Raw genomic sequence first — 57,671 nt, 5'->3', positions numbered from 1 at the left:
TATGGTCTGGTTCGACACGTCCTTCGGAATATCGATCAGTACCGGTCCCTTCCTCCCGGTATTTGCGATATGAAAGGCTTCCCGAACGATCCGCGGCAGGTCGTTCGCGTCCAGAACGAGGTAATTATGCTTCGTGATCGGCATCGTCATGCTGAATATGTCCGCCTCCTGGAAGGCATCCGTGCCCATCACGGCCGTCGGGACGTTGCCGGTAATGATAACGAGCGGCACCGAGTCCATATAAGCCGTCGCAATGCCCGTGATGAGGTTGGTCGCTCCCGGGCCGGATGTGGCGATGCATACGCCTACCTTGCCGGTAGACCGGGCGTACCCATCCGCCGCATGGATTGCTCCCTGCTCATGCCGCGTCAATACGTGCTTGAACTCCGGATTGCCGGCCATCGCGTCATAGATATACAGCACGCTTCCTCCCGGGTACCCGAATACGCATTCCACGCCCTCTTGCAGCAAACTGCGCAGGAGCGCCTCCGATCCGGTTATGGTCGCCTCTGCTTGAGAGGCCGGTTCACTGTGCGCTGCCGTCGATTTTTTCATAACATGTTCCTCCTTATTTATCACTAAAAAACCCCTCTCATCCGCAGGCTGGCAGCATACAGCTGCCGGGCCTAGGGACGAAAGGGGTATGCTTTCGTGGTACCACCCTGATTCGCTGCCATCTTGCGATCGCAGCCTCATGAGGTAAGGTCGCCCTTACCTGCAGCACGATAACGGGTGCCATTCCGTTTGGATCTACTCGCGGATATGGTCATGCCGCGACGGCTCGCCGCTTCTCCGGCGTCCATCGACTGCTCCGCTTTCAAGCAAAAGCTCCGAGACGACTTCGCGCAACACTTACGGCAAAGGTCTCAGCTTTCCCTCTGCTCTCTGAACGTAAGGCCCGTTTGCGCTTTACTCTCTTCCACGCTTCTTCGTATTCAAAACAATAAACCCCTCTCATCCGCAGGCGGGCAGCATATAGCTGCCGGGCCTAGGGACGAAAGGGGTATGCTCTCGTGGTACCACCCTGGTTCGCTGCCATCTTGCGATCGCAGCCTCAAGAGGTAAGATTTCCTTACCTGCAGCACGATAACGGGTGCCATTCCGTTTGGATCTACTCGCGGATATGGTCATGCCGCGACGGCTCGCCGCTTCTCCGGCGTCCATCGACTGCTCCGCTTTCAAGCAAAAGCTCCGAGATGACTTCGTACAACGTTTATGGCGAAGGTTCCAGCTTTCCCTTTGCTCTCTGGACATAAGCATCGTTGCACTTTATTCTCTTCTACGCTTTTTTCACTTACTACACTTTTTATATAGGCAACATCATAGCACAATGCCCGCGAAGTTTCAAAGGGGTTCCGCCCGAATGAATCGGAACGCCGCGCCGCATTCTTCGGGATCAGCCGTGACGCCATCCCTTATTCCGGGTACACGTTAATTTTCCGCACCGCGCTGCTCTTGCTGTCGTACATGACAAGATTGCCGCTCGCGTCCGCGGACAAGATCGACTCCGGGGTCCATTCGATCACGCCCGGAACGGATAGGCGGGTGCGGCTGAACGAGTCCGGCGCGTCCATCGTGTCGTACCTCTTGGTGACCGGATTGAATACGCCTCGTTTGTATACCACTTTCTGAAGATCGACGTATTCCGTCAGCTTCCCTTCCGTGTTCAATTCGTAGATGTAACGGTCGTTCGCCACATAAAACAAGCCGTTGCGGGAAGCGGCGGAGCGAATGCGGTCCACGTTCAGCCGGACAACGTCCTCCAGCCCGTTCGGCGTCACTTTGCTTAAACGCTGCTGCGCCGGGTCGAAGACAAACGCCTCATCGCCGCGCACCGCCGCCGTCAGCTTGTTGTTGCCCCGTTCCGACGAGAAGCTCGAGAACGGCTCGCATCGCTCCCCGGCCTTCGCCCTGCACAGCTTACCCGTTGAAAGATCGCCGTAATAAAACGCGTTATCCCCTGCCGCTGCAAAAAAGTTATGGCTCTCGTCATTCGTATTTTTACTGACGAAATAAGTAACCATTTTTACATTGGGCGATATTTCATAGATTACGGTGCTAAGATCGCTTTCGAAACCAGCTTTGGTTGGAGCGGCCTGCAAATACAGCTTCCGGCTCGCATCGTCATAATACAGCTTTTGCGGGACGATATAGCGGTAATCCATGCTGCTTTTCAAGTTATACCGGTCCAAATAATCGAAGCTGAGCTTCTCGTCGAAATCGAATGCAGCTTCCGGCGCAATCGTACCGTCCTTCCCGTTCCATTTTAACAATTGATACGCATTCGACCCGGAAACGATCTTCTTCAGTATATACACCTGATTCGCATCGGCCGCGGCGATGCTCAATATTTCGCTTTGCGCGGTAACCTCATAGGTAAGGCGGTTGTTTATCAGATGGGTGCCGCCTTTGTACTGGACGAGCTGCTGCGTCAGATTCTCCACCGTCGGCTGTCCCAGCTTTTTGCGGGGGCTCGGGCCGGAACCTGTTCCTTGGCCGGTCAAGGTGATGCTCTGCCTGTCCGCATCGAAAGCGACGTCGAGCTTAATCGCTTCCGCGATAAAGCGAAGCGGCACCATTGTCGTATCTCCCATTAATACAGCCGGCTGCTCCAGAAGCACCCGCTTCCCGTTGATCGTTGCATATGTTTGATCGAGCTTCAGCGCGATCCGGTCTGTTCCGTTTGTCAGCGTGATGTTCTTCGTTGCCGCGTCCCACGCGATCTTCGCCCCCAGCGATTCCCCGATGAAGCGAAGCGGTACCATCGTCGTGTCCCGAACAAGCACTGGAGGAGCATCCAGCGTGACCTCGGCATTTCGGACCACGGCCACTCGTTCATTCAGCGTAAGCACGATGGCTTCGGCTGCTTGTCCGGCTGCACCTTGCTGCGAATCGGCAGCATAGGCTGCCGGGAGCCAGACGCACGCCATGGCGCACATCAGTAACATGTTTAACAGCTGCATTCCCTTACTCAAACCTTTGTCCACCACCAAACCTTATGATATAGAAACTAAGAAAATTCACGTATGCGGCCGATTGCGATGGTTTCGATTCTTATTGATATACATGTTCCGATTGGGTAATGCGAACATAGATGACATCCATGAAATTTAAGCCAAAAAGGGGCGAAGGGCCGAAACCTGGTCGTAACTTTCGACCGTGACCATTGATGCGCTTCCACCCCTAGGCTTTACCTGGAATTGGACACCGGTCCTCATTCCGATACGATGAATTCCGTTTCCGCAAAAGGCGCTGGATTCCGGCATACGTTCAGCTGTTTACCGCTCGTTGAAACGACATTGCGGCAGATGATTTTTTTTGCGGATACATAGGGGTACGGCTTGATGTCCTGCTCCTCCCGGTCGTCGCACGGATTGGAAAATAAATAAAGAGCTTCATCGTTCGCCGGAACGTTGGAATCGTCTATATGCAGGTTGGTGATCTCCACCTTCCGGGGCATGTAGCACGTATATCCGAAATCATGCATGCCGTTGTTTCTAATAGCAAAAAGCTCGGGCGTACGACCATGGCCGTTTGATGGAATCCAATTGGAATCCCGAATGATGACCTCGCCCTCCCATGTGCTGCCGTAGTCACTCCTGAATTCCACTAACGCATTCCCGTGAGCGACTACATGATCCAGCATTAATACCCCTCTGCCAATGGCTTTGACGCCCTGCCATCCGATATGGCTATCTTTTATGGTATACGTCCCGGATACGCCCATATGTGCGTCCAGCCTCGAAATGACGCAGTTTTCCACATGAATATTTTTGCAAAAATTCGATGCGACAACGCCCCATCGCGTCCGGTCTGTAATGTTGTTCATCCGGCAGTTGAGCAGCCTAAACTCAATGACGCTGTTCGCATGAAGATCATAAGATCCCATCGATACCGGCTTCCCCGCAGAGCCAATCGTTGTGTATATTTTGTGTCCGCTTACAAAGCAGTTCTGGATCGTCACATAAGCGCAGCGCACGGCATTCAAAAATCCCCGGTATGGAGAACCGTGACCGACTTCGCCTGCTATATAATGAACCGCCCCGTCAATCACAGTATTGGATCGGGTAATATCGATCCCGCGGCCATAATAATCGTATTTGGACTCTCCACGGTTCGCGATTGTTGTAAAAATACCGCCGCTGAGGGTCAGTACATTGTTTTCGATTGGCCATGCTTCCGCCTTGGTAATCTCCTCATAATCCCAATCAATAGGCGAAACAATGGAGCCTTCTTTATTCAATATAAAGCAGTCGGTTTGACTCGACCCGTTGTTCTGATTTAATCCAAATCGGATAAATCTCTTCTTGTTGTCATTAGTAACAATAACATAGCAATCCGACTCCAGCGCGATATCCAATTGTCGCTGATCCCGGGTCAAAGCCGGGATCTTCAGCTCTATAGGCGTATGTACGGACTTTACATGAAAACAAGCCAATTTATGATTCTCAACAACCGTATCGTCGATGGTAAATCGTGTCGTGCTCCAATCCACATCCGTTTCAATGACGGCCGTCAAAGCTTTGGGGCCAATATAATACGTTGCATCGGACCTGGTCTTCACCGGCAAGCCGTGCGCATTGGCATAAGCATGTGCGGCACAGATCGCCTCCATATCGTCTGTCTCTCCATCGCCCTTCGCGCCAAAATCTTCATAATTGACATATGGCTTGATATTCCCCATCGATACTTCCCTCCTACCGTAGGTTGAGAGTTTCCTGAAGCCTGCTCCGCGCTAGTTGCCGGTGGTCCTTGGTGAGGCGGAGGCGAATCGTTTGGTATATAGCTGCTCCATGTCGTTTAAGGACTTGCTTTCGGTCGATCTGCAGGAGCGACGAACGGCGTTATTTGCACGTTGTCTTCCCCTCCGTTCACCTTGAAGAAATACACAATATCATCTGTCATGAGTTTGTTTTTGTAGCTATGCCCTAGCTTCGGATACGTTACGAATTGAGCGGTCGAGCCGAGTTTAGCTAGCACGGTCTGTGTCTTGTTCCACCGCTCGGGCATCATCCTTCTGCCGAACAAACGGTTAACAAGATCGGTCGGATCATTGGATTGAAAATAATCGTTATCATCGAGCTCTCCCATGTATATATACCGGGATACTTTATTGTATGCCACCAAATCGAACGGATGGCCGGTAAACGACTGCTGGTCTGCCGTACCGATCGGATATGGGAGCTTGGTCCCCTCCCATTCTGCGGCAGGTATCATCGAAAATCCGCTAACGCCTCCTATCGTGAGTGCTCTCACCTCCTCAGGGTGAAGAACCGAGAACCGTTCAACGAATTTGGCGGATGCAGAGAAGCCGTTCATGAATACTTTCTGTTCTACTTTCAGGCCACGCTCCGTGATCCGCTGCTGGGCGTCGCGAATCATAGCGAGCAGTTGCAGATCTAGCCGCTGCAGGTTGCCTGACGTAATTTGCATCGTGTTCCGGTCTAACGAATGCGTATACACACCTTGATACCTTGGAAAAACCGGGATCAGATAAGGAACATTCAACTGCCTGGCAATCGCATGCCCCGTCGAAGACTCTATTTCATTTTTCACGAGCAGATCGTACGCTTCTATGCTATCCAGTACGCCGTTGTTGTTCGGCTCGACAAGCAAGTAGAGCGGACCGGGCCGCGTTGGCGAAATAACCGGTATCTTCATGTAATAATCCCAGTAAAATCCTTTGGATGGATCGGCCTTCACTTTTAACACCACGGACTCCGGATTTCCCTTGGAGGTCGATGGCTTCGTGGTTTCAGCGGGCTGGCCTAAGCTGGCGGCTGTAGGGGAAACCTGACTCGTCTCGTGAAGTTGACGGTTCAGTCCTTTATCCGCCATTTTCTGCAAAAACTGTACAGCCTCCGCACGCGTTAACGAATCGGCTGCAGCAAATCCAGCGATCGTCCGTTCCGTCTTACCGTCGGATAAACCTTGCACGTACAAGTAACGGATCGCATCGTCCTCGGGGGCGTTATTCCCGGCCGTTCCCGCGATCATCCGTGCCACCATACCGCGGGTGATCGGCTTATTTCGAGCCGACGTATCGGTCAGTCCCATCGTCGGAAGGCCATATTCCGCATCGGAGCTGAGTTTATAGTAAGGATCGGACCATTCGCTCGCTTCCCCGGTAGCAGACAGTTCAGCAGCACGGCTGCGACCATCCGGGAACAGACGGATAAGCATGCTTAAAAATTCCGCCTCGGAGACGATCCGATCCGGCTGAAATGAACCGTCCTCATAGCCTCGGACGATACTTTGTTTAAGCGCCCAGTAAATCGAATTTTCGGCCCAGTGGCCGCTATAATCCGTTTTAAACACTGGTTCAATCGCTGCAGATGGCTCACCGGCATCCACAGCTTCTGCCTTGGACAAGCTAGGTACAAGAGCCGATACTGCGAGTGTGAAGGCAAGGGAGAATTTGATGACGTGGGTTCTAATGACGGACGACCTCCAGATAAGTGCGGACTAATCTCATATACAAGTTCAAATACGGATGCCGACTTGATTCATATGATAAAAAACCGTATTGCCTTCAAGCAAAGCTTTACAAAGCTGTATCAGACTTGGTATATGTTCACGGATCCACATATGCTTTTCGGTTCTGCTGACGAGAAATGCGTAGTAGTCGCTTATATTCAGAAACATCAAGTCCTCTAATTGCGCGATGTCAATTATTCCGGAACCCATGGAAACGTAGCCGGACAGAAGCTCATCCCGCAGTTCACTTGCCGTAAACAGGGCGCCCAGCGCGACATCCATAGCGTAATATCCAAACCCCGATAATCCGAAGTCAATGAATGAGATTCCCCTTGATGTGCGGATTAAGTTGCTATAGTGAATGTCGGCATGAATGAATCCCCGTGTCTCGAAACCGGTGCTCCACCCTTTCATCCGATCGATTACGAGCAAAACTGCATGTTCGAGGAGGTGAAATTCCTCAGTGGTGATCACGCCCATTGTTTCACCTGACCGCAATTTGGTCAACATCGTATTTACCCACGCGATCCCGTATTCGGGCCTTATCCAACTTGAATCGTTTTCGAAGCTCTGCGAAAACTGATGTAATGAGGCCAGACGTTTCCCCAAGGCACTCACCGTTTCCCGATTTGCAAAATCGCTCTTGGACATCGTATCCCCGTAAATCCATTTTAAGACGGAACAATGCACTTCCTCGCCTTCAATAACAATACGTGAGACGAGTTCACCGTTTCGATTCGGCACAGGGATTTGAACAGGCATTTCGGAATGGGAAGACCAAGCTAACAAGTATTGAAGCTCCGATCGAATCGCCTCACGCGTGGTTTGGACACCTTGCATGTTCTTGGTTATTGGTTTATGTATTCGCAATAAGTAAGCATCTTCAGATCCGTTATCTATGACCTTGTAAGTCATATTTTCATTGTGACGAATGAATTCCACGGTAGGGTCGTCAAAAGAATAGTTCAGTAAAACTTCCTTGACACGCTTCGTATCATCCATGGAAAGTCACCCCTTAAATTAGTAAACGATCCTCCCGGTTATAACTTATGGCAGCTCCATATTACATGTAGACCTAAAGGATACGAGCCCGCTTCCCACCATTGCTCCAGGTGAGGCGGTTTGATCGATGTCGCCGTTACTCGACAGAGTAAAGGGGCGGCTGCTTTTCTTTTAATTTAAGATAGAAATGGCACAAGCTGGTCTCTACATACGGAATAAGCCATAACATGCCGATTCCGAGCGTAACGATCGACAAGAGAAACCAACCGATAAACGAAAGATATAGGCAAAATAGCTCCCACTTGTGCCCGTCCATCATTTCCCGGCTCCTCGTGATCGCTTCATTCACCGTCAGCTGCGGATCCTCAATCAAGATAAAGGGAGTCATCGCATAGGAAAAACCTTTGATGATGCCTGGAATAATGAGCAGCAGCGTCCAAAGAACCAAGTATATTCCCATCAACAAGTACATAATAATCGCCTTCGCATAGCGACCGTTCGTGAAATATTCTAAGATCATGCCAAGAGAAACCTCTTGCCCCTGAGCCGCCCTCAAAAATAAGGCATTGACTCCGAGCGAAACCGCATTGACTACCAGCAGGCTGTACAGAAGCGAAAGAACTGTACCAAGACCCGCGGAATCCTTAGGATCGATACGCTCAAGCGCATTTGTAATCACGGTCGTAACGAGCAGGATGACAATGGTGTATCCTACAAAGTTCAACCAGCGGCCTTGCAAGCTTTGGCGTGCCTTCTCGCGTAATGTAGATAATATCAAAAAAACACCAACTTTCCTTTTTTGGAAACTCCGTAAACTGTTGAAGCATACGTGTCAATCAATGATTATATCACATAAAAATCACTTTTCGAGGAAAATAACGGCATAAAATGTAAATGTTCAACCATACTACATATGAATAATCTCAACATGCGGAGGACTGGATGAACTCAACGACGCAAACGATTCTACTTCAGGATATATCGAATCTGAGATCGAAGGAAGCGCAGTGGAATCCGTATCCTTGGTACAAAGAAATGCGGGAACAGTATCCCGTCTACTACGATGCCGAGCAGGATGTCTGGAATGTGTTTTTGTACGAGCATGCCAAGCGCGTGCTGTTCGACCACCAATTATTTTCCAATAAAAAAGAACGCAGCTTTATTCCGATTCCCAAGCTGATGGACAATCGAAGCAACGTCAACTTCTGCGATCCGCCGCAGCATCGAAACCGCCGCGCCTTGCTGGCTAAAGCGTTCACGCCCCGGTCGCTTGAAGAATGGGAGCCGCGCATTCAGTCCATCGTAGACGAACTGCTGACGGAGATCGAAGGGCAATCGACCGTCGATATTGTAGACAAGCTGGCGGTCCCGCTTCCGGTGACCGTGATCGCGGAGCTGCTTGGCGTCCCTGCCAAGGATCGGGCGCAAATTAAAGCTTGGTCGGACGTCATCTTCCTCCCCTATGCGAAAGAAACTTTCGGGGACACGGAAGCCCGAAAATTGCAAACGATGAAGGAATTTCACAATTATTTGTATCCGATCGTAGTCGACAAACGGAAGCATCCGTCCGATGACATCATCTCCGACCTGACGCAGGCCGAACTCGAAGGCGAACGATTGACGGACGAAGAAGTGGTCGGCTCCGCCATGGGGCTGCTCGGCGCGGGAAACGAAACCACCACAACGCTGATCTCCAATATGTTTTATTCCATGCTGTTCGACAAGCCGGGCGTGTACCGGGAACTGCGGGCCGACCTATCGCTCGTGCCCAAGCTGATTGAGGAGGTGCTGCGTTACCGTTTCCCGTCGACGAACGACCGGAAGATTGTGCAGGACACCTCCGTATTCGGCCCCGATATGAAGCAAGGACAGATGATCATGGTGTGGACGGGCGCGGCCAACCGGGACGAATCGCAATTCCCCCACGCGGAGCAGTTCGATATTCATCGCGCGGAGAACCAGCAGCATCTCGCATTCGGGTCCGGTCCGCATTTCTGTTTGGGCGCCCCGCTCGCCCGCATGGAGGCGCGCATCGCCTTGGCTTCGTTTGTAAAGCGGTTTGCCGATATCGGCCAAACGGAGAAATTTGACGTGCTGGCGCATTTGACCGATTCGCCGATGGGCCAAACCTTAAAGAGTCTCCCGATTCGAATCGTATGATCGGGAAAAGAACCGTTCAGGCGGTTATTATAAAACAGTACGCTTGTACATCATTTATGGTAAAATATGAATCAAATTGAGGCTGCCGCATAGAAGAATACGGCGGCCTCATTATTTGAGTCAGGCGAAAGGTCATACAACGATAGGTCAGATTTTCCAAGCTCCGCCTGCCCCAAGTAAACCGCTGAGGGAATTGATGTATTATAACGATGGTACGATCAAAGCTTTGCTTGAGAATACGAACCAAGGAGGGAATTCAACGCTTCATCCCGTCGGAAAAGTACCGTTAGGCACTCCATTCTCGTATACGCTTTCATATACCGGCAACACCATTACGATCACGATCGACGGGAAGTCAAGTTCATTAACGGTTCCCCCAAGTTTCGAAGGCGAGCATTTCTATATTTAAAGCAGGCAGCTACGATCAGTCCGCCAAATCAGGTACACCCGGAACGACAGCCAGCAGTTCGGTGAAGTTTTATTCATTGGGAATAACGCATAAATAACGAAATGATGAATGGAGGAGCCATGCCATGCGAGAGCCGCTCTTCTTCGTCATAGTTGGAAGCGGGAGGACAAACCATGAGAATCGCGATGGAGGAAATAAGTCTGCTCTGGCCTAGTGCGGACGAACGGAATGCTTACGGGGATGAGGTGCGGATCGCGGAACGGTCTGCGGCGGATTTGGGTCTGGAGGCCGTGGTGCGGGCGCTTTGCATCGAATTGCGGTACGCTCCGCAGACGACGAAGCTGCTTCTCAACCTTTGCGACAATGCCGAGGTGCTGCGTTTTCGACTGGATGTGATGGAAGACTTTGTGGATCATCCCGGCTTAAGCGATGATCTCCACACGCTTCTGCCCATGATCAGAAAGCTCGACAGCTTCAAAGATCGACGAGCCTTGGCGGCGGAGACAAAATCGCCGTGGCCGAAGCTCCGCAACATCGCGTGGCAGCTGGAAATATTGGAATTGTATCTCCAATGCGTCAACACCATGAAGTCGGCACTGAGCCGTCATGTTCCCGGTTTGAAATCGGAGGGGTTGCTGCGTCTGCACCGGTTTTTGACGGAGCTGACGGGGCAGGAGGCGTACCGTTCCCTGGAGCGCGAGCTGCCGGAATTTCGGGAGAAAATCAACGGCATGTCGAGCGTAACGATCGGCATTAATCTTGATCCTGAGCTGAACGCCCAAGAAGCCGTATTTTTGACGGTGGAGCCGAAGCCGTTTAAGGACAAGAAACGTTCCATCGTCTCGAGCTTGCTTGGCTTGAAGTCGGTGGCGGAGGATTTCGAAGGTGTACCCCTCTTTCAAAATATAATGGGGGTGGACACCTCTCCGCTGACGTCTGCGCTGTTCAAATGTCTCGACGAGGTGCTAAGAGCGACGATCGAACCGATCGGCAAAGCACTGCAGCGGTATATCCATCTGTATACGGATTTTGTGACGGAGCTGGAGTTCGATATCGCCTTTTATGCCGGCGCGGAGCGGCTGCTGCGCTTGCTGACGGCAGCCGGCCTGCCTGTGTGCAAGCCGGCTATTGCGCCCAGGGAAGAACGCCGGTACGAGGTCAAGCATTTATACGATGTGATCTTGTCACACGGTTATGTACGTAAGCTGCCGGATGCCGATCTGAGCAGAGCGATCATAGGGAACGACGTCGATTTCGGTACGGGAGGCAAGCTGTTTATTTTGACCGGACCGAACCAGGGCGGCAAAACGACCTACACGCGCGCCATCGGCCTGGCCCAGCTGTTGTGTCAGGCGGGCATATTCGTGCCCGGCACTTCGGCGGTCATCAGTCCGGTGGAATGGATCTTCACTCATTTCAGCGAGGAAGAGAAGCCGAACATCAACAACGGCCGGCTGGCGGATGAGTCTCAGAAGCTGTCGGAAATCTTCACGAAAGGGACTTCCTGCAGTCTGCTGCTATTGAACGAATCGCTGTCGAGCACGAGCCCGCGGGACAGCTATCTGTTGGCCCGGGATCTTGTGAAAGGTATGAAGCTGATCGGCTGCCGATCCGTATTTGCGACGCACATTCTCGAGCTGGCGAAGGAGGTTGACCAGATCAACCGGGAGCTGCCGGGTGAAGGTGAGCTGATCAGCATGGTGGCGGGCGTGGAGCAGAGCGGGGACGAGAGGGAGAAGGACAGCCTTGCGAAGTCCAAGCGAACGTATAAGGTCCACCCGGCCCCTCCTTGCGACATGAGCTTTGCCCATGATATCGCGCGGGAGCATGGGCTCCTGTTCGATCAGATCGTCGCCAGGTTAAAGGAGCGCAAACATCCGTAGTCATATTATCTAAGACAAAAAGGGCCGTCCCCATATGGGGACGGCCTCTAAATGACTTCCTTGTAAGTTAGGTGAGCCAGACGAATCTCACCCAAGCCCAGGTTTACTTCTTGTTATAGCGGTCGTAGGCAGCCTGATATGTCTTCATGTAATCGGCCAGTCCCATCTTGTTCACTGTGCTAACGTATTTGTCCCAATCGCCGAAGGACGCGGTGCCGTTAATAAACTTCGCTTCCATCTCGGAAATGTACGTCGAAATGTCGGTGCCGATCGACGACATGACTTCCGTCTCGGCGTCGGTGAAGTTGAAGTTGTTCCAAATTTCTTTCACGACATATGGTTCCGCCTTCTTGCCCGCGGCGATCGCTTCCGGCAGCGCCTCGGAGCCGTTGAAATATTTTTGCTGCACGAAGCCAGGGTAGCCTCCGCCGAGCCAGGTGAAGTTTTTCGCCAGCGCCTGATCCTGGGTCAAGCCCTGCGGGTTCTTCGTAATGTCGCTTACGTATTCAAGCGAGCCGTCCGGCTTTTCCTTGTACGTTACGTCCTTCTGGCCCATGAAGTAAAACTTCGCGCCTTCGTCGCTGTAGAAGTAATCCATCCAGCGGACGGCCGCTTCCGGATTTTTATTTTTGTTCGTGATTGCAAATGCGCCGACATGAACCATAGGCACCTTCACGTTGGAATACAGCTGATCGCCGTGCGGCCCTTTCAAGGCGCCGAGCCCGATGAAGTTTTTCTGGTTCATGAGTGTCGCCGGGTTCGGGATGATCGTCGAGCCAAGCGTGCCCTGCTGCCCTTTCGCGTACAGAGCCGTATTCTTGATCGTGAAGATGTCTTTGTCGATCAGCCCTTCGCTGTACAGCTTGTTCATATATTGCAGCAGTTCCTTGTATTTCGGATCGGTCTTAATGAAACGCAGCTTGTTCGTCGTCGGATCGATATCGACCATCTTATGGCCGAGCCCTCTCGTGCCGAGTCCCCACGCGCCCTTCAGCTGATCGAGCATCGCATCCACGCCGATGCCGCCGTACGGAATTTCATCCGGCTTGCCGTTGCCGTTCAGATCGGTAGCTTTGACGGCTTTCAAATAAGCGTAGAACTCGTCGGTCGTCTTCGGCTCCGGCATGTTCAGCTTCGTCAGCCAGTCCTGATTGATCCAGAGCGGCGTACCGATGAGCAGCGACAGGAAGTTCGGATCGTAGAACGACGGCATGGAGTAAATGTTGCCGTCCGGCATCGTCAGCCCTTTTTTCAAATCCGGGTACTTGTCCATCAGCTTCTTGAAATTCGGCGCATACTTGTCGATCAGGTCGTTCAGCCTGATAAACACGCCCTGGCTGCCGTACCGGGTCAAATCGGCCGGCGTCAGCTTCGCGGTGTAGAATACGTCCGGATAATCGCCGCCGGCCAGCACCAGATTGCGCTTCTCCGTCAGCGTATCGAACGGAATGAGATCGAATTTGACGTTGACGTTCGTCATCTTGGCATACTCTTTCCATACGAGCGTTTCCTCGAAATTGCTGCCGTTGGTCGCCGACTTGCCCGTGAAGAACGTCATGTTGATCGGCTGGCTCGCGATCGGCATGCCGGTCTTGTTCAGATTGGACGGCTCCGCCCCGTTTGCGCCTTCTGCGCCTTTTTTATCCGGGCTGCCGCAAGCGGTCAGCGCTCCTGCAGCCAATACGACGGACATGGCCGCCGGTATCCAGGTTGTACGTTTCATCGATTCATTCCCCCATGAATAGTGTTCGTTCGAATCGTTTATCCCTTGACGGCGCCGATCATGACGCCTTTGACGAAATATTTTTGCAGGAAAGGATACAGCATCAGCACGGGCAGGTTGGCCACGATGACGGCCGCGTATTTGATCGCTTCCGCATCCATCATGCTGCGGGCGAGCGAATCGTCGCTGACGTCGACCATCTCCTGCATTTGCCCCTGCACGAGAATTTCTCTTAAGATCAGCTGGAGCGGGTACATCCCGCGATCATTCAAGTATAGCAGAGCGTTAAAGTATGCGTTCCAGTGGCCGACGCTGTAAAACAGCACCATCACCGCGATCACCGGCATCGAGAGCGGAAGCACGATCCGCATCAGCAGCTGCATGTTGGTGCAGCCGTCCATCGCCGCCGCCTCCTGCATTTCCACAGGAATGCCCGTTGTGAAAAAAGTGCGCATAATAATGACGTTCCATACCGACACGGCGGACGGAATGATCATGACCCAGAACGAGCCCAGCAGGCCCAGCTTCTTAATGATCAAATACGTCGGAATCATGCCGCCGCTGAAAAACATCGTAAACACGATGAGGGCGGTAAACAAACCTCGGCCGGCAAAATCTTTCCGCGACAGTGGATACGCCGCCGCAATCGTCATCACCAGATTGACCGCCGTCCCGACGATCGTGTAAGCGATCGTGTTGCCGTAGCTGCGCATAATCTCCGGGTTGCCCAGAATGCGCTCGTATCCGACGAAGGTGATGTCCTTCGGCCACAGCCACACTTCGCCGCGCAGCACGCTTTCGGGATTGCTGATGGACGCGACCAGCACGAACAGCAGCGGGTAAAGGACGATGAGGGATATCAGCGTCAGCAGCGCGTAGTTGACCGCTTCCGTTATTTTGTCTGATCTTGTTTCAAGCATACGTGTTCGCCTCCTCCTTTTACCATAAGCTCGTTTCGCTCAGCTTGCGGGCGATCCGGTTGACGGTGATCAGCATGATGAAGTTGACGACGGAATTGAACAATCCGACCGCTGCCGAGAAGCTGTACTGGGCTCCCAGAATACCGCTGCGGTACACGTTGGTCGAAATGACGTCGGATGCTTCCATGTTGAGATTGTTCTGCATCAAGAACACCTTCTCGAAGCCCACGCCCAGAATCGAGCCGACATTCAGGATCAGCAGCACGACGATCGTCGGCATCAGATGCGGCAAGTTAATATGCCAGATCCGCTTCAGCCGTCCAGCTCCGTCCACGCGGGCCGCTTCATGCAGCTGCGGGTCGACCCCCGCCAGCGCAGCCAAGTAGATGATCGAGCTCCAGCCCATCTGCTGCCATACGCCCGACAGGACGAACACGCTCTTGAACCAGCCGGGTTCGGTCATGAACGAGATCGGCTGGCCGCCGAACGCTTGGATGAGCAGGTTGATCATACCGCCCTGCGGCGACAGAAACATCATGATCATCCCGACCACGACGACGGTGGACAAAAAGTGCGGCGCATACGTAATCGTCTGGATGAAGCGCCGGAACTTGGACGATCGTACCTCGTTTATCATCAGCGCCAGCAGAATCGGCACCGGAAATCCGACGACGAGCTGGTACAAGCCGATGCCGAGCGTGTTGCGGATAAGCCGCCAAAAGTAGAAGCTGTCAAAGAACCGCTGGAAATGTTTGAGACCGACCCACGGACTTCCCCAAATGCCTTTGGTTGCAATAAAATCTTTGAATGCGATCTGCACGCCGTACATCGGCGCATATTCGAAGACGATAAAATACGCGAGCACCGGCGTGAACAGCGCATACAGCTCCCAGTTCTTACGGATGCTTTTCAGCAGCCTGTGCCAGCCGCTCTTGCGCGAGGATGCGGCCTGCGGACGGGTGGTTTGCAAGGATGCTTGTTCCAACGGATGATTCACCTTCCCCCTGTATAAATGATCTTTGTGGTTTGAACGATTTTGATCATAACGCAGGGGATGGGCGGTGCGCCATGAACCATATTTTCGATATGCGGCGATTTTTTCATTTTGTTCGAAACAGAGGCTGAAACCGGCGCGGCAAGCGGCAAATCTAAAAAAGCGTTCAGGATCGAAAATACATTTCATTTGCGCTGAGGGCTTGTTCGTGTAGTATATATAAGAGTTATTATTGCATGTCCGGCAGCGTTAAGCGTCTGCAGGCAGCCTATGGAAGGAGCGCGATGAGCGGTGTTCCGCGGATTGGCGATTCGCAACTCGTTGTTTTTCAGAATTTTCATCGGATACGTCGTCGTCATCCTGCTGTTCGCTGTGTTCAACATCGGGGCGTTCACATTTTTCAAATCGACGATTCAAAGCGAAATTATTCAATATAACCGGCTGATGCTGAAAAATACCGCTGAACGGTACGGCACGCATTTTACCCGGATCAAAAATCTGCTGTTCGATTATACCAGCGAAGAGGACGTCATCGGCTTCAACCGGCAGCTGCTGACAAGAGCTCCCCAGGATGTCGACTATCTTCAGGCCAAAAAAATAATCGCGAACTTGCGCCGCGACATTTATAACCCGCTGTTTTACTTGGACGATATGATCATCCATTACAAGTCCGCTTCGTTTACGGTGGGCAAGGACGGCAGCAGCGATGCGGAGGAAATTTTCTCCCGCTTGTACACGAGCGATGTGTACAACTATTCGTTCTGGAACGACCGCTTCGCGCAGCCGGCTTATTTCCAGCTGCTTCCTTCCGCGGTGTTCTATAAGGTCGCCGACCGGTCGGAACGCAAGGAACTGATTCCGTTCGCCTTCCGGCTCACGAACAGCAACTATCAGGTGATCGCCTTCATTGACGTCGCCAAGACGCAGAGCGCTTTCTTCGGTACGGACGACAAGCGGCAGTTCATGATCATGAATAAGGAAGGAACGGTCATTTACCGGTCGTCGGATCGCTTGTCCTCCGCCGCCCTGCCTGCGTTCGATGCCGATTCCAACTTTACGCTGCGGGACGGGCAATATTATTTCCGCGAAACGGATGAAGACGGTCTTGTCTACGTGACGATCGTTCCTTACGCCAGCATCGCCTCGCAGGTCGAGAAGGTGAACTTGACGCTGCTGTTCATCTTCGTGCTGACGCTCGGCATCGGTCTGGCCGCTTCGTTCTATTCGAGCAAGCGGGTGCATTCGCCGATCAAGCAGCTGATTACAGCGATTACGGACCGCGATCCGCTCCGGCAGCCGAGCCGCATCCGCGAGGTTGATTTCATCCAGAGCAAGCTGCATGACCTGATGCAGGAACGCGACGCCGTGCAGCAGCAGCTGACGCACAACAAGTCGGTGCTGACGAGCTACAGCTACATCAACAAGCTGAAAAGCATCAACAGCGATATTAGCGTATGGCAGGACTTCATCCATGCGGAGGAAAGCTTCACGATCGTACTGTACCGGCTCACGTTCCGCCGCGCGACGTTCGAGAAGCTGCAGCTCCAGGAAGACCGCGCGGCCACGTACATCCGCGAGCATATCGATCTGATGATGGAAGGCCGATTCCCGGGCTCGCATACGTTCCAGATGGAAAATAACGAAATCTTGTCCGTCATCGTCGGGAATGACGCGGCGAACGCGCTGCAGGAGCTGCTGCTTATGCTCAAGCAGCAGCTCGATCATGACAAGGAATACTGCCTCGTCTCGATTGCCGTCAGCTCGCCGTACCGCGCGTCGTCGCAATTTAACGACGCGTACCGGCAGGTGCAGGAGCTGGCGCGGCAGGCACGGCTGATCGAGGAGACGCAGCTCATTCGGCAGCCGCGGCCGCTCGCGTCCACGTTCGCCCTCAGCCCGAGCCAGGATCAGGAGCTGAACGCGTGCATCCAAGCCGCGGATGCGGCAGGCGCCCTGCAGCTCATCGAACGGACGCTGCTCGATATGCAGCAAAAAGAAGCGTCCGTCGGCCAGTTCCAATTTTTTGCGGACGCCATGTGCTCGAAGATATGGAAGTTTATAGAGATCTTCAAAATCGAACCGGAGCAGGCACAGAAGCTTCAACCGTTGGTCGAGCAGTTTAAGCAGTGCTGCACCGTTACCGAATATACGGAGCAGTTCGAGCGTCTGATGACGGAAGCCGTCTTCCTTATCCAGGATAAGAAAGAAGAAGCCGACCCGATCGTCAGCTATGTGATGGAAGTGCTTCACACGAAGTATGTGGAAGATATTTCGCTCGATTACTTGGCCGACAAGCTCAACATGTCGAATGCCTATTTGTCGGTCTATATTAAAGAAAAAACCGGCGTCAACTTCATCGATCACTTGAACGACATCCGCATCGGCAAGGCGCGCGAGCTGCTGATCGGCACCGACCTGAGCATTCAGGACATCAGCGTCCGCAGCGGCTACCGCAACATCACGTCGTTCAACCGGATGTTCAAGAAGTGGACGGGCATGACGCCGGGCGAATACCGGCGCAACCATGCGGCGGAGACGCTGTAGGTCCAGTCGGACGGCTTCGGGCCGGATGGATCGCTTCGGCAACCAGCGCGGTTTACACAGGTTCGCTCGTGTTGATAGCCGAAGCGATAGCACTCCCCTTACTTCCCCCATGCGCTAAAATCGCCGCCGCATTTGGTTTTCGTGATTTTCAGGTAGTTATGTCGTGTCACGGTCGAGCCGATCTCGGACGCGCCATTGCCGCCTACGTGGACACAGCTTTTATCGATCGGCGTTCTCCGGCCGTCCGGGCTTACGTAATAATATTGGTCGGTTACAAGTCCATACTCCATATCCGGCTTCGAGGTGTCGAACGTGCCGTCGGCCCGAATCGGGATGACGTCGTATTTCCCCTCCTTCGCAAGCCCGGGAGCGCCCGCGACGTTATAGTTCACTTGAATGCTGCCCTCGTAGCCTTCCGGAATTAAATAAATATCGTCTGTGGAAGAGGCGTCGGTTATCCCTAAATAGACGACGAGTGCCAGCACAAGGATCAATCCGCATGCTGCGGCAGCTCCCACCGTATATTTTAGACGCTTCGTCATCTTGCTGCCTCCTCTCTCCATCAGGACGAATGGCGGAATACCGGAATCGATCCCTACCTTGTATTTCGGCGTTGCGCGGCGCGGCGGTCAGTCGCACCGTTTCAAACCTCGAAGGCCGCTTACCATTGCTTTCTATTTAATAACCTGCATCCGGGTATTCTTGGGTGAGCTCCTTCAGCTCGTAATCCCACCAAGTGCGGCTGCTCCCCAAGTTCACGTTGCTGATCGTATTGTTCCTCACAACGTAGATGTTCTTATCCCGATCCACGTAAGCGTCGAGATTGTCGGCGATCAACGGCGCGCCGTCGATGATCGTTGCTTCCGTCAAATCGCCGATTTTATCGTACGTTCCGTCGCTGTGCAGCCGGAAATAACCGGTCGTCGGCGGAGTCGCGTTGTCCGGCCGGAATAGCTCGTAAGCTTGAACGATCAGCTCGTCGTCCTCGTCGTGAAGGATTCGCACGTACTGAGCGTTCAGAATTCGGTTCCAGCTGCGATGCGTACCGTCCGCGCCGATCCACAGCACCTCTCCACGCTCCGAGCCTGTTCGTGCCGATAACCGCGTGGGCGAAAGCGTCCACAGCCATGCGCCATCGTTTGTTTTTCTTAATCCCGCAACGCTTCTGCGAAAATCCGTCAATTCCTCCGCGACGCCTTGATGTACGACGACGAGCCGCCTAGACGCCGGCGTTTCCACGGGATTGCGCGGCCCGGTCGGAATATGGAAGGTGAACACCTTCGTGTCTTCACCCAGCTCCATCACGCTTTCCCCATACAGAAATGCATCCTTTGGAGTATTCTCATCCCGATCGGCCAGCCGGTTGCCGGATTCTTCTTGTTCCACCGAGATAAGCGGTTTCCCGTCGTACCACAGCTGGTGATCCCGATACTCCGTCAGCTTTGGTTTTGGCTCTTGTTGGCGCGGGGCGCTGCCCATGTCCGCTTGCCGGGAAGCCATAATTTGCTTGCTCTGTTCGGCCGTCAGCAGTTCCGGAGAGCCTTCAAGACTTTTGGAGATGCGGAACATAAGGTCCCTCACATTGTTCACATACGTATACAGATAGTCTTCATCGTCATAGATGATCCCGGACATATATCGCCGCTGACCGGTGGCGATGCTCAGTCCGTCTGCGTCATTCCAGCTCAGCTTCCAACGGAATTGATTGACCGCATAATCCCACGTTAGCGGAAAATAGGTAATGTCTTGAAACACGAGGAGCGGATACGTTTGCTCCGCGTTACTTACCGTTTCCCGGTTCACGCGGACGGGAAATTCCGCCACTTGGGCAGTATACCGATCGCTCCCGAAGGAAGCGCCTGTATCGAGCTCCGGCTTGATGGCGAGCGGCATATCGAGATTGACCTCGAGACCGCGCTCCTCGCTCCAGCTCGACCGCAGCCCCGTCGCTTGGCTGACCGACCAGGTCATCGGGATATAAGTGATGTCGTTATACGTGAGCAGCGGGTATTTCAGGTGCGCGTTGTCGAGCCGAACGCCGTCTAGCTCCACTGGAAAAGCCGGTAACGTGACCGTCACACTCCCCGAAGCGGCCTGCGCCGGTTTCCCAGAAGTAACGGCCGATAAACCGGAAGCGAGTACAACGGCAAGCAGCAGCGATTTATATTTCACGATGACTCCACTCCTTTATTGTTCAGGCGAAGCATTTCCGTTTCTCATTTCTCGATACTATTGACTGCCAAAGCCCGCAATAAGTTTCACCAGCGTATAAATTTAATCATGATCAGCTGAATTTTGAAAAATACTGCGATGAAGCATACCGCCATCCTACTTGAAATCTCGAACCCCCGCTTATATAATGAAGCGTATCCCTAACAACCCGAGGAGCGATTTGTTGATCTTAACAAAATGAATTTCATATGGCATCCGTTCAGCGCATCGCCGGAAATGGCTATGTTTATTTGCTGCTGGACGTCATAGCCGCATGATTTGTTAAGAACAACGGAGAGCTCATGAAAAGCCCGGGGTCGTTATTACTCCAGCAGCGTGATCCGTGCGATGTTCAGCACGGTTTTTTTATCCCTTCGCTGCGGAGGATGCGCCGCCCCTGCCGGTCTGGAATGAACCTTTGTTCATTCCGGGCCGTTTTTTTATTTTCACCGGTTGCAGGGATATAAGTATAAATACGAACGGAAAAGAGGATGAAAACAAATGAAGCTTGAAACCCCTCGCCTGCTATTGGTTACAATGGATCTTCCCATGATCGACGCTGCGGCCCGAAACGACAGGCAAGCATTCGAATCGCTTGGCTATACCTGCAGCGATGAATGGCCGAGCGCGGATTTTCGCGAAGCGCTGCCGTATTATCGGGAGCTGATGGTCAAGAACAACGGAACGAGAGGATTTGATTCGTGGATCGTCGTCGAAAAGAATGCAAATGAAATCGTTGGCGGCGTCGGATTCATCGGCGATCCCGACCCTGAGGGCATCATCGAAATCGGTTTTGGCATCAACGAGAGCCATAGGCGAAAAGGCTACTGCTACGAAGCCGCCAAAGCGCTGCTGGAGTGGGCCGCGAATCATGACGAGGTAAAGCGCATAACGGCCCGATGCGAGCCGGGCAATCTCAGCTCGCAAGCCGTACTGGAGAAACTTGGCTTCGCGACGCAGGAATCTGAGGATGAAGAGATGCTTCATTGGGTATATCGCGGAGAGCGCAGCGCTCAGATGAAATAGCACCGTTCCGGCTGCGATGCCGCATGAGCTCGAAAAAGACAAACATCCCGTAACACCCTAAAGGTGAAACGGGATGTTTGCCTGTTGTTTGCCTCCGGGCTACGCCGTCTCCGCTTCGTCTGCCGCGGCCGGCGGCTGCTTTATGGGCTCTATTCTCTTTCTATCGAGTCATCCGGAGGAAGGAGCATGGCGATGCTTGTCGTATCATCGCGATGAATACCATCACTGAATGCGAACCGCGGGCTTACCTTTGCTCAGCAGCATGACAATCCATAATGCGGCCGGGATGACGATTTGAAATATCGTAAATAATTTCAGGCTCACATTAAACCCAAACGAAATATGATACGTGTAATTCGGTTCGAGAAAAGAGGCTGCAAAAATGACGATGCCGACCGGCAGCACAAACCGGTTGCGAGCCTTTGCGGCCCATTGGGACAGTCCAATGACGGCGCATAAATAGAACACGATCATTTTCATAAACAGTCCGATATAGATCAGCAGCGTCACGAACACGTCCAACCGCTCAAACACGTTAGCAACCGAGATGAGCTGAACGGACTGCAAAAAAGGAAGTGCGCTGATTCCGGCCAGCGTCGGACCGAGAACGGCAATATTGAGCGCATTCATAAAAATCAAGAACAGTGCAACCGATACATATGCCCTTACGGTCGCCTTGACCGGTATGCCGTTTTCGCCGCACAAGTGCCAAAACATCAGGAAGACGATCGTTTGGCCGAACGGGAACGAGACGATATCCGGAAAAGCGGCCTTGAGCACGGGACCGGGCCCGTTCTCCATCATAGGGAGAAGCAGCCGGAAATGAACGATATCGGTAATGAACAAAAAAAGGATCAAAATTCCATAACTGATCATAAGGATCGGTAAAAGAAACTCGGAAAGGCGAAAGACAACTTCCGCGCCTTTCAAAATACCATAAGCGGCGATGAGTACGACGATCAGCATCGTTACCGCCAACGGCGTCTCCGTCAGCAGCGTTTGCGACATCAATTCCCCGAAGTCTCTCACATTGCGCATGGATTCATAGCCGAAATACAATATATATGCCGCCCCAAGGACAGACCCGAGCAGGCGGCCGAAATACGTTCTCAAGATGCCGATCAAATGACGGTCCGGTTCTTTTCGCTGGATCGCTATATATAAATAGACGAGCAGCAATCCGAAACCCGCGGCGATCAGCATGGCAAGCCATGCATCCTGCTTGGCTTTGCTTCCAAGGAAAAACAGCGGCGTACTGCCAATTTCAAAGAGCACCATCATGAAGGCGATTTGGTTATCCGAGATTCGCTCTCTTGGTTCAGTCATTCGCCCGGAGGACCTCCCATCCATCGTTCCATCCATTTGCCGATAGGCAGAAACAAAGCATTGACGGGAAAAACGATCGACAGCCTTGGCCAATCGTACAACTTCCCTAAGCTTAAATAAGCGCACCACCCCGCAATGCAGACGTACCATACGATTTCCCGCCAATGCCGCTTTCCGGCCATGGATCGGATACCCAGGTAAAGCACAACGGCATAAAACGCGATCCATAAGGCCGCTTTCGGCATCATCCTCCATCATCCTTTTTTAACGTTTTAAACGACTTGTTGCTCAAACCTACCCGGTCTATAGAGACGGTTACGCGGGGTTTCATTTCCATCTCGGGAAATACGACTTCCCAGTCGTCTTTTATTGTTTTCCATTCCTTCGGATATTTTCGATGAACGGCGTCCGCAAATCCGAATACGTCGACATTCAAACGTTTGCCTGCCTGCCATGATTTCTCCAAGATTTGCACAATTTCGTTTTGCAGCTGAAGCTCCAGCCGATCGATCGTTGCCGGTTTGGAAAGATCCAAAACGCAGTCGCTTTCCAATAAGTAACCGCCGGCTTTAATATCTACATTCATGACGAAATATCCGCGTTCCTTGACGGGGGACAGCTTTGTCGTGGAGTTTAGCAGCCGAAAAGATGAATTGTACGTTTTTCCATCCGGTGCATTGCACGAGAACGACAAGATACTGGACTTTACTTTATTCGTGATAAAGGATACGCCAAGTCCTTCCTCCTTCGTGAGCCAGCCAGCCAGCTGGTCTCCCCTCAGTACGGCGAGCTTCCCGAGTCTGAGCTTCGACGTTTGGCTCGTTTTCTTCAGCGCATCGAGCGTATCGCCCTCGGGTTCCCCGGAGATTAGGACTTCCGGAATCATGGCGCTCTTTGCATCGCTCGTCATCGCCATGGCGAGCTCGTACATCATGACGCTAGGCAGCCGGGAAGAATTGCGCGATTCATTGTTTAGGATTTCGCGAATACCTTGGCCCGGAATTTTCTCGATGCTTATTAGTTGCTCGAGGATCGCCCTTGCGCTCCCCTTCGTAATGAGCACGTTTACCGTTTCTCTGGCGTCGGGGTTGCGGAAACTAAGATCGAGAATTTGGCTAAGCCCCCGTCTCGCCACCTTTTCGCTGACGATCAGTATGTTGTTATGGGCGAAAAAAAGCCAGCGCGGACTTTCACTGGAGCTTTTACTGACGGCCTCGCGGATGGTACGCCCCCGGGTTGTAAAGACGTTGACAGGCGATTGGTTGGTTCCCCCGCTGGTTAATCCCGTGCCTGACGAGATCGAGGACGGAATAATCGCTTGGTACGATACTTCCCATTCGTCCCCTTCCAGGTCGAAGGCCGTGCCGGCGATAATCGAAATCTCGTTCAGCTCGATCCGGTTCCAGCAGCCGGACATAACGGCGCATGAAAGGAGAACTAGCACGAATATTGCCGTTTTCCTCATACGATTTCGTCACTCCTAACGCTAACAGGCTTTCTCCAATATAAACTGAACCAAATGGCGAGGGGCAGCAGTACATTGAACGCGAGTAAATACGGACTTAACGGATAAGAGGTGAAATGGGCCAAATCCGACGTCCTCGGCCATGTGTAAAGCGAACTCAACGCGGCAAGGAGGCCGAGCGCAAACAGAAAGGGCTTGCCGCTTCGTATGCGGCACGTTTGGACGAAGCAGTGAAACGTCCCGAACATGAAGATCGCCATTTTCAAGTACATCATGCAAATCCAGATCGATATGAACAAGATGTCGATCCGTTCCAGATATCGGGTGATCTGGATGAGCCCCATCAAACTAAAGGTCGGATAAGACATGTACATCACGAGCCGGGGACCGAATGCCGCGACCACGACGACCACGATAATGCAAAGCTCGGCCCCGGCGAGGGCCACTCCCCATATCCCCGCCTTGCCCGCGTCCCCCGGGCGAGCCATAAACGGCGCAAGCAGCAATAAAACGGCCACTTCCGAGAACCAGCTCGCCGGAACGATGCCTCCTTGCATAATCCGGGCTGCGGAATGATCCCAGACCGGAAGCAGGTACTGGGGGTGAATATCCTTGATCAACAGGATGACGGTGCCGACCAAGATAAATAAAGAAAGCAGCATGACGATCAGATTGACCCGAGCGATGACTTCGATCCCCATGCTTACGGCGTACATGACCACGGTTATCGTCAATAGGATAAGGATGTAGACGGGGGTTCGAGTCAGCACGTTTTCCGCCAAAAAGTTAACGAACTCGCGTATGATCACGAGAAAGGTGACAAAATAATAGTACGTGAGCAGGATTCCGATAAACGTACCGAGCTTCGCCCCTAACCGCTCCTTTAACCAATCCAGAAAAACGGTATTGCGATTTTGCCGGCATATGGCCCCGATGAGCAAGGAGAATGCGACTCCTGCGATTACAGCGACCAGAATGGAGATCCACGCATCTTGACCGGAATAATGGACGACCATGCTCGGGACCGTCAAAACAGCGGTAGGCGTAATCGTACTCATGATTAGCAAGATGCCCTGAAACCACGATATTTTTTGTTCCATGAGTGCTTCCCAGCCCCCTATGTGTCCTTTTCGTCGCGTTGCGGCCGCGATGGCGGCGAGGGTTTTTGGCGCTTCCCTTCCCTTACATGATTTGGAGAGATCAAGCGTGGTCGGGTATTCATCTTCCACCATGGAACACGTACGAAAATGTCCTTCAAATTTCCCGGAACAAGCGGCGCCACTGGCAGCAGGTATGAAATCCCGAAGGAACGCAAGCCGGACATATGAATTAGCAGCGCCATCAAACCGGACACGATGCCGAACAGCCCCAGCGTCGCCCCGAGTATCATGAGCGTGAAGCGGATCAGACGGGCCGCCGTAGCCATATTGAGCGCCGGAATGACAAAATTCGCAATCGCGGTGAACGAGACGACGATGACCATAGCCCCCGAGACCAAACCGGCCTGCACGGCGGCCTGCCCCAGAACGAGAGCGCCTACGATCGATATTGCAGGCCCGATCACTCTCGGCATTCGAACGCCGGCCTCGCGCAGCACCTCGAACGTAAGTTCCATTAGCATGGCTTCGACGAGGGCGGGAAACGGTACGCCCTCCCGTTGGGCCGCGAGACCGATGAGCAACGTAGTCGGAAGCATCTCCTGGTGAAAGGTCGTAATCGCAATGTACAGCGAAGGAAGCAGCATGGATACGACAAAGGATACGAAACGGATCAACCTTAAAAACGAGGCGATATCAAATCGTTGGTAATAATCCTCGCTCGACTGGAAAAATTTAAAGAAGGTGACGGGAGCAATCAATACAAACGGCGTTCCGTCGACCAGAATGACTACCTGCCCTTCCAAAATGCCCGCGGCCGCAGCATCCGGCCGTTCGGTGTTCATGACGGTAGGAAACGGGGTATACGCCGCATCCTGAATGAATTCTTCGATATATCCGCTCTCGAGAATGCTATCCGTATCGATCGAGTTAAGACGTTTATGAATTTCATTAACGACTTCATCGTTGGCGACGCCGTGCAAATAGATAACGGCGACATTGGTCTGGGTTTTGGTACCGATCGTCTTGCAGTCGATCCGCAGATCGGGCGATTTGATTTTGCGTCGGATCATGGCGGTATTGGTCCTGAAATTTTCGGTAAACCCTTCCTTCGGCCCGCGAATGACGGTTTGGGAGCTGGGCTCTTCGACGGCCCTCCTGTCCCCTCCCGCCGTATCCGCCGTTAAGGCGGTGACGCAGCCGTCCACCATAATGACGGTGCTCCCGTTAAATATGGCGTTCCATACATCATTCAGCGTAAGCGCTTCTCCCAGCGAACCGATTGCCAAAGCGTGATCCTTAAGAAGTCGGTAAAAGCCGGCAGCGCTGCAAGGCTCCGGACCTTCGATTTCGGCTTGTTTGTTGATTTCCGCAATCATTTGGTTGATGGATAGCGCATCGACCAGTCCGTCAATATAAATCAGGGCAAAATGCAAATCGGCCGCCTGCTTATGGACCATCGTCCGGACGATAACATCCGGGCTTGCTCCCAGCATCGAGCGAACGATGCGAAGATTGGCCTCCAAACTGGCAGTCAGCGTCCGGACTTCAAGCGTTTCGTCGCCGGCCTGCTTAGCTTCCTCGACTTTTCGGTTGAACGGAGCGCGGCGATTAAGCCACCTTCTGAATAATCCCATACGTACCCCTTGTTCGCGCAAAGACGTACTCTTACTGTTTCCAAAAAACGTTATATCATGCATCTTTTTGCAAGTACTGCGAGATAAGGAAATGCAGCGAAAGCCGTGCAACAACACTTCTTAGGGACTGACTTCAACCTTATATTGCATCATCGCCTTGCAGGTGCACTACCGATGCAAAATCAACCATTTGGAAACGACCCTCCGCATAAACCAGCTTCGTGATCGAACATTCGGGAACAAGATCGCTTTGTACCGCGACAAAATGAGGGTGCCATACTTGAAGCTGATGCTCGGGAATCATCTGTACAAGAAAATCCGTAATGATCCCGCCATGCGTCACGATCACGATGCTGCTGTCCGGGGAATGCGTCCCTGCCAACTCGACCAAGGCGGAAGCTAATCGAGAACCGGCCAGCTTCGCAGAATCGCCAACGGGCGGTCTATAGTCGGGATTACGAGTGCATCGTTCCCACATCGCGACGAACTCTTCAAACGTCTGCTTAGGCAGATCTCCCCAGTTCGCGCGCTCTCGCAGCCGATGATCCACGGAAACAGAGGTTTGCACAGTTGAAGCAATAACCTCGGCGGTTTGTTTGGCCCTGCGGAGCGGACTCGTAACGATAGCAGCAATCGGCAAGTTCGCCAATGCTCGAGCGGTCCGTTTGGCTTGTATTTTACCTTCGGGGGTTATGGGAACATCGCCGATCGCTTTCTGTTTCAGCGCATGCCTGATGAGATAGAAAGTGGTGTTCATTACATAAACCTCCTATATTATCGACCGAATAATTCAGCATCTATCTAATTAAATATATATCTAATTTAATTTTAATATGCAACCATCATTCAGGGTACAGAACGTTTGCATAATTTTCAGATGGACCCGACAGCCTTCCGCTAAACGATTGCTATATAGGAGAATGTCTAACACTACGATTTGATCCATCGGCTGTTCAAAACGCAAATAACCCGCCGGGAGCGAAAAACATTCCCGGCGAGCTGTACGTTCAGCTGCCTGCATTGAAATGCAAAATCGTTACACTGGCTTCCCGCTCCTCAACCGTTCGCTCAGCAGGGCGAGATCATGGCCTTTCAGCGCTCCTTCTATCAGCTCCGGCAGTTTATCCGGAGAGCAGCCGAAGCAGGGGATGCCGTGCTGAGCCAGACGTTTGGCTACAGCCTCGTCATACGATGGGACGCCTTGGTCGGATAAAGCGAGCAGGCAAATCGTCTTCACCCCGGCTTCGTGCATATCGATCAGCCTGCGCAGCATTTCGGTGCGGTTGCCGCCCTCGTACAGATCGGAGACGAGGAGGAACAGCGTTTTTTTCGGCTCGGTGATAAACGGTTCGCAGTACGCAATCGACTTGTTAATATCCGTCCCGCCGCCGAGCTGAATGCCGAACAGCATATCGACCGGATCATTGGCGCACTGCTCGCTCAGGTCGACGACCTCGGTGTCGAAGGCGACGACCCGGGTTTCGAGCGCAGGCATGCTGGCGAAGATCGAGCCGACGATCGAAGCATAAATGACCGATCCGGCCATCGAACCGCTCTGGTCGATATCGAGAATGACCGTCCACTCCTTGCTGCGGCGGGCACGGTCAAAAAAGTACACCTTCTCGGGAATGAGCAGCTTGCGCTCCTGATCGAAATGCCGCAGGTTTTTGCGGATCGTCGTATTCCAATCAAGCCCGGTGGACGAAGGCAGCGGCGAATGCCGCCTACGGTTCAGCGCTCCAGTTACGGCGCGCTGCAAATCTTGAGCCATCCGCTTCACGATTTCATCGACGACGGCTTTCACCAGCTGCCGCGCGGAATCTTTCGTCTTCTCGGGAATTTGCCCCTTCAGCGCCATCAGCGTGGCCACCATCTGGATGTCCGGCTTGACCTGGGACAGCAGCTCCGGTTCGAACAGCAGCTGCTTCAGCCCTTTGCGCTCGATCGCATCCGTCTGGATGACCGAGACGATGTCAGGCGGGAAAAAGCTGCGGATATCGCCCAGCCATTTGGCCAGCTTGGGTGACGAAGGCCCGAGCCCCGCCCTGCGGGAGCCGTTCCCGCCGCTGCGGGCTTCGCCAGCAGATTCGTGCGTCTCGTCGTAGATCGCGGCCAGCGCCTCGTCCATGATGGCCGACTCCTCGTCAAGGATGCGGCCGCCGGCGCCGTACGATTGCAGCTTTTCCTCGGAAGCGGCGCCCAGAATAAGCCGCCAGCGCTTCAATTGTTCCGAATTCGGATTCGGGTTCGTCATCGTCATCGCTATAAGTCTCCAAAATCAAATTGGTTGAGTTCATCGAGCATCCGGATCTCCTCCTCGCTCAGCGGCTGCTGCAGCCGCGCGCCGACCACGTCGGCTCCGGCGCCCCAGAGGTCTCCCATCATTTCGGCTACGGCCGCTTTCTCCCGCGGCTCGAAGGAGCCGAACGCGCGGCGCAAAAAGACAAGCGAGCGCTGGAACGCTTGCGGCTCGAGCGACCCGATATATGCGTCGAGCTGCTCCCATAAGGCCAGCCGGGACAGCAGCGCATAGCGGTTGCGCATCGACAAGCCCTCGAACCAGCCGGCGCCGACATCGGCCGGGATGCCGGGCGAGAGCCGGCGCGACACTTCCCGGGCCACACGCTCATCCGGCAGCTCGCCGCGTTCGAGCAGCACGGCAAAAGCGAGGCCCGACAGCAGCGCGTTGCGGTCGTCCCGCTCCGCCAGCTCGTGAAGCTTCGCGAGCCAGAGCGCGTCGTCGACCGCCTCATGGTCGTCCTGCGCTATCAGGTGCATCCGCTGCATCGCTTGGGCCATGCCGTGCGCAGCGTCGTCGTTGCAGGCCGCGGCGTCGTTCAGCAGCAGGCAGCCCCGCAGAAACAGCTGCTCGAGCAGAGGGACGAGCGGCGCCGTGTCGACTCGGCGAACCGAGCCGTACCGGATAAAGACGGACAGCTCGTAGGCCGCCGCCGCAATCTGCTCGAAGCTGCCCGATTCCACGGCCAGCGCCTGCAGCACGGATCGCGCCTGCTCCATCAGCGCGGTCAGCTCGCAATCGCAGGCGAGCCGAATGAGGCGCGACGCCTCCGCGAGCTCCAGGCAGCTCTCGAGCCGCTCCTTTAGCACGAAGGCGGCCGCCAGCTCGACGGTCTCCCCTTTCAGCGTCGATTCCACCGCTTGAATCTCCGCCTCCGGCGTCCACTGCAGCACCCAGCTTTCCGCCCACGAGGCGGATTGCTGCTGTACGCGCTGCTTCCGGGCAAATGCAATGCCGAGCAGCTCCAGCCGGTGCAGGAAGACGGACCGATGCAGGTCAATGAATGCTGCCTCCTCGGATTTCACCCGGCGGTTCTCGCGCAGGTCGAGCTCCAGCGTCGCGGCGACCGCCGTCTTGTACTTCTCCAGCTTGAGCCGTTTCAGCTCGCGGTTCATGTCGTCCTGAACCGGCGTCTGGCTCACGCCTTCGGGAAGCCGGCCGATGGCGGTGCCGATATCGGTCCGGGCCAGCGCTTCCGCGACGACGGACAGCTCGCCGTAGCCGAGACAGACGACGGCGGCGTCCCGCAGGTCTTTCCACGTGGGGCGGCTTCCGTCATGCAGCGCCGCCAGCGCTTCCGCCAGCCGCACGCCTTCGATGAGCGAGGCGGTCGAGCGGAACGTGCCTTGTTCCCGAAGGCGGGAAGCCACCTTCGATAAGTACAACGAAGGGAGCCTGCTTAAGTCGTCCTGCCGCAGGCACTGCCAGAACAAATCGAAATAAGCCGGTGCCTGATTCCCCGCCCCGTAGCCCGATTGCGAGGACAGCTTATAGTAGGAATAAGGCATCAGAGTGAGCTTGGTTGTCGTCCGGGGCAGCCCCTTCAGCTCCTTATCCGTCATCGCCGGCAGCCGGAGCGTGAGCGCCGCGGCATGATGCGCGCCCGTCACCACGACGATCCGCTCCGGACGATGGCCGGCTTCGATCGTCTCCGCGATTTTCCTTCGCATATACGCTTCGCGAATGTCGTTGTACGCCGCTTCTTCCGGCGCGTAGCTCCACTCCTCCGGTTCCGTCAGCTCCCGCATCCGCACCGAAAACTCGGAGATCGCCTGCCGGTAGGCGTCTTTTTCCGTCCGATGCTCGAACTGCCGCTCCCAGTACGCCTCATAATCGGGTTCGCCCGAGAGCTCGGCCAGCTTATCGTACGGCGCCCGCTGACGGCGAACGTAGGACGAATAATCTTCATCGTCCCGCCCGGCAGCCGCGTCGCCTTCTTCCCGCGATCGGTCTCTCCGGTTCCGCAGATCGTACAGGGCGAGCGCAGGGGTCGAAGGCAAATCGATAAACGCGGCATGCGCCTCGTTCCGTTCGGCCCATCGGAACGCCTGATACTCCGGCGAATAGTCCGCATATGGGTACAGCAGCGTGCGAACCGGCAGCCGGTCCGTATAAGCCAGGATCGCGATCGGCGGAACGACGCCCCGCGCGGTGAGCTGCCGGATATACCCGCTGGCGTCGCTTGGGCCTTCCACCAGCACAGCCGTCGGCTGCACCTCATCCAAAAACGACAGCAGATGATACGCGCCGCCGGGAGACAAGTGCCGAATGCCGAAAACATGAACCTCCGGACCGCGTTCTAGCCGTTCATCTCCGAGCACGCATAGTACAGATTTCTCCATGTCGAACCCCGCTTTTTCATCACGTTTTCCAAATATTCCTTCCAGACGAGGCGGTCCTTTTCTTCGTCCTTGACGATAGCGCCTTGAAGCCCTGCGGCGATATCCTCTTCCTGAATTCGCCCGCTGCCGAAGCTCCCCGCCAGCGCCATGCTGCCGGTGAGCAGCGAGATCGCTTCCGCCGTGGAAATGACGCCGCTCGGCCCCTTCACCTTCTCCTTGCCGTCGAGCGTCATCCCGCTGCGCAGCTCGCGGAAGATCGTGACGACCTTGCGCACGGCATCGTCATCCGGCAGCTCCGCCCGAAGCTCGTAGCTTGTAGAAATTTCCGCGACCCGCTTGCGGACGATGTCCACCTCCGTCTCGATATCCGATGGCGCCGGAAGGACGATAATATTGAAGCGCCGCTTCAGCGCGGCGGACATTTCATTCACCCCGCGGTCGCGGGTGTTCGCCGTCGCAATGACGGAGAAGCCGCGCGCCGCCGAGATTTCCCTGCCGAGCTCGGGAATCGAGATCGTCTTCTCCGAGAGAATCGAAATCAGCGCATCCTGCACCTCGGAAGCGCAGCGCGAGATTTCCTCGAAGCGGGCGATGCCCCCGATCTCCATCGCGCGGAAGATCGGGCTCTTGATGAGCGCTTGATCGGACGGGCCTTGCGCGAGCAGCATAGCGTAGTTCCACGAATAGCGGATATGCTCCTCGCTCGTGCCGGCAGTGCCTTGAATCACTTTAGAGGAGTCGCCGTGAATGGCGGCCGTCAAATTTTCCGATAGCCACGACTTGGCCGTCCCCGGTTCGCCGATCAGCAGCAGCGCGCGATCTGTCAGCAGCGTGGCGATCGCCATCTCCACCAGCCGCTTGTTCCCGATATACTTCGGCGTGATCGTCATCCCCTTCGCCTCGCCGCCGACCAGGAAGGTTAGCACGGCTTTGGGCGACAGCTGCCAGCCCGCCGGCTTCGCGTCGGAATCCGCGCCTTTCAATACCTCCAGCTCCTCCCGGTATAAACGTTCGGAAGGCAATCTTACGACATCGTGCTTTTGATCCATCCCCATAATCCCTGTCCCTTCTGTATTGGTTCCAAGTCGGCAGCCGGCTCCGGCCGCGCCGTCATCAATTCGGCGATTTCGAGCAGCTCGTTTTTCGCCGATGAATACGTAACGGTTTCGGCGAACTGCCGCAAACGATCCGCATAAGCGTTCGGCAACGAAGTTAAAAGCAGTTGCTGGACACGGTCCAAGTAGTATAACTGCCGGCCCCCGCCCTTCTCCAGCGCCTGCATGACCAGCTCCGGCGTTTCGGGAGCTTGCATCGCGGTCAGCGCCAGCAGCATGTGCGCCGTATGTCCCCGGCTCAGGCCGGAAGCGCCCTCGCATTTCTTGATGAGATAAGCGGCGATTTTCCGGTCCGGCCCGGTCACAAGACGGCAGACGAGCTCTTCTTCGTCGAGGGCGGCGAACCGATAGATCCACCGCGGGTCCCACGCAGGCTGCCGCTCGGAAGCGCCGCCGTCCTCCGATGCGTACCCGGCTGCTTCATCCAGCGGCTGTGTCAGCTCGTACAGCGCCCGCAGCAGCTCTTTGGCCGCAGGCCGTTTCTTGTCCTTCAGATCGCCGCCATACCGCTCATATACGTCCGCCGGCGGCAAAATTTTGACGGCTGCTTTCAGACTGCAGCCGATAAACTTGCGGCCATACGCTTCATGCAGCGTCACCGCGAAACGGTCGGCCTCCGGCATATCCAGCTCCAGTAACAACGCCGCGGCCGCCTCCTGCGCCGCTTCCGTTTCGGGCACGATGAATTCGGGCGTCGACAGCAGCTTTTGCAGCAGACCGGCGGTCTCCGGCATCCGTTTGCCGTGCAGACTCGCGATATCCGCGAGCAGCTGCGATACGGCTTCTTCCATTGCCGTACGCCGAACGATGCGCTCAAGCTGGCGCTCCGCATCCGCAATGACCGAGAGCGTCAAATCGTTCGCTTCGCACAGCCGAACCGGCTCGATCGCGATATCCCGGTCTTTCCCGGTCAGCGCCCGGTACAGCCGGGCCATCGCCGCCGCCGTTCCCAGCCGCGACAACGCATAGAGCGCCGCCCGGCGAATCTCCTTCTTCTTGTCGTCCGCCTGCTCCAGCACGAACGCCTCCTGCGCCGGATCGTCCCCGAGCAGTTCGGTGGCCGCAGCCCGCACTTCTGTCGAGCCCTCCACAGCCGCCGTAAGGAGCAGCTTCGTGTCAGGCTCGGGAAGCAGACCGTGAAGCAGCTCCAGCCTGCGGGTATCCCCTTTGCCGCCGTCCGGCCGGAACTGCCGGCGCAGCGCAGGCACCGCCTCCGCCCCGTATTGCGGGATCACGTGACGCTGCAGAAATTCGGGAATGTCCGCATAGCTGTCGTCCAGCGCAGCCACCGCCGCAGGAATGACTCGGAAATCTTCAAACAACGCTTCTTCATAAGCTTGGCGAAGCTGCTCCAAGCGTCCCTGTCCCTTTTGCGTCAGCGCCTCGATCAACGGACGCAGCTTGCGGTAAGGCAGCGCTGTCGCCAGCCGAGCATCCGTGCCTTCGAGCGGAACGCGCTCCTCCTTCGTCTCCGTCCGTCCCTGCGTGTACATCACGGACTGCACCAGCGCGTTCAGCTCCAGCAGCTTCGCCGCGGAGCCGCCTGGTTCGGACTTCACGACACTGCCAGCCGCCTCCGCGAGACGGTGGAATACCGGCGCCGAGCCGCCCAGCCGCTCCAGCTGCGGAATCCATTTGCTTAGGCGCAAGTCGTCCGCCGCCATGCCGCCGCCCGCAATAAGCAGACGCCGTACTTCCTGCTGCAATTCAACCAATATCGGTATACTCATCGGCATTATTCTCCTGGATTGTATATCTTCAATAAAGCAGACGAACGACCGCTTCCGGCGTCACGATGCTCAGCGGCTGGGCCGTTAGCAGCCCCTCCTGCATGCGATGCTCAAACATGACCAGCATGGCCTGCCGCTTCAGCAGCGTCTTGTGCAGCAGCGGCAGCAGTGGAGTCGTCGGCTCGCCCAAATAAGCGATGTCCGTTAGTGGGATTGGCCGGTCGTCTTCGTCGAGCAGCACATACGATGCGCCCGCCTGTGCAATCTCCTTATATTGAAGGAGCACGACCGGATGCTTCTCCGCCAGCGGATGTTTGATCTGATTTTTGACCGCCTTGATGACTTCGGGAAAAGACGGCTTGGCAAACGAGCAGACGTGCCGGTAATCTTCCGCAGACGCCTGCCGGTGCACCACTTCCTCCCAGCGCACCCGCACGTTCCCGTCCCCGGGATACATGGCGAGCTCCTTGGCCTTGACGACGTCAAACATCGAGTCATCCTCGCGGATGTATTTCGCCGCCCGAAACGGCCGGTATGTGCGGGTCAAACGGATGTCGCCGGTTTGCAGGTCGGCCCAGCAGCCTTCATCCACGAATTCGCCCCGCGCCTCATCCGTATACGAGCGGAAGGCAAGCTGCAGCAGCTCTACATCGCTGCGAACATGACCGCCCTCTCTCAGCTCGGCCAGCTGCCACGCGTGGCCGATCCACTCTTCCAAGGAAGATCCCGCATCAGCAGGCGCGTCCGGCGTATCCAATCTGCCTTGCAAATACGATTTGCTGCGCCTGAGCAGCGTTTGCAGTACCGCCAGCTGATCGATGACGGCGGAATACGCCTGCTCCCGGTCCTCGCAGGTCCGGAACGGCAATACGATGCCGCGAAGCGCCGTTTGTACGCCGGGAATGTAATGGTTTCCAAGCTGCTTGGTTTGCTCCTCGAGCGTTTGCAGCATGCTCTTGTCCACACTGCCGAGCCCGGACTGGACCAGCTGCAGGACAAGCTTCTCGGCAAGGCCAATGCCCTCGAGCTGCGAGGCGATTTTTTTGGCAAGCGCCGCCTTGTTCGTTTTCCGTTTGCCGGCCGGCGCGCCCTCTTCCGCCGCTTCTTTCTTCTTCTCTTCGCGCTTCTCTGCCTTCTGCCGCTTCTCCGCGATGTCCTGCGGAACCGGAGCGGTGGTGAACGGCTGCCCGGCCGCATACGCATACATTAAGCCAAGATTATGCTTGCACGGGAACTGCCGGCTTGGGCAGGAGCAGCGAAACACCGGCTGGCCCTCTGTTCCAAAGTCGACGGAGCACCGGTAAGGCTCCTTGCCGCTGCCTTGGCATTCGCCGAACAGAAGCGTCCCGTCCTCCGATTGCTGCAGCAGCAGGAACTTGTTTTTTCGGGCCAAATCCTTGCCGTTCTTGATCGCGCCGCTATTCAGCGCCAGGCTGTCCACATACGACTCCGTTACGTTGATCATTGGGTTACCTCTCACAACAGGGTATAGCTAACATTTCCACAATATTCTTGAATTCGCTTTTTCATAACAATAACTATCGGGTAATGCACGAATGTGAAGGCGCCCTCTTGCCGGGCACTGCGATAACCGTTACGGTTCATGGCTATCGTCTCCATCGCCGGGTACTAATCGAAGTTAGTACTGTTGGAACGAATGAATGTTGATTAAGATAAGTTTAGCACCAAGTAACAAAGGCAGCCCATCACATTGGAGGTTTGAGCCGCTATGAACTCAATCGTGAAGAACGTATCCAAACATATATTTTTCGTCATCCTCTCCGCGTTGCTCCCGCTCGTCAAACGCATCGTCAAATGGATGTTTCGTCTGAAGGTGACCGGCATCGAAAATCTAGAGGTTACGGGAAAGACGATTATCGTACCGAACCATGTTTCGTTACTGGACCCGATCATCCTTGCGCTTTTTTTACCTAAACATGTCGCATTCGCCGTCAATACCGGCATCTCCCGCAAATTTTCGTGGATTATGATGTTTCGTCAAACGGTGGCGGTCGATCCGATGAATCCGTATTCCGTACGCAAAATGCTGCGCGGCATCAACACAGGCCAGCCGCTGTGCATCTTCCCGGAAGGACGCATCAATGTGGCGTCGGGCGGCGCGATGATGAAGGTGTACGGCGGGATCGGTTATCTTGCGCTCAGCACCGGAGCACAGGTATATCCGGTCGCCATCAACGGATTGGAATATTCCAAGCTTTCTTATTTGAAAGGGAAGCTGCGCCAAAGCTGGAGACCGCGCGTGACGATTTCCGTAGGCAAGCCTTTTACAGTCGCGGACCCGTCTTCGGATCTGATGCGGGTGAAAAAAGAAAGGGCCACGGAATATATCCGTTCCCGCATGATCGATCATTTGGTACGCAGCCGGCTCAAGCCGAACGTTAACTTTTTCAATGAATTGATCGATATGGCGCAAGTTCACGGACCGTCGTTCATCGTCTGCGAAGACGCCGTTCCCTTGGATGCGGGCAAACCGGCCGCGGCCCTTTCTTACAGCCGGCTGCTGAAAACCGCTTACGTGCTTGGAAGCCGCTTGAAGCAGGTGCTCGCTTCCGACAAGCGGGTCGGCGTGCTGCTTCCGAATTCCGCCGCTCATATGGTCGTCCTGTTCGCCTTATTCCGCATCGGGAAGACACCGGCCATGATCAACTATTCCGCAGGCCGGCAAGCGATACTGGATGCATGCGAAACCGGCGATTTGGAGTACATCTTGACCTCGGAGGCGTTTGTGAACAAAGCGGGGCTACACGATGTGATCGCCGCCCTGTCCCTGAACTACCGGATCGTCTATATGGAAGAAGTGCGCGGCACGCTCCGGTGGACGAACAAGGCAAGCGGATTTCTCGACTATTTGCTGAAGCGCAGCGTGCCGGAAGGAGACCCTGAAATTGTACTTTTCACGAGCGGCAGCGAGAGCAAGCCGAAGGGCGTCTGCTTGACGCACGGCAGTCTTTACGCCAACATTCAGCAGGCGAGAGCCGTCATTCCGTTCAATTCGACGGACCGCATCCTTGGCGCACTGCCTTTGTTCCACAGCCTGGGGCTTTGCACGCATATGTTTTTGCCGATCGTGACCGGCCTGAAAGTCTACATGTACCCGAGCCCGCTTCATTATAAAGTGATTCCCGAGCTCGTCTACGACAAGAACATTACGATCTTGATCGGTACGCCCACGTTTCTGGCCGCGTATGCGAGAACTGCGCATCCGACCGATTTCTCGCACTCGCTCAAATACGTCATTGCCGGCGCGGAGAAGCTGAAGGATGAGATTCGGCAAACGTGGCAGGATAAGTTCCATATTACGGTGATGGAAGGATACGGAACGACGGAGACGTCGCCGATCATCAGCCTCAACACGAAAACGGACTATCGCAAAGGCTCCGTCGGACGCTTGCTGCCCGCTACGGAATACCGGCTGCAGCCGGTGCCCGGCATCGACAACGGAGGAAATTTGATCGTCTCCGGACCGCAAGTCATGAAAGGCTATCTGATTCACGGCAAAGGCTTCGTCCCTTGCAGCGGAGAACATGAAACAGGGGATCTCGCCGTCGCGGATTTCGCCGGAGCAACGCTTCAAACGCCGTACCTTTATTTGAAAGACCGTATCAAGCGCATTGCGAAAATCGGCGGCGAGATGGTACCGCTGAACCTCGTCGAGGAAATCATGACGGGCATGATGGAAGGGGCCGTATGCGCGGCGGTAAGCATCCCTGATGCGCGTAAAGGCGAGCGGGTGATCATGTACCATACCGATCCCGATGCCAAATTCAGCGCGCTCAAGGAACGGTTCAAAGCGAGCGGCCATTCCCCGCTATTTATGCCGTCGCAGCTGCGCTACATCGATAAACTGCCGCTCCTCGGCAGCGGAAAGACGGATTACGTGGCGCTGAAACAGCTCGCTTTACAAGACGATGAAGGGACGAATGCGATATGAATAGCGCAACAACGATCACGATCGCGCAATCCAAAGGAAAACCGCTGCCTTGGCTCTATTTCACGCAATTTTTAAGCGCCTTTGCGGATAACGCGCTGCTCTTCGGCATTCTGGCTTTGCTCAAAGCGCAGTCGTATCCGGATTATTACATCGGCATTGTGCAAACCAGCTTTCTTCTGGCTTACGTCATTCTCGCTCCGTTCGTCGGCACGTTCGCGGATAAACATTCCAAACCGACGGTACTCATGGCAGGCAACCTGCTGAAGGCCGCAGGCGTGATCGGCTTGCTGTGCGGTCTTCACCCGGCGGCAAGCTACGCCATGGCCGGCATCGGCGCCGCCGTATACAGCCCTGCCAAGTATTCGATTCTGAAGTTCCTGACCCGCGACGAGCAGGAGCTGCTGAAGGCGAACAGCCGCATCGAAGGCTATACGATTCTCGCCATCCTGGCAGGCTCCGTAGGCGGCGGCGTGCTCTCCACGCTCTCGGTCACCGGAGCGGTGGTCGCCTGTCTTGCGCTGTATCTCGCGTCCTTTGCGATGACGTGGTTCATCCCCAAGACACAGGGCAATCCGGACCTGAAGTACGGCAAAGATGCGCTGCTGTTCTTCAAAGATACGGCCGCCTTATTCCGCAATGCCAAAACGCGGTTTACGCTCGTCGGCACCGGATCGTTCTGGATGGCTTCCTCCGTCGTTCGGCTTGCGGTCATCGCTTGGGTTCCGGTTCATCTCGGCATCGAGTCGATGGATAGGATTTCGCTTATCGTAGCCCTCACGGCCGTAGGCATCGTGATCGGCTCGTTCCTCACCCCGAAGATCGTTCCGGCGAGCCAATATTTTACGTCTTACCGCTTCGGCCTGCTGATGGTCGCGATCATGCTGCTGCTGCCTCTCGTCTACAACCTGCCGCTGGCGGTCGCGCTTCTGCTGATCGTCGGGGCTTGCGGCGGCATTTACTTGATCCCGCTCAACTCGGCGCTGCAGGAAAATAAAATCGTCAGCCCCGGCAAGACGATCGCCATTCAAAATCTGGTCGAGAACGTATTGATGCTCGCCGGCGTATCGGCCTATACCAAAATCACCGAAGTGGGCATGAGCAACGATGTTTCCATTATTTTAACCGCAATCATCCTGCTGCTGTTCGTCGCCTACCTGATCATCGAAAAGAAAAAGCTAATTGCGAAGTAAATGCCTCGGCCCGCCCCGAATGATCGGAGGCGGGCTTTCTGTCGTTATGGCAGGCGAATGACCGCGCCGCGTTGACGCACGACGGCTTCGCACACTTGGTCGCACCCGTTCTCGGAGACATGCCGCTCAAGCTGCGCCGCCTCGCTGCTTTTCAATCGCTGCGACGCCCCTGGCGGTTTCGGCCTTTGCGATGCGAAACTGAACGAAGACCATCAACACAGCGGCCGCCATCAGCACAGCAATCAGCGAAGTGTAGCCGCCTGTGGCATCATGGATAGCACCGAGCAGCAATGGCCCCGCCGCGCCGATGACGTAGCCGACCGACTGCGTCATCGCCGACCAGGCGACGGCCTCCCGGGCGTCGGCAGCCGATTCGATCGGCAGCAGCAGGTTGACCGGGAACAGCACGCCCGGCCCGATGCCGAGCAGGACGACCGCCAGCCATGGCGGCATTGCGAGCATGATCCCGGCGAAGCCCAGGAGCATGGAGAACGAGCCGAGCAGCAGCCAGAACCGGCGCGAAGCCATGCGTCTGAGCAGCAGCGGAAACGCCAGACCGACCGGCATTTGGATTAGCGAGAACAGCATCAGCATGTTCCCTGCGTACGCCCTGCCGTACCCCGAGTGTTCGATCACCGGCGGCAGCCAGGCCGTAATCGAGTAGAACAGCAGCCCAAGCAGCCCGAAGGACAGCGTCAACAGCCACGCTTGCCCGCTGTGCCATGGAAGCCCGGCAGGACGCGCAGCAGCCGTGATCCCGGACGTACGCGGGATTCGCCGCAGCACGTTCAGCCGCCATACCGGCCAAGCGATCAGCGCCGGAACCGCCCATATGGCAAGCGAGCTTTGCCAGGAATGCATCCGGGCCTCCAGCGGAACGGACAGCGCCGATGCGGCCGTTGCCCCGGCGGCAAGCGCAACCGTATAGAGCGAGATCATCGCAGGCATCTTGTCCGCGAAATGCTGCTTGATAAATCCGGACAGCAGCGGTCCGATCGCCGCGATGCCGATCCCGGCCACCGCGGCCGTGGCGAGCAGGAACGCGGACGAGCCGGCCGGCAGCCGGAGCGCATTCCCCGCGGCGATGACCGCAAGCGACCAGCCGATTACGCGCTCGATCCCTTTGCGCTGGCCGAGCTTCACGGCAAGAGGCGGAATAAGCCCCATGCATAGAACCGGAATGGACGTTAGCAGGCTGGCGGCCAAAGCGCTCATACCGAGCCCGCCGCGGATCACCTCCAGCACGGGCGCTACGGAATTGATCGCGGGGCGTAAATTGAAAGACACAAGAATCAAGGCTACAGCCATGATGCGGAAGGAAGGGCTCTTCATGATCATCTCTCCTCGTCAAGCAGGTATACGCCACATGTTACTTGGAGATTCATGATTGATCAATAATATGAAAACTATCATAATCATTTATAATATAAATGATTATACGACATGCCGGGCATTCATGTAGACCGCGCCGGCAAGTCCGCCAATCGATAGAACGGAGAGAAACGACATGGAGCTTAGGCAGTTGGAATATTTTATCGCGGTGTGCGAGGAGCTGCATTTTACGAAGGCGGCTGATAAAATCGGCATTTCCCAGCCGAATGTCAGCCTGCAGATCAAGGCGCTGGAGGAAGAAATCGGGCTGCCTTTATTCGACCGGATCGGCAAGCGGATCGCGTTGACGGAGGCGGGCGCCATCCTGCTCAAGCATGCCCGGGGCATGCTGCTCAATATGCACAACGCGCTTCAAGAGATTGGCGAGCTGCGCCATCATCAGGGAGGGACGCTTGGCGTCGGCGTGCTGCCGTCAGAGCTGGATTTCCGCTTGACCCCCATGTTCATCGACTTCCGCCAGCAATTTCCGAACGTCCGGCTCAGAATCGTATCCATCGTCGATGTAGCCGAGCTGGTGCTGAGCACCGAAATTGACATCGGCATCGCGCTGCGGCCTTTGCACGATCCCCGGCTCGTCGTCCGGCCGTTAACCAAGGAAGTATACGGCGTAGTTGTGTCGGAAGAGCACGAGCTGGCCGAGCGAAGCTCCGTGTCATTGATCGAGCTGAATGGCGTACCCGCCATCATGTACCCGAGAGGCTTCTGGGGCCGGGAACTGGTGGAGAACAGCTGCCTGGAGCAGGGCTTTGCGCTGAATACGGTCGTGGAGACGACCTCCAATCCGTCGCTCTTTCAATTCGTGAAGGCAAATATGGGGGTTAGCGTGCAGACCCGCTCGCTCGTCCAATCGATCGGCGATCCGAAGCTGCGCTTCATCCCGATCCATGATCATCCGCCCGTTCGGGAGATGAGCATCATTTACCGGGCCGACAAATATCTTGCTCATGCGGCGCAAGCGTTCATCCGCGTTGCCGAGCAGCGGCTGAAGGACCTATGATCCGGCTGATTGCCGCACGCGTCGGCACGCAAAAAAAAAAGCCCGGGATCGCCGTCCCGGGTTTCCTTATGTTCTTACAAGTCGAAGCGAAAATCATCATCCGTCAACGGCTCGACGTTGACCGTACGGATATATCCGTTGCCTTTTTTCGAAAAGAAATCATGCTGCTTCGTATGTGTGCTGATCCCGTTCTGGACGATCGGGTTAATCTCCTCGTGCGCAAACGCGGGCTCGAGCCCCAAATTCATCATCGCTTTATTCGCATTATAGCGCAGGAACGCTTTGACCTCGTCCGCCAGCCCGACAGCCGTGTACAGCTCCTCCGTATAACGCTCTTCATTGGCATGCAGGTAGCGAAGCAGACCGTTCAGCGTCTCGACGGCCGCCTGCTGCTCGTCAGGCTCCAGCTCGGCAAGCACCTCTTGAGCCAGCATGCCGACATACAAGCCGTGAATGCTCTCATCCCGCAGAATCAGGTTGATGATTTCACCGCTGCTTGTCATTTTGCCTTGTCCGGCCAAGTAAAGCGGGTAGAAAAATCCGCTGTAGAACAAGTAGCTTTCCAGCAATACGGAAGCCGCCATTGCCAAGTACAAATCTTTGCGCGTGCTAATGCCATTGTAATACTGCGAGATCGTCTCAGCCTTGGTCTGGAGGTACGGATTGTTCTCGACCCAGGCAAAGATGCGGTCGATCTCCTCATTGGATGCCAGCGTCGTAAAGATGCTGCTGTACGACTTAGCATGAATTTGCTCCATCATCCCCATGAAGCCGAGCACAGCCTTGCGCTGCAGCCCGTCTACGCAGTCCATGATTTTCGGCATGCCGACGCCGCCCTGCACCGTATCGAGCAGCGTCAACCCGCCGAGCACCTTCATGTAAAGCGCCTGCTCCGCTTCGCTAAGCGTGAGCCATGACATTTTGTCGTCGGACAGCGGAATTTCCTCTTCCGTCCAAAACTGCATGATGTTCTGCTTCCAGAACATATCTGTAAATTCATCGTCCGGGCGGTTCCAGTTGACCGCTTTCCAAACGCTCATTTCCGTTCCTCCTCATGCCTCTAGCTTTTATACGGAACAACTGATGCATTCTTCCACGGACAGTCGGTTCGTACGCGTATAGTAGAGAGATTTCAATCCTTTTTTCGCTGCGTAAATGTAGTACCGGGCCAGCTGTCTCGTCGTAACGTCGCTGTTGACATGAAGGACGGTCGAGATTCCCTGATCCACATGCTGCTGAATTTCGGCGATCAGGTCCATCACTTTGAACTGATCCATCTGGTACGCCGATTTATAATAGAAATAATTATCCCGGCTCAAATAAGGCATCGGGTAATACGTGGTCGAGTTGGCGTACGTGCGCGTTTCGACCTGCTCCACCACCGGCATGACGCTGGAGGTCGCATTCTGAATATACGATATGCTCTGCGTCGGCGCCACGGCGAGCCGGTAGGCATGGTATAATCCATGCTGCTTGACGGCTGCCTTCAGCTGCGCCCAGTCGCTCGGCGACGGCATCGGGATACCTTCGAACAGCTGCTTCACCTTGCTTGTCACCGGACGGAAATCCGTTTCCGTGTAACGGTCAAAATAGGTGCCCTGCGCATAATCCGACAGCTCGAAGCCGGCAAATGTAACGCCCGTCTGCTTGGCGATCTCCATACTCTTCTCCAGCGAGTAATAATTCATCATCATAAAGAACGTGCGGGCGAAGTCGCGGGCTTCCTCGCTCTCGTACGCAATTTTATTTTTGGTCAAATAGCCGTGCAGGTTCATCGCGCCCAATCCAACCGAATGCAGCTCGCGATTCGCCTTGGCCACGCCCGGAGCATTGGCGACATGGGTCATGTCGCTGACCGCCGTTAGCGCGATCATCCCTTCATGCACCGATTCGCGAACCTTCTTCTGCTCCATCACGTTGGCGATGTTCAAGGATGCGAGGTTGCAGCTGATGTCGCGGCGAATGACGTCCGGCTGGCCGTAATCGGATATTTCCGACGTCTCCTGCAGCTGGAATATTTCCGTGCACAGATTGGACATTTTGATCGGGCCGATCTGCTTGAGCGGATTGGCGCGGTTGGCGTTGCTTTTGTTCATGATGTACGGGTAACCGGATTCCAGCTGGATCATCGCGATTTTGACCAGCATGTCCCTTGCGCTCATGATCGCTTTCTTGCCTACGCGCTCGTCGGCCAGCAGCGTGTCGTACATGTCGTCCAGATCCATATCGTCCAGATGCTTGCCGTACGCCCGCAGGACGGAATACGGAGCGAACACGTAGAGCGGCTTGTTCTCCTCCGCCAGCTTGTAGAACTTGTCCGGAACGATCAGGCCGACCGAGAGCGTCTTGAGGCGCGTCTTCTCGTCCGCGTTAATTTTTTTGCTGTCCAGCAGTTCCATGACGTCCCAGCCGAAAATATTGTAATAAGCCGCTCCGGAGCCCCGGCGCTGACCCATTTGGTCCGCATAGGAGAAGGCGTCCTCCATCAGCTTGAGCACCGGCATAATGCCTTTGGCCGCACCCTCGACGCCCTTGATCGGCTCGCCGCGGCCGCGCAGCTTGGACAAATTGACGGCTACGCCGCCGCCGATTTTGGACAGCTGCATGCAGGTGTTCAGCACGTAGTTGATGGAATTGAGCGAGTCGTCCGCTTCCAGCAGGAAGCAGGACACCATCTCGCCGCGGCGGCTCTTGCCCGCGTTCAGGAACGTCGGGGTCGCCGGCTGCAGCCGCTGCTCCATCATGGATGCGGCCAGCGACCGCGCAATCCGCACGTCGCCGCGCGCCAAGGAAAGAGCGACGATCGCCACCCGGTCCGCATAATGCTCCAGGTACAGCGAGCGGTCGTTGCTCTTCACGGCATAATCCGTATAAAATTTCGAAGCGGCCATGTACGAAGGAAATTCGAAACGATAGCCGTGCGTTATTTCGTAAATCTCCCTCACTTCCGCCTTGGCGTACTGCGCATAGACGTCTTCGTAATAATCGTTGTCGATCATGTAGCGGACTTTCGCGTCGGTGTCCGCGAACTTGATGCTCTTGCGGTACACCTCTTCCATGAACGCCTTCACCGCTTCTTTATCTTTGTCCAGCTGAAAAAATCCGTCCGCATCTCTTTGCATCAGCAAATTGTTCAATTCAATATGCAGCAACGCCGCTCACCTCCCGTTTAAACCGGTCCACGTCCTCGCGCGTTCCGGAAAGCTCGAATTTGCTCAGCACAGGCACGCAGTACAGCTCGGCGATGCGATCGGCACTCCGCGCAAACCCTTGGCCCCAGTTGCGGTTGCCGCTGGCCGATACGGCCGCCAAACGCCGGTAATTGCGCTTCAGAAAAGATAGCACCTTGCCCGGAGGCTGTCCGAAGCCGGTTGTATATGTAATAAGTACGAACGGCTCGTCGACGACAAGCGTTTCCTCGATTTTGACGGAAGGCATGTCCAGCTTGGCGACGAACCGCTCCACATTGCCGGTTTTGGAATCATAAGCGATCAGCACAATATCCTCTCCCTTTCCTGCACACAAAAAAATGAAAAGCGCACCCGGCTTCGGATAAGCCGGATGCGCATGCCAAAATACGAGTTCCGCGAGAACCCGCTGAACACGAACCATACGAATCCGACACTTTCCTATCTCCGTAGGCGTGTCCAACTGCGGGGCAGGTCTCCTGACTTGGGGATCAATGCCGTCCGCCACCTTCCCGGTATGCAGCATACCAGTGGCAAATTGACGTGGGCTACTCCCTTACAGTGGCGGGACCGCGCCGGCTTTGCACCGGACTTCCCTATTAAGCTTCCCGTTCCTGCTAGAACGAGAAACACCCGCGCAATACAATATGTAGAATATATTTTAAAATATATATCAATATATTGTGCTTGTCAATGGATCGTTTGGCATATCGAAGTAATGTTCACAAACATTTGCGATAGAATAGATTCGGTTTTACGCTCCGCAATCCCCGTCCGGGCTTGTGCCGACGGGGCGCTCGGGGATCGACGGGTCCCTGCCGCGCGGCCTCCCGAATCCGGTCCTCCGGCTTCGGACGCGAAGGTTCGCAAGGCCGTCGAGCAGTGCCGAAACGTGCGAATGAGGTTCGCACGCGTTGGCAAAACGAACGCTCGCCTGAACTCCCTTGCGAGGACCGGCTAGCCTCGGGCGCGCTCGGCGCTGCGCAGCACGCCCTGTGCGCCGCTTCCGGTAGGAGTGAACCGGCCGTCGCGAAAAGCATACGCCATCTGGTCGCACAGCGGCTTGCCTTGCAGCAGATGTTCGCGGACAAGCCGCCTGCCGGTTTCCGGCGTCATGTTCTTATACCAGATGCCGTCCGGGTACACCGTGACGACGCAAGCATCCTCGCAGCGGCCGTTGCACTTCGTTCGCGTCGTGTGGATCCGATCCTCCGCTTGCTGCGATGCGATCTCCGCGCGGATGGCGAGCGTCACTTCGTCCCCCTGACTGCGCAAGCAGCTTCCTCCGTTGCAAATCAATAGATGATGCCTTGTTTCGGATAGATCCCAGGTTGCCACGGTTCCCGTCCTCCTCTAATGTCCGTCGAACCGGACAGGCTCCCAATGCAGCAGGGCCACGGGATGCACCGCCCCGCTCTTGCGCCGAACCGGAAACTTCCTATATTCATGCGCGATTCCCAGCTCGTGAAGAATGCCGGAAAGCGCGTCGGCCCGCTCCCGCTCCACCGTACTTCCGCCGATATCCGCCCGAAGCGGATGGGCAAATGGCTTCTCCATCGACTGAACGAGGAATACCCGCCGGCTTGCGGCGGCGTTCATCCGAAGCAGGCTTTCTTTCATATCCTTGATCCGGTATACGGCGTTCGCGCTGAACAGGATGTCGGCTCGCAGTTCCGGAGCTTCCTCCCATTTGGCCGGCACCGCAGCCGGAGCCGGGAAGCCTAGCTCCTTCCAGTTGCGGCACAGCTCCGCGTACATGGCGGCCGATGGCTCGACAACCGTGATCTGCCGCACTTTCGGCGCCAGCAGCCGGGTAAAACCGCCGGTCCCGGGTCCGACTTCAAGCAGCAGGTCGCTCGGCTTGAGAAACGCATACACGACCTCCATAATCGCTCCGGCGTAGGGCGCCAGAGGGTTCCGCTCGTCATAGGAGAAGGCATGCTCCCGCCAATATTGTTCCTCCTCCGCGTCGCTGCCCATCCGCGCATCGGCGGACGCTCCCCGTTCCCAGGCAAGCGTCCAATATTCCGAAGCGGCCATAGCCTTTCCATCTATGTAGATCGGATCCATCAGATCATCTCCGTTCTTTCCTTTATTTCGTCCGGCCGGGCCGGACGACGTGAAATGCTTGAACCAAATGCTGCGTATACGCATGCGCCGGCTGCTCCATCAGCTGCTGGGCGTTCCCCGTCTCTACGATGCGGCCTTTATGCATCACGGCTATTTGCGGGCACATGTGCCGCACCAGCTCCAGATCATGAGAGATAAACAAGTACGTCATGCCAAATTGCCGCTGGACGTGCTGCAGCAGCTCGATGACTTGCGCCTGAACGGAAACGTCGAGCATGGAGGTCGGCTCGTCGAGAACGAGCAGCTTCGGCCCCAGCGTAAGCGCCCTTGCGATAACGACCCGCTGAACTTGCCCTCCGCTGATCTGGTGGGGGTATCGGTACACGATGTCCCGTTGAAGCCCCACCAGCTCGAGCAGTTCCAGCACCTTGGCGATCCGGGCCTCCTTGTCCAGCAGCCGATGCAGCTTCATGGGCTCGAGCAGGCTGTCCAGTAGGGTCCGGCGCGGATTGAGCGCGGAATCGGGATGCTGGAATAGCAGCTGCATCTGTTGGCGCAGCGGTCTCATCTGCTTCATCGTATAACGGGTAATGTCCGCTCCGTCGAAGAGCACGGTGCCTTCGTCGGCCGGCAGCAGCTTCAGCAGCAATCGGCCGACGGTCGACTTCCCGCAGCCGCTCTCTCCGATCAGGCCGAGCGTTCCCCCTTTGGCAATCCGGAGCGAGACGTTCTCAACCGCTTGCAGCCTGCGTCCGCCCGTCCAGCCGGAACGAAACGACTTATTCAGACCGACTGTCTGAATCATACAGAAAGCACCTCACTTTGACTGCGTGCATTGCATCGGCAGCTTTGGTAACATAAGCGGCGTTAAATTCGTTGGCAGCGCAGGTACGGTCGATCGCATTGGCTGATCCAGCCGCATCGCTCCCGCTCGCTGCGCACGCTGGATCGACGCCGCCGTCCTGCTCCGGCGTTCCGGCCGAAGCGTAAAGCGCCGGCCGAAGCGACATGCACACCGGCCGGCGTTCCCCGCAGCGGGCATAAAAGGCGCACCCCTCCGCTTGTTCCGTCAAGCTCGGACCCGTTCCGGGGATCGGCACCATGCCTCGGCCCGGCATCGAGCGGAGCAGCCCCTTCGTATAAGGATGCTTGGGCGCTTGGAATATATCGCCGGCGCGTCCTTCCTCGACCAGTTGTCCGGCGTACATGACGCCGACCCGATCGCATAGCGCTTCGGCCACATGCAGATCATGGGTGATGACGAGCATGGCCGCGCCGGTCGCCTGCGCCATCCGATGCAGCATATCCACCACCTGGTTGCGCACGATGGCGTCAAGCCCCTTGGTCGGCTCGTCCGCGATCAGGAGAGAGGGCTGACCGGCCAGCCCGATGGCGGCCAGCACCCGCTGCTTCATCCCCCCGCTGAGCTGGAACGGATAGCTCTTCAGCTTCTGCTCCGGCGCAGGCATGCGCAAGTCTCGTAGCAGCCCGGCGGCTTGCGCGGCAATCGCCTTCCGCCTCTGCATTTTCCGAAACCGCGCAATCGCCTCTGCGACCTGATACCCGATCGTTAATACGGGATTGAGCGATGTCGCCGGATTTTGCGGGATGAAGGCGATCTCGCTGCCTCTCCAATGCCTCAGCCTTTTCCGGTCGACCCGGAGAAGATCCGTTCCCTTGAATACGATGGAGCCGCCCACCTCGCAGTTGCCTGGCAGCAGTCCCGGAATGGAGAGGCCGAGCACCGACTTGCCGCTGCCGGTCTCCCCAATTATTCCGAATATTTCTCCCGGCCGAATCTCCAGCGACACCCCGTTAACGGCGTGCACCATACAATCCCCCGTATGAAAAACAGCCGTCACATGATCCATGCGAAGAAGCGGTTCGATAGCTGGTCAACTCCCCTCCTATTTACAATAATGACCGTTCATTGACGTTTCTCGCATCAAGCCGGTCCCGCAGCCGGTCGCCGAGCCAGTTGATGGACAGCGATACGGCCGCGATGCATAAGCCCGGCGCAATCAAGAGATGCGGATAGCTGCGGAACAATGCCCTGGCATCGTTCACCATCACGCCCCAATCCGGCGTCGGCGGCTGCAGACCGAGCCCCAGGAAGCTTAATGAGGCGATCGACAATATCACCCGGCCCACGCGAATCGTAAACAGCACAATGAACGGTCCGAGCATATTCGGCAAAATATGGCGAGTCACGATATACCCGTGACCCGCTCCGAGCGCGCGTATGCCTTCCACATACGGCTCTTCACGCAGCTTCATCGTCTCTCCCCGAACAACACGCGAGAAATCGGGCCAGGAAGTCATGATCAAGGCAATAAACAGGCTTTTCACGCCAGGTCCCAGCGTCCCTGCAATCGCAAGCATCAGCGTAAGTCCCGGCAAGCCTTGGAAGATGCTGACGAGGCACTGCACCGCATCGTCCAGCCAGCCGCCCCAATAACCGGCCGCCGTTCCGATCAGCAGCCCGATGAGCATGGTGGCGGCCGTAACCGCCAGCGCCAGAACAAGACACACGCGTCCTCCGTACAGAATGCGGCTGAACACGTCACGGCCCAGCGTATCCGTGCCGAGCCAGTGATCAGCGGAGAGAGGAGCGAGCCGCTCCGCCATATGAATCTCGTTCGGATCGTAAGGAGCGAGCCAAGGCGCGAGCACACTGCACAGCAGGGCGGCGATGAGAATGAAGCCTGCGAGCATGTCTCCGGGCTTCATCCTAGCCCTGTTTCTCCATGGCGCAGCACCAGGAAGCTCCGGCCTCATTGCAGCTTCCCTCCCAGTCTCATTTGCGGATGGATGATCAGATAAGACAGGTCGACCAGCAAATTGAAGGCGATATACACGAGCCCCGTAAACACGACATAACCCTGGATGACAGGGTAGTCCCGGCGATAAATGCCGTCCATGGCGAATCTCCCGATGCCCGGCACGGCAAAGATGACCTCCACAATGACCGACCCGCCCAATATTGCCCCGAAATACGACCCGACTACCGTGACAAGTGGAATGAGTGCATTGCGCAGGGCGTGAATGACCGCGATTTTCGTCTCGCGAAGCCCTTTGGCTCTCGCCGTCAAAATATACGATTGATGAAGCGCCTCAAGCACGGCCGCTCTTGTCAGCCGCATAAGCACCGCGCTAGTGCCCGACGCCAGAACGACCGCCGGCAGGATCAGATGCTTCCATGTCCCGTATCCGCTGGTCGGCAGCCAGTGCAGCTTTTCCGAAAACAACGCAATCAGAAGAATGGCCAGCAGAAAGCCCGGGACGGAAATGAACGCCAAGGCGGCGATTCTGCCCGCCGAATCGAGCAGGCCGTCTTTGTTGAATGCCATGAGCGTCCCAAGCGGGATACCGGTGACGACGGCAAGCAGCACGGCTACCGCCGAAACGCTCATCGTCACCGGCAGCCGCCGCAGCAGCTCCTCGCTCACGGATTCCTTCGTCATATACGATGTGCCAAGATCGCCTTGAACGGCTCTGAACAGCCAACTCGCATACTGGACGAGCAGAGGGTCATCGAGGCCCAACTCCTGCCGCTTCGCCGCGATTTCCTGCTCGGTCGGCTCGCGGATTCCGCTCAGACTCAACGCTTCGACGGCTGGATTTCCGGGCGAGACGACGCTGAGCGTGAAGGCGATAAACGAGATGCCGACGAGCACGGGCAGCGCCGCCGCCAATCTTCGTAGAAGATACCTCATGCTTACTTCGCCCACTCCAGCTGCGGGAGCGTCGTCCCGTAGATCGTCGACTTGTAGCCTTTGATTTGTTTGTTGTTGGCAATGAGGCTGGCGTCGTTAAACAGCGGAATCGTCGGCAGCTCCCGGACGGATATCGCCTGCAGCTCATTGTAGATGCTTCTGCGCTCGTCCATGTTCAAGGTTGTCTTCGCGAGGCCGAGCAGATGGTCTACGCGGTCGTTCTTAAAACCGAGGCTGTAGCTTTTGTTGCTGGAGCCGGTGCTGGACAAGTAGTTCGTAAATATCGTGTACGGATCGCCGTTCGGCAAACCTTGCGTCGCAAGCGCCAGATGATACTCCCCTTTGGACTGCGCTTCTTTGAAGGCGGCGCCGTCCAAAATCCGGATGTTGACGTCAAGCTGCAGCTCCTTCAGCACCGATTGCAGCAGCTCTGCCTGGGCTTTATAAGGGTAGCGGTCCAGACCATAGGTCGGCACGATCAAGTCGATCGGCATTCTTTGGCTGCCCAGCGCCTCTGCAGCGAGCTTTTTGGCTGCCGCCGGATTGTATTCGGCTTTAACCTCCTTGTAGAACGGCGACGTGCTGTTCAACAGGTTGACCGTGGCTGTCGGGTAACCCAGATAAAGCTCCTTTACCAGTTGCTGGCGATCGATCATCAGGCTGACCGCTTGCCGCATCTTCGGATCGTTGAAGGGCGCTTTTTTGCCGTTGGGATGAATGTAATGCGAGATTGTCGATTGGGTCGACGAAATTTCGAAGCGGTTATCCTTCAACAATTCCTTGGCCAGCATGGGAGGAATGGCTCCCAGATCCATTACGCCCATGATCTCGCCGGATTTCAGCGCGGCCAGCCTCGTATCGGGGTCCGGAATGACGCGAACGCGAATCCGTTTCGCTTTTGCTTTATCTCCATAATAGCCGTCGTACGCTTCAAGCAGCGCGAATTGGTCCTTCTGATGCTCGATCAGCTTGAACGGGCCTGTCCCTTGAGGAAGACCTTTGAAATCGCCTTTCTCATTAAAACTCTTGGGGCTGTAGATGGCACTGGAAAAGTTGACCATCGAATAGAGCAGCGTCGGCTGCGGGTTGTCGAATGTCAGCTTGAACGATAGGTCATCCATCTTCACGACATCCTTTAAACCGGGGTAGGAGCTTTTGATATCCATCGTATAAAACGGAGAGCTCTTCGGGCTGACCTGCCGGGAGCGGTTGAAATTCGCTATAACCGCGTCGGCGTTCAGCTTCTCGCCGTCATGAAACGTTACGTTCTCGCGCAGCCGGAACGTCCATTCTTTGCCGTCGTCCGACATGCTCCATGACTTGGCGAGTTTCGGAGCGGGCTGCCCATCCTCCGAAGCGGCGACCAGCGGCTCCCATACATACAAGATGGAGCTGGTGTAATACGCATCCTGCGGGCCCGGGGCCAGATCACGCGGCGCGGCCAGCACCACTTCTTCGGGCTTCGCTCCGCCCGGCGCGGCGGCAGGCTGGCTTGCTCCCGGCGAAGAGGCGCTGCATCCGGCCAGAACGATCATCAAGCATAATCCGATCAAGATGACGGCGCGCTTCCATTGGGTATGCTTCATCTTGCTATTCATAGTACGAATCCTTCTTTCTTTGTCTGTTTGTTTGAGCTGCGCGTACCGCAGCTCTTCAAGAACCTCATGAAGCATTCACGCTGTACCTCTCTTCTCCCCCCTGCCAAACGGCTTCCTATCCTTGCTGTGGCGGCGCAACACAAAAAGGCATCTTTACCCGCACGAAGAGGAAGGTAAAGATGCCTTGAATCATCGAGACGATGACGGCGATCCGAACACTTCCCTATCTTCCGTAGGTGAACGCAGTGTTGTCAGAACAGGCAGGTCTCCTGGCTCCGGAATTGTCATCGTCAGCGGCCTTCCCGGTCTTGTTCCAAGACCAGTGGCATCGTCGCTGCGACTCCTCCGTTACAGTGGCGGGACCGCGTCGGCATTGCACCGAACTTCCCTTTTAAGCTTTAGCATGACTAAAGCACCTAGTTCCCACAGTATTCAATTATGACGGGATGCCGCATTCGCCGCGTATTCCGTCCTTTCAACCAACACTGATCTTATCTTACTTTGCGGATTTGAGCAAGCCTATTCCGCATTCCGCTTCTACAGCCTCAGGCGGACAACCGGACTATGAGCAGATGGCCGGCCGGAACGGCCCCGCTCCCGCAATAAATCACGCCGCCTGTTCACAGGCAAGGCAGGATGACACATACGCGCGGATAGACCACTGCGCCGCATCGTCCGGCCGCTGGCCGGTTCATCCCCGCGAGTAGGGCAGCGCTCCCGGCGCCAGCTCGTCTTCCGGTTCGTCCGCTCTTTCTTTGCGATACCATCGGAAGAACACGTGACCGAGCACGGTACCGTAAGCGATCTCCTGCATAATCTTCATGACGACCCCGCCGAGCTGCTGGTCCGCAAGCTGGGTAAGCCAGCCGATGTCAAACGCCGGCTTACTGGCGGTAACGGAGTAAAACGGCAGACACAATAGCCGGACATCGCCGGTATATATCCCGTACAGCGGTTCCCGTGCGAATATGATCAGCGCGCAGGCAGGCGTTAGCATCAGCCCGTTCAAAAAAATATATCCGATCTTCTGGATCGAGCTGAGCGGCTTCTTGCCGACCGGCGAAAATACAGGCCACCATAGGCCGAATGCCGCTGCAAACAGCAGCGCGTGCAGCACGGTGTGAAACGTATAATCGGACTTGGCCGCTTCGAATAGGAACGGGATATGATAAAAGGAAAACGCGCCGTTAAACAAAAACAGGGCAATGATCGGATGGCCGATGAACCCCATGATGGCACGGCTTACCGAATACCGCTGCACCGCGTCATAAAAGCGCCCCGGCAGTCCGGCGAACAGCAGCGGCGGCACGACCAGATACAAGAACGACTGCTGAAGCATGTGCAGACTGAACCAGAAGTGGCCGAGCAAATTGAGCGGCCCCCCCAAGGCAAAATACAGCACGAGCAAGCCGGACATAAAACAGACGATTCCTCTGCGGGACACTTCCTCCCCCTTATACTTCCAGTACACCAGCGCGGCGATCAAAACGATCAACCCCAATTCGGGGTTAAATACCGTCCTGAAGCCGTACATGTCGACCAGTACACTTATACTCACGCTCGCATGCTTCCTCCTTTCCGGTATATCGGGACGGGCAGTCCCATGAGGGCATCGTCACGGCGCTTCGACGAGCTTCTCGTATTCATGGACCTGGCCCGATGCGTCGGCGAATGTCACCTTGATCCGCCAAGCTCCGCCATCTCCCAAATACGCTCCCGCAGGAGCGGTATACGTGAATTTGTCAAAGCCCTCGAACCCGTACGGATCGGGGCCGCTCGAGGCTAGGGCGAGCGGAACGAATCGCGCCGCCGCCGGGGTCTCGCCGGGCCGGAAATAAGCTACTGCCGGCTGCTGCGGCGCGCCTGCCGCTGTCGGCAGCCACACGTCAAGCCTGACCGACTCCCGCCCCGCCTTCTCCTGCTTGATGCGCAGCGACATGTGGACCTGCTCGCCCATCACATGCCAATAGAACGGCTCCGCCTTCGTTTCCGGCGAAGGCGAAGCCGTTGCATACCAGATTCCCGCCAGCAGCAATGCGGCGAACGCCCAGACCGTTAGCCGCTTCGTGTTCATACCCGCAGTCCTCTCCTTCGCGCCGGCGGGCCTCAAGCCTGCAGCCAGCCTTTCTCGTAAGCGTACCGCATCAGCTGCACGCGGTTGTCCAGGTGCAGCTTGTGCAAAATGTTTTTGAGATGATTTTTGACGGTATGCTCAGAAATGTTCAGCTCCTCCGCGATTTCCTTGTTGGAGCTGCCCTTCGCGACGCATTCCAAAATGTCTTTCTCGCGCAGGGTGAGCGGCGATTTCTCGGAAACGCTCGTTTGTTTAAACGTAAACTCCTGCAGCAAGCGTACGGCCACCTCTCTGGACATGGGGGCTTCGTCGAACGCGACCGCCCGCAAATATTCATGCCAGGAAGCCGGGCACAAGTTTTTGAGCAAATACCCTTGCGCGCCGCGCTTGATGGCTTCAAACAAATGGGTGATGTCCCCCGAGACGGTGACCATCACGATTTTGACGTACGGGAACCGCTCCTTGATCGCTTTGGTCGCTTCCAGCCCGTCCATGTCCGGCATCCGTATATCCATCAAGATCAGATCGGGCATGTAGCGTTCGGCCATCCGGACCGCCTCCAGGCCGTTCTCCGCCTCGCCCACGATTTCGAACGCATCGTCGGCTCCGATAATGTCTTTCATCGCCTCGCGGGCATGCGCATGATCGTCGGCAAGCATAATGCGAATCGGCTGCGTTACCATCGCTCCTCCTTCTCAATCACGACCCGCGTATGTTCGCCATCGCGTGCGGCCGTGAAGCTCCAGTTCAATTTGTCCGCGCGTTCCCGGATCATCGCCAGGCCGAATCCTTCTCCGCGCTCAAGCGGATCGGAACGCCGGAAGCCTGCTCCGTCATCCCGGATCTCGCACCGCCAGCCCCGGTCGCCCCGGTCCGTTCCCTCGACCCACAGCCGCTCCGCTCCGGCATGCTTGTATACATTGATCATCGCTTCGCGAACCGTCGAATACAGCTCCACCTTCTCCTTCAGCGTCAACCGCTGCTCCGACAGGCTCCACAGCAGTACGACGGATAAGCCCGTGTCGCGCCGAAATTCTTCGACCAGACGCTGCACCGATTCCATCCATGGCTTGGAGGCCGGGGTGACGGGATACCGCAAGCCGGCAATCGCCTGCCGGACATATTCGTTCACCTCGTACACGGTTTTTCGCAAATTTTGGTACGCCGTGCGAAGCGAATCGTTCATGCCGCTGCCGTTTCGGTCCATACGATCCATGCGGTCCAGCCGAACGGACAACAGAAAGAGCGATTGGGCGATGCCGTCATGCAGCTCCCGCGCGATGTTCTCCCGCTCCTCCAGCGCAGCCTTGGCCTCCCTTTCCTGCTGCAGCTCCTCCTGCAGAACCTCCATCTTGGCAAACAGCTTGCGAAGCAGCGTCATCGTCACCAGGAACACAAGCAGCGGAGCGAGCCAATTCCCCAGATCCATGGAGATGTAAGGCAGCAAAAACGAATGGCGCACATATTCCCACAAACCGATCGTAAGCGTCGGAATGATCAGAATGAGACTTTTCAAATGCTTGTAGAGCATGGCGGCATCACTCCTTCGAAGACCCGGAATTCCGGTCCGGCTGTACGCTTCGCATGAGCGCCCGGATCTGCTCGACGGAAGCGAGCTCGCCCGGAACGATCCGCCTCACCGTTCCTTTGCCGTCGATCGCGAATGTCGCGGGAAGACCGGTGACCCGGTAGCTCTTCACCGCTTCGCCGCTCGGATCGGTCATGACCGGGAAGCTCAGCGCATGCGCGTTCATAAATTCGGCGATCGTGCCCTTGCTGTCGCCGACATTGACGGCGATTATCTCCACTCCGTCCATGCCCGCTTCGGAAGCGGCCTGCAGCCTGGGCATCTCGTTCACGCACGGAGCGCACCAAGTGCCCCAGAAATTCAGGAGCACGCCTTTTCCCGCGAAGTCGGACAGCCGGACCGGCTGCCCGGCCATATCGGTCACCCGGAACTCCGGCGCCGGGGCACCGGCCCGAAGCTGACCGTCGGACGGCCGGGAAACCGCCTGGTATACGGCAAACGCCAGCGCCAATACGATCAGCCCGGTCATTAAGCCGCTTACTGCGAATGTCTTACTTGTGTTCAATGGTCCCCCTCCCCTTGCCGCTTTCCGCGCGGAAACCGAATAAGGCCTGAAAGACCCCCTGCAATCCGTCAGGGCCAAACCGGTCGGCGAACGAAGCTATCGTGCCTTGTTCGGCCACTCTGCCTTCCTTGAGAAACACGACGCAGTCCGCCGTCGCTTCCGCCGCCGGAAGCTGATGCGTGGAAAAGATGACCGCATGCCCGTTCCGCCGGGCCCGGCGTACCAGCTCGACAAACGATTCCATCCAGTACGGGTCGAGTCCGTTCGTCGGTTCGTCCAAGATGAGCAAGGGCGGCTCCGCCAGCAGCGCCTGCGCGAAGAGCAGCCGCTGCCGCATGCCTTTGGAGAACGAAGAGACGGACTTCGATCGTACATCGTACAAGCCGACCAAGCGCAGCGTCTCCTGGACCCTCGGCTTGGACACCTTCCTGAGCGATGCCCAGAAAGACAGCGTTTCCTCGGCGGACAAGCCTTGCCCGAACAAATAGTCGTCCGGCATGTAGCCGATCTGCTCCGCGTATGCTTTGCGGTTCTGCTTCCAGCGGTAACCGTTCACAACAATGTCTCCGCCGGTCGGCTGCAGGATGCCCGCGATCATGCGCAGCAGCGTGCTCTTTCCCGCGCCGTTGCCGCCGCACAGCGCCAGCACCTGCCCTTTGTGTAATTCCAGCGACGCCGATTGAATAATTTCACGCGCGCCGATTCGTTTGGCGACATCGTTCAGCTGCAGCAGCGCTTCACCCACGGGCTCTCCCCCTCTCCCAGATCCAGCAGGCAAACCAAGCGGCGGCACCGATCCATACGATGGAGAGCGCTGCAAAAGCCCAGGTGCCCGAGGGCTGCTGCATCCACCGGATCCAATCGTAATATTCGGGCCCGAGAGCCGCTCCCCCGCCAAGCTTGATGACGACGAACAGCCGAACGAGCTCCGCCGGATTGAACATCGTCAGCGCCGTCAGCAGCGGCTTGATCCACAAGTACGGCATCAGGCTGAGCATAGCGATCAGCAGCGTAGGCCAGCCGATAATCGCGAAGAACCAT

48 protein-coding genes and 2 riboswitches (2 of these 50 cut by a window edge) are annotated in these 57,671 nt (G+C 55.9%); of the genes, 8 read left to right on the top strand and 40 right to left on the bottom strand.

What is annotated here, in order from left to right; translation table 11 throughout:
* The 6 genes from ilvB to KXG62_RS15585 form a co-directional block, all read right to left on the bottom strand.
* Nucleotides 1–555, bottom strand: the start of a protein-coding gene (ilvB, locus tag KXG62_RS15610) for a biosynthetic-type acetolactate synthase large subunit (RefSeq protein WP_218092911.1). It extends 1,176 nt beyond the left edge of the window; the window shows 555 of its 1,731 coding nt (coding positions 1–555); its start codon is at nucleotides 553–555; its stop codon lies off the left edge, out of view.
* 860 nt (nucleotides 556–1,415) lie between these two features.
* The gene (locus tag KXG62_RS15605) at nucleotides 1,416–2,975 is read right to left on the bottom strand and encodes a copper amine oxidase N-terminal domain-containing protein (RefSeq protein WP_218092910.1); all 1,560 of its coding nucleotides are present in this window, start codon (nucleotides 2,973–2,975) and stop codon (nucleotides 1,416–1,418) included.
* Between the two features lie 239 nt (nucleotides 2,976–3,214).
* Nucleotides 3,215–4,684, bottom strand: a complete 1,470-nt coding sequence (locus KXG62_RS15600; RefSeq protein WP_218092909.1) for a hypothetical protein — start codon at nucleotides 4,682–4,684, stop codon at nucleotides 3,215–3,217.
* Nucleotides 4,685–4,800: 116 nt separating this feature from the next.
* Complete coding sequence (locus KXG62_RS15595; protein ID WP_218092908.1) at nucleotides 4,801–6,318, bottom strand: S-layer homology domain-containing protein; 1,518 nt, start codon at nucleotides 6,316–6,318, stop codon at nucleotides 4,801–4,803.
* 165 nt (nucleotides 6,319–6,483) lie between these two features.
* Nucleotides 6,484–7,479 (bottom strand): phosphotransferase enzyme family protein, encoded by a 996-nt coding sequence (locus KXG62_RS15590; RefSeq protein ID WP_218092907.1) that lies wholly within the window; start codon nucleotides 7,477–7,479, stop codon nucleotides 6,484–6,486.
* A 136-nt stretch (nucleotides 7,480–7,615) separates the two neighbouring features.
* Nucleotides 7,616–8,257 (bottom strand): DUF975 family protein, encoded by a 642-nt coding sequence (locus KXG62_RS15585; RefSeq protein WP_281426824.1) that lies wholly within the window; start codon nucleotides 8,255–8,257, stop codon nucleotides 7,616–7,618.
* A gap of 164 nt (nucleotides 8,258–8,421) precedes the next feature.
* Here KXG62_RS15585 and KXG62_RS15580 point away from each other — a divergent pair, with 164 nt between their 5' ends.
* The 3 genes from KXG62_RS15580 to KXG62_RS15570 all read left to right on the top strand — a co-directional run bounded on the left by KXG62_RS15580 (nucleotide 8,422) and on the right by KXG62_RS15570 (nucleotide 11,931).
* Nucleotides 8,422–9,639, top strand: coding sequence for a cytochrome P450 (locus KXG62_RS15580; protein ID WP_218092905.1), 1,218 nt, complete (start codon nucleotides 8,422–8,424; stop codon nucleotides 9,637–9,639).
* A gap of 76 nt (nucleotides 9,640–9,715) precedes the next feature.
* A complete protein-coding gene (locus KXG62_RS34650; RefSeq protein WP_425517346.1) occupies nucleotides 9,716–10,048 on the top strand; it encodes a polysaccharide lyase family 7 protein in 333 nt (110 codons plus the stop codon).
* Between the two features lie 173 nt (nucleotides 10,049–10,221).
* Nucleotides 10,222–11,931, top strand: a complete 1,710-nt coding sequence (locus KXG62_RS15570; protein WP_218092903.1) for a MutS-related protein — start codon at nucleotides 10,222–10,224, stop codon at nucleotides 11,929–11,931.
* A gap of 103 nt (nucleotides 11,932–12,034) precedes the next feature.
* Here the strand turns inward: KXG62_RS15570 and KXG62_RS15565 are convergent, their stop codons facing one another.
* The 3 genes from KXG62_RS15565 to KXG62_RS15555 are packed head-to-tail and all read right to left on the bottom strand — an operon-like array spanning nucleotide 12,035 to nucleotide 15,490.
* The gene (locus KXG62_RS15565) at nucleotides 12,035–13,654 is read right to left on the bottom strand and encodes an extracellular solute-binding protein (protein ID WP_218092902.1); all 1,620 of its coding nucleotides are present in this window, start codon (nucleotides 13,652–13,654) and stop codon (nucleotides 12,035–12,037) included.
* Nucleotides 13,655–13,692: 38 nt separating this feature from the next.
* Complete coding sequence (locus KXG62_RS15560) at nucleotides 13,693–14,574, bottom strand: carbohydrate ABC transporter permease (protein ID WP_218092901.1); 882 nt, start codon at nucleotides 14,572–14,574, stop codon at nucleotides 13,693–13,695.
* A gap of 19 nt (nucleotides 14,575–14,593) precedes the next feature.
* Nucleotides 14,594–15,490 (bottom strand): ABC transporter permease, encoded by an 897-nt coding sequence (locus KXG62_RS15555; RefSeq protein WP_218092944.1) that lies wholly within the window; start codon nucleotides 15,488–15,490, stop codon nucleotides 14,594–14,596.
* Between the two features lie 369 nt (nucleotides 15,491–15,859).
* Here KXG62_RS15555 and KXG62_RS15550 point away from each other — a divergent pair, with 369 nt between their 5' ends.
* Nucleotides 15,860–18,112: a helix-turn-helix domain-containing protein gene (locus KXG62_RS15550; protein ID WP_218092900.1), complete on the top strand. Its 2,253-nt coding sequence runs from the start codon at nucleotides 15,860–15,862 to the stop codon at nucleotides 18,110–18,112.
* A gap of 98 nt (nucleotides 18,113–18,210) precedes the next feature.
* Here the strand turns inward: KXG62_RS15550 and KXG62_RS15545 are convergent, their stop codons facing one another.
* On the bottom strand, nucleotides 18,211–18,654 hold the full coding sequence (locus tag KXG62_RS15545) for a DUF6843 domain-containing protein (protein WP_218092899.1): 444 nt from the start codon (nucleotides 18,652–18,654) through the stop codon (nucleotides 18,211–18,213).
* Nucleotides 18,655–18,790: 136 nt separating this feature from the next.
* Nucleotides 18,791–20,284 carry a hypothetical protein gene (locus KXG62_RS15540; protein ID WP_218092898.1) on the bottom strand — a complete coding sequence of 498 codons (1,494 nt, stop codon included), beginning with the start codon at nucleotides 20,282–20,284 and terminating at the stop codon, nucleotides 18,791–18,793.
* Between the two features lie 540 nt (nucleotides 20,285–20,824).
* Here KXG62_RS15540 and KXG62_RS15535 point away from each other — a divergent pair.
* Nucleotides 20,825–21,349 (top strand): GNAT family N-acetyltransferase, encoded by a 525-nt coding sequence (locus KXG62_RS15535; RefSeq protein ID WP_218092897.1) that lies wholly within the window; start codon nucleotides 20,825–20,827, stop codon nucleotides 21,347–21,349.
* 222 nt (nucleotides 21,350–21,571) lie between these two features.
* Here the strand turns inward: KXG62_RS15535 and KXG62_RS15530 are convergent, their stop codons facing one another.
* The 11 genes from KXG62_RS15530 to KXG62_RS15480 all read right to left on the bottom strand — a co-directional run bounded on the left by KXG62_RS15530 (nucleotide 21,572) and on the right by KXG62_RS15480 (nucleotide 35,825).
* Complete coding sequence (locus KXG62_RS15530) at nucleotides 21,572–22,675, bottom strand: GerAB/ArcD/ProY family transporter (RefSeq protein ID WP_218092896.1); 1,104 nt, start codon at nucleotides 22,673–22,675, stop codon at nucleotides 21,572–21,574.
* A complete protein-coding gene (locus KXG62_RS15525; RefSeq protein WP_218092895.1) occupies nucleotides 22,672–22,923 on the bottom strand; it encodes a hypothetical protein in 252 nt (83 codons plus the stop codon). Before KXG62_RS15525 ends, KXG62_RS15530 begins: the two co-directional genes overlap by 4 nt.
* Nucleotides 22,920–24,140: a Ger(x)C family spore germination protein gene (locus tag KXG62_RS15520; RefSeq protein ID WP_218092894.1), complete on the bottom strand. Its 1,221-nt coding sequence runs from the start codon at nucleotides 24,138–24,140 to the stop codon at nucleotides 22,920–22,922. Before KXG62_RS15520 ends, KXG62_RS15525 begins: the two co-directional genes overlap by 4 nt.
* Nucleotides 24,137–25,240, bottom strand: a complete 1,104-nt coding sequence (locus KXG62_RS15515) for a GerAB/ArcD/ProY family transporter (RefSeq protein WP_218092893.1) — start codon at nucleotides 25,238–25,240, stop codon at nucleotides 24,137–24,139. The genes KXG62_RS15520 and KXG62_RS15515 overlap by 4 nt, the downstream gene beginning before the upstream one ends.
* Nucleotides 25,241–25,257: 17 nt before the next feature.
* Nucleotides 25,258–26,874: a spore germination protein gene (locus KXG62_RS15510; protein ID WP_218092892.1), complete on the bottom strand. Its 1,617-nt coding sequence runs from the start codon at nucleotides 26,872–26,874 to the stop codon at nucleotides 25,258–25,260.
* A gap of 139 nt (nucleotides 26,875–27,013) precedes the next feature.
* On the bottom strand, nucleotides 27,014–27,631 hold the full coding sequence (locus tag KXG62_RS15505; protein ID WP_218092891.1) for a histidine phosphatase family protein: 618 nt from the start codon (nucleotides 27,629–27,631) through the stop codon (nucleotides 27,014–27,016).
* Between the two features lie 279 nt (nucleotides 27,632–27,910).
* Entirely contained in the window at nucleotides 27,911–29,128 is a 1,218-nt protein-coding gene (locus KXG62_RS15500; RefSeq protein WP_218092943.1) for a VWA domain-containing protein, read from the bottom strand.
* Between the two features lie 8 nt (nucleotides 29,129–29,136).
* The gene (locus KXG62_RS15495; RefSeq protein WP_218092890.1) at nucleotides 29,137–31,515 is read right to left on the bottom strand and encodes a DUF5682 family protein; all 2,379 of its coding nucleotides are present in this window, start codon (nucleotides 31,513–31,515) and stop codon (nucleotides 29,137–29,139) included.
* A complete protein-coding gene (locus tag KXG62_RS15490; protein ID WP_218092942.1) occupies nucleotides 31,473–32,564 on the bottom strand; it encodes an ATP-binding protein in 1,092 nt (363 codons plus the stop codon). Before KXG62_RS15490 ends, KXG62_RS15495 begins: the two co-directional genes overlap by 43 nt.
* Nucleotides 32,540–34,360, bottom strand: coding sequence for a HEAT repeat domain-containing protein (locus KXG62_RS15485; protein WP_218092889.1), 1,821 nt, complete (start codon nucleotides 34,358–34,360; stop codon nucleotides 32,540–32,542). The genes KXG62_RS15490 and KXG62_RS15485 overlap by 25 nt, the downstream gene beginning before the upstream one ends.
* A 28-nt stretch (nucleotides 34,361–34,388) precedes the next feature.
* Nucleotides 34,389–35,825, bottom strand: coding sequence for an SWIM zinc finger family protein (locus KXG62_RS15480; protein WP_218092888.1), 1,437 nt, complete (start codon nucleotides 35,823–35,825; stop codon nucleotides 34,389–34,391).
* A 264-nt stretch (nucleotides 35,826–36,089) separates the two neighbouring features.
* On the opposite strand from KXG62_RS15480, the gene KXG62_RS15475 reads away from it, so the two are divergent.
* Together KXG62_RS15475 and lplT are read left to right on the top strand one after the other, a co-directional pair.
* Nucleotides 36,090–38,312: an AMP-binding protein gene (locus KXG62_RS15475; protein ID WP_218092887.1), complete on the top strand. Its 2,223-nt coding sequence runs from the start codon at nucleotides 36,090–36,092 to the stop codon at nucleotides 38,310–38,312.
* Nucleotides 38,309–39,502, top strand: a complete 1,194-nt coding sequence (gene lplT, locus KXG62_RS15470) for a lysophospholipid transporter LplT (RefSeq protein WP_218092886.1) — start codon at nucleotides 38,309–38,311, stop codon at nucleotides 39,500–39,502. The genes KXG62_RS15475 and lplT overlap by 4 nt, the downstream gene beginning before the upstream one ends.
* 126 nt (nucleotides 39,503–39,628) lie before the next feature.
* On the opposite strand, the gene KXG62_RS15465 is transcribed toward lplT, so the two are convergent.
* Nucleotides 39,629–40,834, bottom strand: a complete 1,206-nt coding sequence (locus KXG62_RS15465; RefSeq protein ID WP_218092885.1) for an MFS transporter — start codon at nucleotides 40,832–40,834, stop codon at nucleotides 39,629–39,631.
* A 175-nt stretch (nucleotides 40,835–41,009) separates the two neighbouring features.
* On the opposite strand from KXG62_RS15465, the gene KXG62_RS15460 reads away from it, so the two are divergent.
* A complete protein-coding gene (locus KXG62_RS15460) occupies nucleotides 41,010–41,891 on the top strand; it encodes a LysR family transcriptional regulator (protein WP_218092884.1) in 882 nt (293 codons plus the stop codon).
* A gap of 74 nt (nucleotides 41,892–41,965) precedes the next feature.
* Here KXG62_RS15460 and nrdF read toward each other — a convergent pair whose 3' ends face one another.
* From nrdF to KXG62_RS15375, 17 genes are all read right to left on the bottom strand, one after another.
* Nucleotides 41,966–42,931 carry a class 1b ribonucleoside-diphosphate reductase subunit beta gene (nrdF, locus tag KXG62_RS15455; RefSeq protein ID WP_218092883.1) on the bottom strand — a complete coding sequence of 322 codons (966 nt, stop codon included), beginning with the start codon at nucleotides 42,929–42,931 and terminating at the stop codon, nucleotides 41,966–41,968.
* Between the two features lie 27 nt (nucleotides 42,932–42,958).
* On the bottom strand, nucleotides 42,959–45,043 hold the full coding sequence (gene nrdE, locus KXG62_RS15450) for a class 1b ribonucleoside-diphosphate reductase subunit alpha (protein WP_218092882.1): 2,085 nt from the start codon (nucleotides 45,041–45,043) through the stop codon (nucleotides 42,959–42,961).
* On the bottom strand, nucleotides 45,030–45,389 hold the full coding sequence (gene nrdI / locus KXG62_RS15445; RefSeq protein WP_218092881.1) for a class Ib ribonucleoside-diphosphate reductase assembly flavoprotein NrdI: 360 nt from the start codon (nucleotides 45,387–45,389) through the stop codon (nucleotides 45,030–45,032). The genes nrdE and nrdI overlap by 14 nt, the downstream gene beginning before the upstream one ends.
* 143 nt (nucleotides 45,390–45,532) lie before the next feature.
* A riboswitch (cobalamin riboswitch) is annotated at nucleotides 45,533–45,731 on the bottom strand.
* 305 nt (nucleotides 45,732–46,036) lie between these two features.
* Nucleotides 46,037–46,417, bottom strand: coding sequence for a (2Fe-2S) ferredoxin domain-containing protein (locus tag KXG62_RS15440; RefSeq protein ID WP_218092880.1), 381 nt, complete (start codon nucleotides 46,415–46,417; stop codon nucleotides 46,037–46,039).
* 15 nt (nucleotides 46,418–46,432) lie between these two features.
* Nucleotides 46,433–47,233: a class I SAM-dependent methyltransferase gene (locus tag KXG62_RS15435; protein ID WP_218092879.1), complete on the bottom strand. Its 801-nt coding sequence runs from the start codon at nucleotides 47,231–47,233 to the stop codon at nucleotides 46,433–46,435.
* Nucleotides 47,172–47,954, bottom strand: a complete 783-nt coding sequence (locus KXG62_RS15430; protein ID WP_218092878.1) for an ATP-binding cassette domain-containing protein — start codon at nucleotides 47,952–47,954, stop codon at nucleotides 47,172–47,174. The genes KXG62_RS15435 and KXG62_RS15430 overlap by 62 nt, the downstream gene beginning before the upstream one ends.
* Complete coding sequence (locus KXG62_RS15425) at nucleotides 47,929–48,981, bottom strand: ABC transporter ATP-binding protein (RefSeq protein ID WP_218092877.1); 1,053 nt, start codon at nucleotides 48,979–48,981, stop codon at nucleotides 47,929–47,931. Before KXG62_RS15425 ends, KXG62_RS15430 begins: the two co-directional genes overlap by 26 nt.
* A gap of 79 nt (nucleotides 48,982–49,060) precedes the next feature.
* Complete coding sequence (locus tag KXG62_RS15420) at nucleotides 49,061–49,879, bottom strand: ABC transporter permease (RefSeq protein WP_218092876.1); 819 nt, start codon at nucleotides 49,877–49,879, stop codon at nucleotides 49,061–49,063.
* 44 nt (nucleotides 49,880–49,923) lie between these two features.
* Nucleotides 49,924–50,865 carry a nickel ABC transporter permease gene (gene nikB, locus KXG62_RS15415; protein ID WP_246627471.1) on the bottom strand — a complete coding sequence of 314 codons (942 nt, stop codon included), beginning with the start codon at nucleotides 50,863–50,865 and terminating at the stop codon, nucleotides 49,924–49,926.
* A 2-nt stretch (nucleotides 50,866–50,867) separates the two neighbouring features.
* Nucleotides 50,868–52,463 carry an ABC transporter substrate-binding protein gene (locus tag KXG62_RS15410; protein ID WP_246627470.1) on the bottom strand — a complete coding sequence of 532 codons (1,596 nt, stop codon included), beginning with the start codon at nucleotides 52,461–52,463 and terminating at the stop codon, nucleotides 50,868–50,870.
* A 242-nt stretch (nucleotides 52,464–52,705) separates the two neighbouring features.
* A riboswitch (cobalamin riboswitch) is annotated at nucleotides 52,706–52,899 on the bottom strand.
* A 255-nt stretch (nucleotides 52,900–53,154) separates the two neighbouring features.
* Nucleotides 53,155–54,021 (bottom strand): cytochrome c oxidase assembly protein, encoded by an 867-nt coding sequence (locus KXG62_RS15405; RefSeq protein WP_246627469.1) that lies wholly within the window; start codon nucleotides 54,019–54,021, stop codon nucleotides 53,155–53,157.
* Nucleotides 54,022–54,078: 57 nt separating this feature from the next.
* Nucleotides 54,079–54,537, bottom strand: coding sequence for a hypothetical protein (locus KXG62_RS15400; protein ID WP_218092874.1), 459 nt, complete (start codon nucleotides 54,535–54,537; stop codon nucleotides 54,079–54,081).
* Nucleotides 54,538–54,569: 32 nt separating this feature from the next.
* Nucleotides 54,570–55,220: a response regulator gene (locus KXG62_RS15395; protein WP_218092873.1), complete on the bottom strand. Its 651-nt coding sequence runs from the start codon at nucleotides 55,218–55,220 to the stop codon at nucleotides 54,570–54,572.
* Nucleotides 55,214–56,068 (bottom strand): sensor histidine kinase, encoded by an 855-nt coding sequence (locus KXG62_RS15390; RefSeq protein ID WP_218092872.1) that lies wholly within the window; start codon nucleotides 56,066–56,068, stop codon nucleotides 55,214–55,216. Before KXG62_RS15390 ends, KXG62_RS15395 begins: the two co-directional genes overlap by 7 nt.
* Nucleotides 56,069–56,075: 7 nt before the next feature.
* Nucleotides 56,076–56,630, bottom strand: coding sequence for a redoxin domain-containing protein (locus KXG62_RS15385; RefSeq protein ID WP_246627468.1), 555 nt, complete (start codon nucleotides 56,628–56,630; stop codon nucleotides 56,076–56,078).
* Nucleotides 56,617–57,375 (bottom strand): ABC transporter ATP-binding protein, encoded by a 759-nt coding sequence (locus KXG62_RS15380; RefSeq protein ID WP_218092871.1) that lies wholly within the window; start codon nucleotides 57,373–57,375, stop codon nucleotides 56,617–56,619. Before KXG62_RS15380 ends, KXG62_RS15385 begins: the two co-directional genes overlap by 14 nt.
* On the bottom strand, nucleotides 57,368–57,671 hold the 3' end of the coding sequence (locus tag KXG62_RS15375; RefSeq protein WP_218092870.1) for an ABC transporter permease. Its footprint extends 515 nt past the window's final position; only the last 304 of its 819 coding nucleotides appear in the window; its start codon lies beyond the right edge, outside the window; it ends in the stop codon at nucleotides 57,368–57,370. Before KXG62_RS15375 ends, KXG62_RS15380 begins: the two co-directional genes overlap by 8 nt.

Source organism: Paenibacillus solanacearum, from assembly GCF_910593845.1.
In the GTDB taxonomy this organism is placed as follows: Bacteria; Bacillota; Bacilli; order Paenibacillales; family NBRC-103111; genus Paenibacillus_G; species Paenibacillus_G solanacearum.
This window is presented reverse-complemented; position numbering and strand designations above follow the sequence as displayed.

Excerpts from the sequence above, each read along its gene's own strand:
- KXG62_RS15590 (WP_218092907.1), bottom strand. The coding sequence starts at position 7,479 with ATGGATGATACGAAGCGTGTCAAGGAAGTTTTACTGAACTATTCTTTT.
- KXG62_RS15545 (WP_218092899.1), bottom strand. The coding sequence starts at position 18,654 with ATGACGAAGCGTCTAAAATATACGGTGGGAGCTGCCGCAGCATGCGGA.
- KXG62_RS15430 (WP_218092878.1), bottom strand. The coding sequence starts at position 47,954 with ATGATTCAGACAGTCGGTCTGAATAAGTCGTTTCGTTCCGGCTGGACG.
- KXG62_RS15395 (WP_218092873.1), bottom strand. The coding sequence starts at position 55,220 with ATGGTAACGCAGCCGATTCGCATTATGCTTGCCGACGATCATGCGCAT.
- KXG62_RS15435 (WP_218092879.1), bottom strand. The coding sequence starts at position 47,233 with ATGCGTATACGCAGCATTTGGTTCAAGCATTTCACGTCGTCCGGCCCG.
- KXG62_RS15425 (WP_218092877.1), bottom strand. The coding sequence starts at position 48,981 with ATGGTGCACGCCGTTAACGGGGTGTCGCTGGAGATTCGGCCGGGAGAA.
- KXG62_RS15525 (WP_218092895.1), bottom strand. The coding sequence starts at position 22,923 with ATGATGCCGAAAGCGGCCTTATGGATCGCGTTTTATGCCGTTGTGCTT.
- KXG62_RS15515 (WP_218092893.1), bottom strand. The coding sequence starts at position 25,240 with ATGGAACAAAAAATATCGTGGTTTCAGGGCATCTTGCTAATCATGAGT.
- KXG62_RS15565 (WP_218092902.1), bottom strand. The coding sequence starts at position 13,654 with ATGAAACGTACAACCTGGATACCGGCGGCCATGTCCGTCGTATTGGCT.
- KXG62_RS15600 (WP_218092909.1), bottom strand. The coding sequence starts at position 4,684 with ATGGGGAATATCAAGCCATATGTCAATTATGAAGATTTTGGCGCGAAG.
- KXG62_RS15485 (WP_218092889.1), bottom strand. The coding sequence starts at position 34,360 with ATGAGTATACCGATATTGGTTGAATTGCAGCAGGAAGTACGGCGTCTG.
- KXG62_RS15390 (WP_218092872.1), bottom strand. The coding sequence starts at position 56,068 with ATGCTCTACAAGCATTTGAAAAGTCTCATTCTGATCATTCCGACGCTT.
- KXG62_RS15410 (WP_246627470.1), bottom strand. The coding sequence starts at position 52,463 with ATGAATAGCAAGATGAAGCATACCCAATGGAAGCGCGCCGTCATCTTG.
- KXG62_RS15480 (WP_218092888.1), bottom strand. The coding sequence starts at position 35,825 with ATGATCAACGTAACGGAGTCGTATGTGGACAGCCTGGCGCTGAATAGC.
- KXG62_RS15475 (WP_218092887.1), top strand. The coding sequence starts at position 36,090 with ATGAACTCAATCGTGAAGAACGTATCCAAACATATATTTTTCGTCATC.
- KXG62_RS15570 (WP_218092903.1), top strand. The coding sequence starts at position 10,222 with ATGAGAATCGCGATGGAGGAAATAAGTCTGCTCTGGCCTAGTGCGGAC.
- KXG62_RS15510 (WP_218092892.1), bottom strand. The coding sequence starts at position 26,874 with ATGGGATTATTCAGAAGGTGGCTTAATCGCCGCGCTCCGTTCAACCGA.
- KXG62_RS15580 (WP_218092905.1), top strand. The coding sequence starts at position 8,422 with ATGAACTCAACGACGCAAACGATTCTACTTCAGGATATATCGAATCTG.
- KXG62_RS15560 (WP_218092901.1), bottom strand. The coding sequence starts at position 14,574 with ATGCTTGAAACAAGATCAGACAAAATAACGGAAGCGGTCAACTACGCG.
- KXG62_RS15500 (WP_218092943.1), bottom strand. The coding sequence starts at position 29,128 with ATGACGAACCCGAATCCGAATTCGGAACAATTGAAGCGCTGGCGGCTT.
- nrdF (WP_218092883.1), bottom strand. The coding sequence starts at position 42,931 with ATGAGCGTTTGGAAAGCGGTCAACTGGAACCGCCCGGACGATGAATTT.
- KXG62_RS15465 (WP_218092885.1), bottom strand. The coding sequence starts at position 40,834 with ATGAAGAGCCCTTCCTTCCGCATCATGGCTGTAGCCTTGATTCTTGTG.
- KXG62_RS15400 (WP_218092874.1), bottom strand. The coding sequence starts at position 54,537 with ATGAACACGAAGCGGCTAACGGTCTGGGCGTTCGCCGCATTGCTGCTG.
- KXG62_RS15535 (WP_218092897.1), top strand. The coding sequence starts at position 20,825 with ATGAAGCTTGAAACCCCTCGCCTGCTATTGGTTACAATGGATCTTCCC.
- KXG62_RS15460 (WP_218092884.1), top strand. The coding sequence starts at position 41,010 with ATGGAGCTTAGGCAGTTGGAATATTTTATCGCGGTGTGCGAGGAGCTG.
- KXG62_RS15505 (WP_218092891.1), bottom strand. The coding sequence starts at position 27,631 with ATGAACACCACTTTCTATCTCATCAGGCATGCGCTGAAACAGAAAGCG.
- KXG62_RS15530 (WP_218092896.1), bottom strand. The coding sequence starts at position 22,675 with ATGACTGAACCAAGAGAGCGAATCTCGGATAACCAAATCGCCTTCATG.
- nikB (WP_246627471.1), bottom strand. The coding sequence starts at position 50,865 with ATGAGGTATCTTCTACGAAGATTGGCGGCGGCGCTGCCCGTGCTCGTC.
- KXG62_RS15490 (WP_218092942.1), bottom strand. The coding sequence starts at position 32,564 with ATGGATCAAAAGCACGATGTCGTAAGATTGCCTTCCGAACGTTTATAC.
- KXG62_RS15520 (WP_218092894.1), bottom strand. The coding sequence starts at position 24,140 with ATGAGGAAAACGGCAATATTCGTGCTAGTTCTCCTTTCATGCGCCGTT.
- KXG62_RS15420 (WP_218092876.1), bottom strand. The coding sequence starts at position 49,879 with ATGAAGCCCGGAGACATGCTCGCAGGCTTCATTCTCATCGCCGCCCTG.
- lplT (WP_218092886.1), top strand. The coding sequence starts at position 38,309 with ATGAATAGCGCAACAACGATCACGATCGCGCAATCCAAAGGAAAACCG.
- KXG62_RS15495 (WP_218092890.1), bottom strand. The coding sequence starts at position 31,515 with ATGGAGAAATCTGTACTATGCGTGCTCGGAGATGAACGGCTAGAACGC.